At 70.9% G+C, this 56,517-nt stretch carries 48 protein-coding genes and 3 pseudogenes (2 of these 51 only partly in view); 20 read left to right on the top strand and 31 right to left on the bottom strand.

Annotation, left to right across the window (positions count from 1 at the left end; translation table 11 throughout):
* The 8 genes from ACIBU0_RS00775 to ACIBU0_RS00810 form a co-directional block, all read right to left on the bottom strand.
* Positions 1–763 carry the 5' portion of an alpha/beta fold hydrolase gene (locus tag ACIBU0_RS00775; protein ID WP_398811700.1) on the bottom strand. 539 nt of this gene lie to the left of the window's left edge, so the window shows 763 of its 1,302 coding nt (coding positions 1–763); the start codon lies at positions 761–763; its stop codon lies off the left edge, out of view.
* A 101-nt stretch (positions 764–864) separates the two neighbouring features.
* Positions 865–1,890 carry a LacI family DNA-binding transcriptional regulator gene (locus tag ACIBU0_RS00780; protein WP_398809575.1) on the bottom strand — a complete coding sequence of 342 codons (1,026 nt, stop codon included), beginning with the start codon at positions 1,888–1,890 and terminating at the stop codon, positions 865–867.
* Positions 1,891–1,977: 87 nt separating this feature from the next.
* Positions 1,978–3,408: a BNR repeat-containing protein gene (locus ACIBU0_RS00785; protein WP_398809578.1), complete on the bottom strand. Its 1,431-nt coding sequence runs from the start codon at positions 3,406–3,408 to the stop codon at positions 1,978–1,980.
* 50 nt (positions 3,409–3,458) lie between these two features.
* Positions 3,459–3,779, bottom strand: coding sequence for an L-rhamnose mutarotase (locus ACIBU0_RS00790; protein ID WP_398809581.1), 321 nt, complete (start codon positions 3,777–3,779; stop codon positions 3,459–3,461).
* A gap of 17 nt (positions 3,780–3,796) precedes the next feature.
* The gene (gene rhaS, locus ACIBU0_RS00795; protein ID WP_398809583.1) at positions 3,797–4,879 is read right to left on the bottom strand and encodes a rhamnose ABC transporter substrate-binding protein; all 1,083 of its coding nucleotides are present in this window, start codon (positions 4,877–4,879) and stop codon (positions 3,797–3,799) included.
* A gap of 108 nt (positions 4,880–4,987) precedes the next feature.
* Positions 4,988–5,962: an ABC transporter permease gene (locus ACIBU0_RS00800; RefSeq protein WP_398809586.1), complete on the bottom strand. Its 975-nt coding sequence runs from the start codon at positions 5,960–5,962 to the stop codon at positions 4,988–4,990.
* Positions 5,955–6,995, bottom strand: coding sequence for an ABC transporter permease (locus ACIBU0_RS00805; RefSeq protein WP_398809589.1), 1,041 nt, complete (start codon positions 6,993–6,995; stop codon positions 5,955–5,957). Before ACIBU0_RS00805 ends, ACIBU0_RS00800 begins: the two co-directional genes overlap by 8 nt.
* Positions 6,992–8,509 (bottom strand): sugar ABC transporter ATP-binding protein, encoded by a 1,518-nt coding sequence (locus ACIBU0_RS00810; RefSeq protein ID WP_398809592.1) that lies wholly within the window; start codon positions 8,507–8,509, stop codon positions 6,992–6,994. The genes ACIBU0_RS00805 and ACIBU0_RS00810 overlap by 4 nt, the downstream gene beginning before the upstream one ends.
* A gap of 284 nt (positions 8,510–8,793) precedes the next feature.
* Between ACIBU0_RS00810 and rhaI the strand changes: the two genes are divergently transcribed.
* The 6 genes from rhaI (at position 8,794) to ACIBU0_RS00840 (ending at position 16,592) form a co-directional block, all read left to right on the top strand.
* Complete coding sequence (rhaI, locus tag ACIBU0_RS00815; RefSeq protein WP_398809595.1) at positions 8,794–9,954, top strand: L-rhamnose isomerase; 1,161 nt, start codon at positions 8,794–8,796, stop codon at positions 9,952–9,954.
* A gap of 116 nt (positions 9,955–10,070) precedes the next feature.
* Positions 10,071–12,110 carry a bifunctional aldolase/short-chain dehydrogenase gene (locus ACIBU0_RS00820; protein ID WP_398809598.1) on the top strand — a complete coding sequence of 680 codons (2,040 nt, stop codon included), beginning with the start codon at positions 10,071–10,073 and terminating at the stop codon, positions 12,108–12,110.
* Between the two features lie 56 nt (positions 12,111–12,166).
* Positions 12,167–13,555, top strand: coding sequence for a rhamnulokinase family protein (locus tag ACIBU0_RS00825; protein WP_398811703.1), 1,389 nt, complete (start codon positions 12,167–12,169; stop codon positions 13,553–13,555).
* A 105-nt stretch (positions 13,556–13,660) separates the two neighbouring features.
* Positions 13,661–14,416 (top strand): (Fe-S)-binding protein, encoded by a 756-nt coding sequence (locus ACIBU0_RS00830; RefSeq protein ID WP_398809601.1) that lies wholly within the window; start codon positions 13,661–13,663, stop codon positions 14,414–14,416.
* Complete coding sequence (locus tag ACIBU0_RS00835) at positions 14,413–15,909, top strand: LutB/LldF family L-lactate oxidation iron-sulfur protein (RefSeq protein WP_398809604.1); 1,497 nt, start codon at positions 14,413–14,415, stop codon at positions 15,907–15,909. Before ACIBU0_RS00830 ends, ACIBU0_RS00835 begins: the two co-directional genes overlap by 4 nt.
* Positions 15,906–16,592: a lactate utilization protein C gene (locus ACIBU0_RS00840; RefSeq protein ID WP_398809607.1), complete on the top strand. Its 687-nt coding sequence runs from the start codon at positions 15,906–15,908 to the stop codon at positions 16,590–16,592. Before ACIBU0_RS00835 ends, ACIBU0_RS00840 begins: the two co-directional genes overlap by 4 nt.
* Here ACIBU0_RS00840 and ACIBU0_RS00845 read toward each other — a convergent pair.
* The 3 genes from ACIBU0_RS00845 to ACIBU0_RS00855 form a co-directional block, all read right to left on the bottom strand.
* Positions 16,565–19,708, bottom strand: coding sequence for a family 78 glycoside hydrolase catalytic domain (locus ACIBU0_RS00845; RefSeq protein WP_398809610.1), 3,144 nt, complete (start codon positions 19,706–19,708; stop codon positions 16,565–16,567). The two genes, ACIBU0_RS00840 and ACIBU0_RS00845, sit on opposite strands and share 28 nt — an antisense overlap.
* Positions 19,709–19,877: 169 nt before the next feature.
* Positions 19,878–20,804 carry a hypothetical protein gene (locus tag ACIBU0_RS00850; protein ID WP_398809613.1) on the bottom strand — a complete coding sequence of 309 codons (927 nt, stop codon included), beginning with the start codon at positions 20,802–20,804 and terminating at the stop codon, positions 19,878–19,880.
* Positions 20,805–20,914: 110 nt separating this feature from the next.
* A complete protein-coding gene (locus ACIBU0_RS00855) occupies positions 20,915–21,505 on the bottom strand; it encodes a hypothetical protein (RefSeq protein WP_398809615.1) in 591 nt (196 codons plus the stop codon).
* A gap of 167 nt (positions 21,506–21,672) precedes the next feature.
* On the opposite strand from ACIBU0_RS00855, the gene ACIBU0_RS00860 reads away from it, so the two are divergent.
* The 4 genes from ACIBU0_RS00860 (at position 21,673) to ACIBU0_RS00875 (ending at position 26,295) form a co-directional block, all read left to right on the top strand.
* Positions 21,673–22,464 carry an ABC transporter ATP-binding protein gene (locus ACIBU0_RS00860; protein ID WP_398809616.1) on the top strand — a complete coding sequence of 264 codons (792 nt, stop codon included), beginning with the start codon at positions 21,673–21,675 and terminating at the stop codon, positions 22,462–22,464.
* Positions 22,465–22,467: 3 nt separating this feature from the next.
* Positions 22,468–23,778 carry an FtsX-like permease family protein gene (locus tag ACIBU0_RS00865; RefSeq protein ID WP_398809619.1) on the top strand — a complete coding sequence of 437 codons (1,311 nt, stop codon included), beginning with the start codon at positions 22,468–22,470 and terminating at the stop codon, positions 23,776–23,778.
* Positions 23,779–24,082: 304 nt separating this feature from the next.
* Positions 24,083–24,940, top strand: a complete 858-nt coding sequence (locus ACIBU0_RS00870; RefSeq protein WP_398809622.1) for an AAA family ATPase — start codon at positions 24,083–24,085, stop codon at positions 24,938–24,940.
* On the top strand, positions 24,937–26,295 hold the full coding sequence (locus tag ACIBU0_RS00875) for a VWA domain-containing protein (RefSeq protein ID WP_398809624.1): 1,359 nt from the start codon (positions 24,937–24,939) through the stop codon (positions 26,293–26,295). Before ACIBU0_RS00870 ends, ACIBU0_RS00875 begins: the two co-directional genes overlap by 4 nt.
* Positions 26,296–26,301: 6 nt before the next feature.
* On the opposite strand, the pseudogene ACIBU0_RS00880 reads toward ACIBU0_RS00875, so the two are convergent.
* Positions 26,302–26,469 (bottom strand): annotated as a pseudogene (locus ACIBU0_RS00880) (short-chain dehydrogenase); the annotation flags it as partial.
* A gap of 166 nt (positions 26,470–26,635) precedes the next feature.
* Between ACIBU0_RS00880 and ACIBU0_RS00885 the strand changes: the two are divergent.
* Positions 26,636–27,610 carry an NAD(P)-dependent alcohol dehydrogenase gene (locus ACIBU0_RS00885; RefSeq protein ID WP_398809627.1) on the top strand — a complete coding sequence of 325 codons (975 nt, stop codon included), beginning with the start codon at positions 26,636–26,638 and terminating at the stop codon, positions 27,608–27,610.
* Between the two features lie 24 nt (positions 27,611–27,634).
* On the opposite strand, the gene ACIBU0_RS00890 is transcribed toward ACIBU0_RS00885, so the two are convergent.
* The 3 genes from ACIBU0_RS00890 to ACIBU0_RS00900 all read right to left on the bottom strand — a co-directional run bounded on the left by ACIBU0_RS00890 (position 27,635) and on the right by ACIBU0_RS00900 (position 29,823).
* Complete coding sequence (locus ACIBU0_RS00890; RefSeq protein WP_398811706.1) at positions 27,635–27,991, bottom strand: cupin domain-containing protein; 357 nt, start codon at positions 27,989–27,991, stop codon at positions 27,635–27,637.
* Positions 27,992–28,135: 144 nt separating this feature from the next.
* Positions 28,136–29,113 (bottom strand): threo-3-hydroxy-L-aspartate ammonia-lyase, encoded by a 978-nt coding sequence (locus ACIBU0_RS00895; RefSeq protein WP_398809630.1) that lies wholly within the window; start codon positions 29,111–29,113, stop codon positions 28,136–28,138.
* Positions 29,110–29,823, bottom strand: a complete 714-nt coding sequence (locus tag ACIBU0_RS00900; protein WP_398809633.1) for a transcriptional regulator — start codon at positions 29,821–29,823, stop codon at positions 29,110–29,112. Before ACIBU0_RS00900 ends, ACIBU0_RS00895 begins: the two co-directional genes overlap by 4 nt.
* A gap of 146 nt (positions 29,824–29,969) precedes the next feature.
* On the opposite strand from ACIBU0_RS00900, the pseudogene ACIBU0_RS00905 reads away from it, so the two are divergent.
* The 3 genes and pseudogenes from ACIBU0_RS00905 to ACIBU0_RS00915 all read left to right on the top strand — a co-directional run bounded on the left by ACIBU0_RS00905 (position 29,970) and on the right by ACIBU0_RS00915 (position 34,187).
* A pseudogene (locus tag ACIBU0_RS00905) lies at positions 29,970–31,144 on the top strand (MFS transporter).
* 44 nt (positions 31,145–31,188) lie between these two features.
* Positions 31,189–32,955 (top strand): glycoside hydrolase family 35 protein, encoded by a 1,767-nt coding sequence (locus ACIBU0_RS00910; protein WP_398809636.1) that lies wholly within the window; start codon positions 31,189–31,191, stop codon positions 32,953–32,955.
* A 164-nt stretch (positions 32,956–33,119) separates the two neighbouring features.
* Entirely contained in the window at positions 33,120–34,187 is a 1,068-nt protein-coding gene (locus ACIBU0_RS00915) for a LacI family DNA-binding transcriptional regulator (RefSeq protein ID WP_398809639.1), read from the top strand.
* Positions 34,188–34,299: 112 nt separating this feature from the next.
* Here the strand turns inward: ACIBU0_RS00915 and ACIBU0_RS00920 are convergent.
* The 9 genes and pseudogenes from ACIBU0_RS00920 to ACIBU0_RS00960 form a co-directional block, all read right to left on the bottom strand.
* Positions 34,300–34,692, bottom strand: a pseudogene (locus ACIBU0_RS00920) (HAD hydrolase family protein); the annotation flags it as partial.
* 184 nt (positions 34,693–34,876) lie between these two features.
* Complete coding sequence (locus ACIBU0_RS00925; RefSeq protein ID WP_398809642.1) at positions 34,877–35,635, bottom strand: SOS response-associated peptidase; 759 nt, start codon at positions 35,633–35,635, stop codon at positions 34,877–34,879.
* Between the two features lie 34 nt (positions 35,636–35,669).
* A complete protein-coding gene (locus ACIBU0_RS00930; RefSeq protein WP_398809645.1) occupies positions 35,670–36,161 on the bottom strand; it encodes a hypothetical protein in 492 nt (163 codons plus the stop codon).
* Complete coding sequence (locus tag ACIBU0_RS00935; RefSeq protein ID WP_398809648.1) at positions 36,158–38,665, bottom strand: molybdopterin oxidoreductase family protein; 2,508 nt, start codon at positions 38,663–38,665, stop codon at positions 36,158–36,160. Before ACIBU0_RS00935 ends, ACIBU0_RS00930 begins: the two co-directional genes overlap by 4 nt.
* 99 nt (positions 38,666–38,764) lie before the next feature.
* Positions 38,765–39,460: a DUF6766 family protein gene (locus ACIBU0_RS00940; protein ID WP_398809650.1), complete on the bottom strand. Its 696-nt coding sequence runs from the start codon at positions 39,458–39,460 to the stop codon at positions 38,765–38,767.
* A gap of 87 nt (positions 39,461–39,547) precedes the next feature.
* On the bottom strand, positions 39,548–39,955 hold the full coding sequence (locus ACIBU0_RS00945) for a hypothetical protein (protein WP_398809653.1): 408 nt from the start codon (positions 39,953–39,955) through the stop codon (positions 39,548–39,550).
* A gap of 243 nt (positions 39,956–40,198) precedes the next feature.
* A complete protein-coding gene (locus ACIBU0_RS00950) occupies positions 40,199–40,618 on the bottom strand; it encodes an arsenate reductase ArsC (RefSeq protein WP_398809656.1) in 420 nt (139 codons plus the stop codon).
* A gap of 25 nt (positions 40,619–40,643) precedes the next feature.
* Positions 40,644–41,384, bottom strand: a complete 741-nt coding sequence (locus ACIBU0_RS00955) for an aquaporin (RefSeq protein ID WP_398809659.1) — start codon at positions 41,382–41,384, stop codon at positions 40,644–40,646.
* Complete coding sequence (locus tag ACIBU0_RS00960) at positions 41,381–41,785, bottom strand: ArsR/SmtB family transcription factor (protein WP_398809662.1); 405 nt, start codon at positions 41,783–41,785, stop codon at positions 41,381–41,383. Before ACIBU0_RS00960 ends, ACIBU0_RS00955 begins: the two co-directional genes overlap by 4 nt.
* A gap of 106 nt (positions 41,786–41,891) precedes the next feature.
* Between ACIBU0_RS00960 and arsM the strand changes: the two genes are divergently transcribed.
* The 3 genes from arsM (at position 41,892) to ACIBU0_RS00975 (ending at position 43,883) form a co-directional block, all read left to right on the top strand.
* On the top strand, positions 41,892–42,752 hold the full coding sequence (gene arsM, locus ACIBU0_RS00965; protein ID WP_398809665.1) for an arsenite methyltransferase: 861 nt from the start codon (positions 41,892–41,894) through the stop codon (positions 42,750–42,752).
* A gap of 61 nt (positions 42,753–42,813) precedes the next feature.
* Entirely contained in the window at positions 42,814–43,152 is a 339-nt protein-coding gene (locus tag ACIBU0_RS00970) for an ArsR/SmtB family transcription factor (protein WP_398811709.1), read from the top strand.
* On the top strand, positions 43,149–43,883 hold the full coding sequence (locus tag ACIBU0_RS00975; protein ID WP_398809668.1) for a cation transporter: 735 nt from the start codon (positions 43,149–43,151) through the stop codon (positions 43,881–43,883). The genes ACIBU0_RS00970 and ACIBU0_RS00975 overlap by 4 nt, the downstream gene beginning before the upstream one ends.
* Positions 43,884–43,907: 24 nt before the next feature.
* Here ACIBU0_RS00975 and ACIBU0_RS00980 read toward each other — a convergent pair whose 3' ends face one another.
* The 5 genes from ACIBU0_RS00980 to ACIBU0_RS01000 form a co-directional block, all read right to left on the bottom strand.
* Entirely contained in the window at positions 43,908–44,483 is a 576-nt protein-coding gene (locus tag ACIBU0_RS00980) for a DM13 domain-containing protein (protein WP_398809670.1), read from the bottom strand.
* 108 nt (positions 44,484–44,591) lie between these two features.
* Complete coding sequence (locus tag ACIBU0_RS00985; RefSeq protein WP_398809672.1) at positions 44,592–45,323, bottom strand: flavodoxin family protein; 732 nt, start codon at positions 45,321–45,323, stop codon at positions 44,592–44,594.
* Between the two features lie 280 nt (positions 45,324–45,603).
* Positions 45,604–46,560: a hypothetical protein gene (locus ACIBU0_RS00990; RefSeq protein WP_398809673.1), complete on the bottom strand. Its 957-nt coding sequence runs from the start codon at positions 46,558–46,560 to the stop codon at positions 45,604–45,606.
* Positions 46,561–46,611: 51 nt separating this feature from the next.
* Complete coding sequence (locus ACIBU0_RS00995; protein WP_398809675.1) at positions 46,612–47,064, bottom strand: hypothetical protein; 453 nt, start codon at positions 47,062–47,064, stop codon at positions 46,612–46,614.
* Entirely contained in the window at positions 47,061–50,294 is a 3,234-nt protein-coding gene (locus ACIBU0_RS01000) for a M36 family metallopeptidase (RefSeq protein ID WP_398809678.1), read from the bottom strand. Before ACIBU0_RS01000 ends, ACIBU0_RS00995 begins: the two co-directional genes overlap by 4 nt.
* 357 nt (positions 50,295–50,651) lie before the next feature.
* On the opposite strand from ACIBU0_RS01000, the gene ACIBU0_RS01005 reads away from it, so the two are divergent.
* Positions 50,652–53,213 carry a GH32 C-terminal domain-containing protein gene (locus tag ACIBU0_RS01005; protein ID WP_398809681.1) on the top strand — a complete coding sequence of 854 codons (2,562 nt, stop codon included), beginning with the start codon at positions 50,652–50,654 and terminating at the stop codon, positions 53,211–53,213.
* A gap of 111 nt (positions 53,214–53,324) precedes the next feature.
* Here ACIBU0_RS01005 and ACIBU0_RS01010 read toward each other — a convergent pair whose 3' ends face one another.
* Both ACIBU0_RS01010 and ACIBU0_RS01015 read right to left on the bottom strand, forming a co-directional pair.
* The gene (locus ACIBU0_RS01010) at positions 53,325–53,627 is read right to left on the bottom strand and encodes a putative quinol monooxygenase (RefSeq protein ID WP_398809684.1); all 303 of its coding nucleotides are present in this window, start codon (positions 53,625–53,627) and stop codon (positions 53,325–53,327) included.
* A 74-nt stretch (positions 53,628–53,701) separates the two neighbouring features.
* Positions 53,702–54,664 carry a carbohydrate kinase gene (locus ACIBU0_RS01015; protein ID WP_398809687.1) on the bottom strand — a complete coding sequence of 321 codons (963 nt, stop codon included), beginning with the start codon at positions 54,662–54,664 and terminating at the stop codon, positions 53,702–53,704.
* A gap of 245 nt (positions 54,665–54,909) precedes the next feature.
* Here ACIBU0_RS01015 and ACIBU0_RS01020 point away from each other — a divergent pair, with 245 nt between their 5' ends.
* Together ACIBU0_RS01020 and ACIBU0_RS01025 are read left to right on the top strand one after the other, a co-directional pair.
* Positions 54,910–55,926, top strand: coding sequence for a sugar ABC transporter substrate-binding protein (locus ACIBU0_RS01020; RefSeq protein ID WP_398809689.1), 1,017 nt, complete (start codon positions 54,910–54,912; stop codon positions 55,924–55,926).
* A gap of 141 nt (positions 55,927–56,067) precedes the next feature.
* Positions 56,068–56,517, top strand: the beginning of a protein-coding gene (locus ACIBU0_RS01025; protein ID WP_398809692.1) for an ABC transporter permease. 564 nt of this gene lie beyond the right edge of the window; 450 of the gene's 1,014 nt are visible here — the first part of the coding sequence; it begins with the start codon at positions 56,068–56,070; the stop codon falls past the right edge of the window.

A 56,517-nucleotide genomic window follows, 5' to 3' on the forward strand; every position in this document is an offset into this window, starting at 1 on the left:
AGGCGTGTTCCAGGAGGTAGTGCAGGCGGTGGCTGCCCTCGCTGCCGCCGAGGACGATGCCGAGGGACTGGAAGGCCTCGGCGGTGAGGCGGTAGCCGTTCGGCAGGACCACGTCGTGCGCGAGGAGGTGGTCGGCGATACGGCGGGCGCGCTCGACGTCCTGCGGGTAGCGGGCGTAGTGCGCGGCGACCTTGCGCTCGATGCGCGGGTAGGCCGCGCGGTAGACGTCGTCGGCGTGCGCGTCGAGGGAGGGCAGGCCGCCGGTGATGACGGCGGCGGTCAGGCCCTCGGGGGCGGTGGAGAGGTAGGTGACCGTGCAGAAGCCGCCGAAGCTCTGGCCGAGGACGGTCCAGGGGGCGCCGCCGGTCACCTCGCGGCGGATCGCCTCGCAGTCGCGGACGATCGAGTCGGCACGGAAGTGGGTGAGGTAGTCGGCCTGTGCGGCGGGGCCGCCGCGCAGCGGGAGCGTCTGGCGGTTGGCGGGGGTGGAGTGGCCGGTGCCGCGCTGGTCCAGGAGCAGGACGCGGAACTCCTTCAGCGCGCGGCCGAGCCAGGCGCCCCTGCCGACGAAGCGGTTCGCGCCGAAGCCGGGGCCGCCCTGGAGGTAGAGCAGCCACGGCAGGTCCTGGTGCGCCTTGTCGCTCGCGACGACCTCACGGGCGTAGAGCTCGATCGTCTCGCCCTTCGGGGCGTCGTGATCGAGGGGCACGGTGAAGTGGCGGTCGGTGAGGACGACGCCTGGCTGGCGGTAGCTGACGGTCAACAGGGCTCCCGGGACGAAGGGCTTGCGGGCCGCGTCCCAGTTCAGCACATGGTCGTCCGGTATCCGACCCCTTGGATCATGAAATCCTACTGAACCTCGGATCAGCGGGCCGACAGGCTGGACCGCCGCACCACCAGCTCGGGCTGGAGTACGACACGCCGGTGCTCGTGCTGCTTCGCCCCGGTCTCCTCCTCCGTCTCCTCCAGCAGCATCTCCGCGGCGAGGGTGCCCATGGTGACCGCGGGCTGCCGTACGGAGGTCAGGGGGACGGCCGCGGCGGCCGCGAACTCGATGTCGTCGTAGCCGACGATCGCCAGGTCGTCGGGGACGCCGACGCCCGCGGCGTACATGGCCTGCAGTACGCCGAGGGCGAGCAGGTCGTTGGCGCAGAAGACGGCGGTGGGGCGCTCGGCGAGACCGAGCAGTCGGGCGCCGGCGTCCCGGCCCGCGGCGACGTCGAGCCGTTCGGTGGGCAGCTCCCGCAGGCGCTCGGGGCCGAGGCCGGCCTCCTCCAGCGCCTTCAGGGCGCCCGTGCGGCGGTCGCGTACCTGGTTGAGGCCGGGCGGGCCGCTGACATACGCGATGGAGCGGTGCCCGGCGTCGACGAGATGCCGTACGGCGAGTGCGCCGCCCGCGACGTCGTCGACGGAGACCGAGCACTCGGTGGTGCCCTCGGCGACCCGGTCGACGAGGACGAAGGGGATGTTGTGCCGCCGGAACGTCTCGATGTTGCGGCCGGTGGCGTCGGCGGGGGTCAGCAGGACGCCCCGCACCCGCTGCTCGGCGAAGAGCGACAGATAGTCGGCCTCCTCGCTCGCGCTCTGCGCGCTGTTGCAGACCATCACGCCGAGCCCGGCCTCACGCGCGGCCCGCTCGGCGCCGCGCGCCACGTCGACGAAGAAGGGATTGCCCATGTCGAGGACGAGCAGCCCCATGATCCGGCTGCGGCCCGCGCGCAGCTGGCGCGCGGACTCGCTGCGGACATAGCCCAGCCGGTCTATCGCGGACTGCACGCGCGCCCGGGTCTCGGTCGCGACCGTGTCCGGACGGTTGATGACGTTCGAGACCGTGCCGACGGAGACTCCGGCGGCGCGGGCGACGTCCTTGATACCCACCGACTGGGTCATCGGACAGAGACCTCCAGGAAGACGTGTACGACGTGGGGCGGCGGGAAGGCCTTCACATTACCGTCAAGCCGCCCACAACGGCTGCGATCAGGCAGGCAGGCGGAAGTTGAGGTTACGCAGCGCCGAGGGCGTGGTTCCGCTGGACTTCTCCTGGTACATGATCGACAGGAAGTTGTCCTGTCCGATACGCGTCTCGTCGATGACGACTTCACCGAAGGCGTTCAGCCCGGCGGCGACGCCGTCGTACAGCATGGTCCAGTCCGTGTACCCGGAGGCCTTGGAGGCTCCGGCGATCCGGCAGAACGGGAAGACCGCGTACGCGTTGTCGTACTTGTCCAGGATCAGCTTGGTGCGCTGGCTGGAGTTCAGCGGGACCGGGATCTCGGTCTTCTGCCAGGTGCCCGAGGAGTTCTTGCGGACGTGGAAGGCGCGGCCGTTGGCGGTGCGGTCGGCGACGTAATTGGTCGTGCACTGGCCGAAACGGCCGGGCACGTAGCTGATGATCGCGTGCGGCAGGCCGGCGGAGTCGGTGAACTGGCTCTCCTGGTTCATCAGGGAGTGGTCCGGGTTGAGCGGGTCGATCACCAGCCCGCTGTCGGTGACGGCGACCTTGTCGGAGCCGCCCGTGGTGCCGACGACGGTGCCCGCGTTGTTGCGCCAGGTGCGGCCGCGGTCGTCGGAGTAGACGTAGCCGGTGTCGTGGTTGGTGATGCCGCCGGACGAGCACATCACGGCGCCGTTCTGCTCACGCCAGGTGAAGAAGGAGTGCAGCCGGCCGTTCCTGTCGTAGTCGATGCCGTGCAGGTACATGTTGCGGGCCGTGGAGGAGCCGTGCTCGCTGGTGTACGTGCCGGTGGAGCTGGACCACTCGCCGAGGTCGGTCCAGGTCGAACCGTCGTACTCGGCGAGGGCGTTGCGGCCGTTGCCGGAGACGGCGACCCGATAGCTGAGCTGCAGCTTGCCCTCGGGGGTCGAGATGAACTGCGGGTAGGTGAACTGCGAGGTGAGAACGAGCCCGTCCAGGGTGGACCGGGGTGCGCCGAAGCGGCTCGCGGTCCAGCTCAGGCCGGCCGGGTTGTCCATGAGACCGGCGACCGACTTGACATAGGTGAAGCCGTCGCTGTGCGAGTCCATGTTGAGGTGGAGGCGGCCGTCGACCTTGGAGATCCCCATCGAGATGACGTTGTGGGAGTCGTCGTAGCGGAGCGTGTGGCCGACCTTGACCGTGGACCAGGTGCTGGAGCCGAGAACGCGGCGGCCCACGACGGCGTTGCGGTCGGCGGTGTACCAGACGGCGTACTGGTAGCCCTTGTAGGTCAGCAGGCCGTTCTTCTGGAAGGAGTTGTTGTTGACCAGGCCGTCGTACGACACGAAGTAGACGGCCTGTGCGTCGAGGGTGGTCGTGCCGGTCAGAGTGAGGGACGGGCCGGGGTCGGCGGCGCGGGCGGTGCCGGAGGCGAGGGCGGGGGTCATGACGGCTCCAGCGAGGGCAGCGCCCAGCAGCGTGCGTCTCTTCATCTCGGGGACTCCATTGTCGGCGAGGAGCGGGGGAAGGGTGGTGCACGGGGTCAGGCGAGGTGGAACACTTCCGTGAGCGGCTTCATGGCCTCGTCGGGCCGGGCGCCGTCCAGCGACTCGAAGAACGGCGCCATCTCCGCCTGCCAGCGGGCGTTGACGTCGGTGGCTTCCATACCGGCCACGGCGGCGGCGAAATCCTCGGTCTCCAGGTAGCCGACCAGCAGGCCGTCCTCGCGCAGGAAGAGCGAGTAGTTGCGCCACCCGGTGGCCTTCAATGCGTCGAGCATCTCCGGCCACACGGCGGCGTGCCGCTCGCGGTACTCGTCGAGGCGGTCCGCCCTGACCTTCAGCAGGAAGCACACGCGCTGCATCAACAACCCTCCGGATGTCAGAAGTTGTACTGGTCGATGTTCTTGGCGTCGAAGACGGTCGGCTTGCCGAGGCTGATCACGCCGTCCTTGCCGATGGTGAACTCGCCCATGTCGCCGGCCTTGAAGGTCTCGCCCTCCTTGCCGGTGATCTGACCGGAGACCAGCGCGACGGCGGTACGGGCGGCCAGCTCGCCCAGCTTCGCCGGGTCCCACAGCTCGAAGCCCTCGACCGTGCCGTTCTTGACGTACTTGCGCATGTCGTTCGGGGTGCCGAGGCCGGTCAGCTTGACCTTGCCCTTGTACTTGGAGCCCGACAGGTACTGGGCGGCGGCCTTGATGCCGACGGTGGTCGGGGAGATGATCCCCTTCAGGTTCGGGTACTCCTGGAGCAGGCCCTGGGTCTGCTGGAAGGACTTCTGGGCATCGTCGTCACCGTAGGCGACCTTGACGAGCTTGATGTCCTTGTACTTGGGGTCCTCCAGCTCCTTCTTCATGAAGTCGATCCAGACGTTCTGGTTCGTGGCGGTCTGCGCGGCGGACAGGATCGCGATCTCGCCCTTGTAGCCGATCTGCTCGGCGAGCAGCTGCACCTCGGTGCGGCCGAGGTCCTCGGCGGAGGCCTGCGAGACGAAGGCGTTGCGGCAGTCGGCGGTGGTGTCGGAGTCGTAGGTGACGACCTTGATGCCGTTCTTCATGGCCTGCTTGAGCGCGGTGCACAGGGCGCCGGGGTCCTGTGCGGACACGGCCATCGCGTCGACCTGCTGCTGGGTGAGCGTGTTGACGTAGGAGACCTGGCCGGCGGTGTCGGTGGCGCTGGACGGGCCGACCTCCTTGTAGCTGGAGCCCAGCTCCTTCAGGGCCGCCTCGCCGCCCTTGTCGGCGGAGGTGAAGTAGGGGTTGTTGACCTGCTTGGGCAGGAAGCCGACGGTCAGACCCTTCTTCAGCGCGGCGTTCGGGTCGGCCTTGCCGGCGGTGGCGGCGGAGGCGCCCTCGCTCTTGACGTCCTCCTTGGTGGTGCCGCCGCAGGCGGTGAGGGCGAGGGCGAGGGATGTCGCGGCGGCGAGGGCCGCGGAGGCACGGCGGAGGGATGACTTACGCATGACGGGGGTTCCTTTTCACGAAGGTGAGGTGAAGCGCCCCTTCAGGGGCGCGGGGCTGTGTTCGATATGCGGCTCCGCCGCGTGGGCGCGACCAGCCAGGCACCACGGTCAGCCGGACGATCGAGCACGCACAACGGCGATTTGCCGGGCCACCCGCGGCCCGAGGACAGAGAGAACGAGCAACACACCAGTGACGACGATCTGCGACTGGGCGGAGACGTCCTGGAGGCTCATCACGTTCTGCAGCGCGCCGAGCAGGAAGACTCCCGCGATCGCGCCGCCGAGCGTGCCCTTACCCCCGTCGAAGTCGATCCCACCGAGCAACACGGCAGCCACGACCGACAGTTCAAGCCCGGTGGCGTTGTCGTAGCGGGCGCTGGCGTAATGCAGCGCCCAGAAGATGCCGGTGAGGGAAGCCATCAGCCCCGTCACCGTGAACAGGATCAGCTTCTGCCGCTTGACCCGGATCCCGGCGAACCGCGCGGCCTCCTCGCTCGCGCCGATCGCGAAGAGCGACCGGCCGAACGGCGTGGCGTGCAGGGCCACCACGGCGATGGCGAGCAGGACGAGGAAGGGCAGGAAGGCGTACGGGATGAACGTGTCGCCGATGCGTCCGGCGGCGAAGTCCAGGTACTGGGTCGGGAAGTCGGTCACCGCGTCCGAGCCGAGCACGATCTGCGCGATGCCCCGGTAGGCGGCGAGGGTACCGATGGTGACGGCGAGGGACGGCAGGCCCAGCCTGGTCACCAGCAGACCGTTGATCAGTCCGCACACCACGCCGAGCAGCAGACAGAGCGGAATGATCGTTTCGATCGTCATGCCCTGGTTCCACAGGGCGCCCATCACGGCGCCGGAGAGACCGGCGGTGGAGGCGACCGAGAGATCGATCTCGCCCGAGACGACCAGGAGCGTCATCGGCAGGGCTATCAATGCGATCGGAAGGGTGTTTCCGATCAAGAACGACAGATTGAGAGCGTTCCCGAAACCGTCGACCGTGCCGAAGGACAGCAGGAGCACAACGATCAGGAGGGCGCCGACGACCGTGTCCCAGCGAACGGCGCGCGCGAGCGACGAGTCAGCCATGGCGGGCGTTCCTCTTCTTCAGGGCGGAGGCCACGCGCAGCGCGACGATCCGGTCGACCGCGATGGCGAGGAGGAGCAGGATGCCGTTGATCGCGAGCACCCAGACGGAGCTGACACCCAGGGCGGGCAGCACGCTGTTGATGGAGGTGAGCAGCAGCGCGCCGAGCGCCGCGCCGTAGACGCTGCCGGAGCCGCCGGTGAAGACGACGCCGCCGACCACGACCGCGCTGACGACGGTGAGTTCGTAGCCGTTGCCGGTGCCGGAGTCGACGTTGCCGAAGCGGGCCAGGTACATGGCGCCCGCGAGTCCGGCCAGCGCACCGCAGAAGGTGTACGCGGCGAGGATCCGCTTGCGCACCGGGATGCCTGCGAGGCGGGCGGCCTCCGGGTTGGAGCCGAGGGCGTACAGCTCGCGGCCGCTGCCGAAGTGCTTGAGGTAGTACGCGGTCGCCACCAGGACGGCGAGGGCGATCAGCGCCAGCCACGGCACCGCGGAGATGCCGCCGGAGCCGAAGTCGACGAAGCCGTCGGGGAGGTCGGCCGCCGTGATCTGCCGGGAGCCGACCCAGATCGAGTCGATGCCGCGGATGATGTAGAGCGTGCCGAGGGTGACCACGAGCGCGGGCACCTGGCCGAGGCTGACGAGGAGGCCGTTCAGCAGGCCGAAGCCGATGCCCATCAGGACCGCCAGGAGCACGGCGACGACCGGGTTCCCGCCGCCCTGGAGATACGTACCTGCGGCGAAGGCGCTGATGCCGAGGGTGGAGCCGACCGAGAGGTCGACGTTCCTCGTGATCACCACCAGGGACTGGCCCGTGGCGACCAGGACGAGGATCGTCGCGTTCAGGAGCAGGTCCTTGATGCCCTGCTCGGTGAGGAACTCACTGTTGCCGAGCTGGGTGACGACGATCATCACCACGAAGACGACCAGGATGGCGAGTTCGCGCATCCTGAAGACGCGGTCGACGAGCCGGGTGCCGTTGGACTTGGGCACGTCGGCGACGGGGGCTTGGTTCGGGGTGATCACCGTCATGCGGCGGCCCTCCCCGTGGCTGCGGCCATCACGGTTTCCTCGGTGGCTTCGGAGCGCGGGATCTCGGCGGTCAGGCGGCCCTCGTGCATCACGAGGACGCGGTCGGCCATGCCGAGGATCTCGGGCAGGTCGGAGGAGATCATCAGGACGGCGACGCCGTCGGCGGCCAGTTCGCCGAGCAGCCGGTGCACCTCGGCCTTGGTGCCGACGTCGATGCCCCGGGTGGGTTCGTCGACGATCAGCACCTTGGGGCCGGTGGCGAGCCACTTGGCGAGGACGACCTTCTGCTGGTTGCCGCCGGACAGGGTCGAGACGGCGTCGGCGATCCGGGCGTACTTGACCTGGAGCTTGACGGCCCAGTCGAGGGAGCGGCTGCGTTCGGCGCGGGGGTCCATCAACCCGGCCTTGACGGTCGTACGAAGCCCGGTGAGGCCGATGTTGCGCTCGATGGACATGTCCATCACCAGGCCCTGGGCGCGCCGGTCCTCGGGGACGAGGGCGAGGCCGCAGGCCATGGCGGTGGACGGGGCGCCGTTGGTCAGGGCCTTGCCGTCGACGGAGACCTCGCCGGCGTCCCAGCGGTCGATGCCGAACACCGCCCGCGCGACCTCGGTACGGCCCGCGCCGACGAGTCCCGCGAGGCCGACGATCTCCCCGCGCCGTACGTCGAAGGAGACGTCGGTGAAGACGCCCTCGCGGGTCAGCCGGCGTACGCTCAGGGCGACTTCGCCCGGCTTCACGTCCTGCTTGGGGTACAGCTCGTCGAGGTCGCGGCCGACCATGCGGCGGACGAGGTCGTCCTCGGTCATGCCGTCCAGGAGCTCGCTCGAGATCCGGGCGCCGTCGCGCAGGGTCGTGACCCGCCGGCAGATCTGGAAGATCTCCTCCAGCCGGTGCGAGATGAAGAGCACCGCCGCGCCGTGTTCGCGCAGGGTGCGCACGACTCCGAAGAGGCGGGCGACTTCGCTGCCCGTCAGGGCGGCCGTCGGCTCGTCCATGATCAGGACGCGGGCGTCGAAGGAGAGCGCCTTGGCGATCTCGACGATCTGCTGGTCGGCGATGGACAGGCCGCGTGCGGGCCGGTCGGGGTCGAGCTCGACGCCGAGGCGCTGCATCAGGGCCAGGGTCGCGGCGTGCGTGGCCTTGTGGTCGATCCGGCCGAGGGCGCGGCGCGGCTGGCGGCCCATGAAGATGTTCTCGGCGATCGACAGGTCGGGGAAGAGGGTCGGCTCCTGGTAGATCACGGCGATGCCGGCGTCGCGGGCGTCACCGGGGCCGTGGAAGACGACGGGCGCTCCGTCCAGCAGCACGTGGCCCGCGTCGGGCCGGTGCACGCCGGCGAGCGTCTTGATCAGGGTCGACTTGCCCGCGCCGTTCTCGCCGGCGAGGGCGTGCACCTCCCCGGGAAACAGCTCCAGGGAGACGTCCCGCAGGGCGCGGACCGCGCCGAAGGACTTCGAGATGTCCCTGAGCGCCAGAACCGGGGCCGGACCCGTGGTGGACGGGTGGGTCATGAGGGCTCCTCGACGACGCCGGCGGGACGGCCCTCTCGGCGTCGTGAAAGGTTTCAACTTGGTTGCCGGGACGTTAGGCACGGAGCGCATGTCACGTCAATGGGTCCGTGTCGAAAAAATTTCGATGAACGAAGGTCACGCCCGAGTCACGAGAAACAGCCTTGGTCGTGGGGCTTGACACCCCTGCGGGCGGCTCATACGTTCCCGTCTTGAATCGTTTCACAGCGAAGCGCTTTCAGAAGACTTCCGTCTGATCTGTCGTCCCGACGTCACAGGAGCCCTCAGTGACCGAGCTCGCCGCGGTGAAGGCCGCACTCAAGACCCAGGCAGTCGAAACGCCGTCGTGGGCGTACGGGAACTCGGGGACGCGGTTCAAGGTCTTCGCCCAGCAGGGCGTTCCGCGGACACCGCGGGAGAAGGTGGAGGACGCGGCCCAGGTGCACGCGTTCACCGGTGTCGCGCCGACCGTCGCGCTGCACATCCCCTGGGACAAGGTGGACGACTACGCGGCGCTGGCGAAGTTCGCCGAAGAGCGCGGCGTGGAGCTGGGCGCGATCAACTCCAACACGTTCCAGGACGACGACTACAAGCTGGGCAGCATCTGTCATCCGGATGCGGCGGTGCGGCGCAAGGCCGTGGACCATCTGCTGGAGTGCGTCGACATCATGGATGCGACGGGGTCTCGGGACCTGAAGCTCTGGTTCGCCGATGGGACCAATTACCCCGGACAGGACGACATCCGGTCGCGGCAGGACCGGCTCGCCGAGGGGCTGGCCGAGGTGTACGAGCGGCTCGGGGACGGGCAGCGGATGCTGCTGGAGTACAAGTTCTTCGAGCCGGCCTTCTACACGACGGATGTGCCGGACTGGGGGACGGCGTACGCGCACTGCCTGAAGCTCGGGGAGAAGGCGCAGGTCGTTGTCGACACCGGGCATCACGCTCCCGGCACCAACATCGAGTTCATCGTCGCGACACTGCTGCGGGAGGGGAAGCTCGGTGGGTTCGACTTCAACTCGCGGTTCTATGCGGATGACGACCTGATGGTGGGGGCCGCGGATCCGTTCCAGTTGTTCCGGATCATGTACGAGGTGGTGCGTGGGGGTGGGTTCTCGCCCGAGGTCGCGTTCATGCTCGATCAGTGCCACAACATCGAGGCGAAGATTCCGGCGATCATCCGGTCGGTGATGAACGTGCAGGAGGCGACGGCGAAGGCGCTGCTCGTGGATCGGGAGGCGTTGGCCGCAGCCCAGCAGGCCGGCGATGTGCTCGGCGCCAACGCCGTGCTCATGGATGCGTACAACACGGACGTGCGGCCGCTGCTCGCCGAGGTGCGGGAAGAGATGGGTCTCGATGCCGATCCCATGGCCGCGTATCGCCGGTCCGGGTGGGCCGAGAGGATCGTGGCCGAGCGGGTTGGTGGTCACCAGGCCGGGTGGGGGGCGTAAGCGTCTGCCAGGTTCCGTCGTCTTCGGGCTGCGGGCCGGATGTGGCTGGTCGCGCAGTTCCCCGCGCCCCTATAGGGGCGCTCCCCGCACCCTCTCTCAGATAGGACTGAATCCTCATGGCTCCCCATCCCGAAGCCGCCGCCCTCCTCGCCCGGTCCCATCGGCTCGGCTCCGACCCCCGTAACACCAACTACGCCGGTGGCAACGCCTCCGCCAAGGGCACCGGCACCGACCCCGTCACCGGTGGTGACGTGGAGCTGATGTGGGTCAAGGGGTCCGGGGGCGACCTCGGCACGCTCACCGAGGGCGGGCTGGCCGTGCTGCGGCTGGACCGTATGCGGGCGCTCGTCGACGTCTACCCGGGGGTCGAGCGTGAGGACGAGATGGTCGCCGCCTTCGATTACTGCCTGCACGGCAAGGGCGGGGCCGCTCCCTCCATCGACACCGCCATGCACGGGCTCGTCGAGGCCGCCCACGTCGATCATCTGCACCCCGACTCCGGCATCGCGCTCGCCTGTGCCGTCGATGGGGAGAAGCTGACCGCCGAGTGTTTCGGGGACAGCGTGGTGTGGGTGCCGTGGCGGCGGCCCGGGTTTCAGCTGGGGCTCGACATCGCCGCGGTGAAGGCCGCCCATCCGCAGGCCGTCGGATGCGTTCTCGGAGGGCACGGCATCACCGCCTGGGGTGACACCTCCGAGGAGTGCGAGCGCAACTCGCTGCACATCATCCGTACCGCGGAGGCGTTCCTCGCCGAGCGTGGGAGGGCCGAGCCGTTCGGGGCCGTCATCGCGGGGTACGAGGCGCTGCCCGACGGGGAGCGGCGGGAGCGGGCCGCCGCCCTGGCGCCGTACATCCGGGCGATCGCCTCTCAGGACAGGCCTCAGGTCGGGCACTTCAACGACTCCGAGGTGGTGCTCGACTTCGTCGCGCGGGCCGAGCACCCGAGGCTGGCCGCACTCGGCACGTCGTGCCCGGATCACTTCCTGCGGACCAAGGTGCGGCCGCTCGTTCTCGACCTGCCGCCGACCGCCCCGCTGGGCGAGGCGATCGCCCGGCTCAGGGAACTGCACGCCGCGTATCGGGAGGAGTACGCCGCCTACTACCGGCGGCACGCCGCGCCCGACTCCCCCGCCATGCGCGGCGCCGACCCGGCGATCGTGCTCGTGCCGGGGGTCGGCATGTTCAGCTTCGGGAAGGACAAGCAGACCGCCCGGGTCGCTGGTGAGTTCTACGTCAACGCCATCAATGTGATGCGGGGCGCCGAGGCTGTCTCCGCGTACGCACCCATCGAGGAGTCCGAGAAGTTCCGGATCGAGTACTGGGCGCTCGAGGAGGCCAAGCTTCAGCGGATGCCGAAGCCCAAGCCGCTGGCGACCCGGGTGGCCCTGGTGACCGGTGCCGGCAGTGGGATCGGGAAGGCCATCGCGCACCGGCTCGTCGGCGAGGGCGCCTGTGTGGTCGTGGCCGATCTCGACGGTGACAACGCCCGGGCCGTCGCCGAGGAGCTCGGCGGGCCCGACAAGGCCGTCGCCGTGACCGTCGACGTCACCTCCGAGGAGCAGATCGCCGAGGCCTTCAAGGCGGCCGCCCTGGCCTTCGGCGGGGTGGATCTCGTCGTCAACAACGCCGGGATCTCCATCTCCAGGCCGCTGCTGGAGACCTCGGCCAAGGACTGGGACCTCCAGCACGACATCATGGCGCGCGGTTCCTTCCTCGTGTCGCGGGAAGCGGCGCGCATGATGATCGCGCAGGAGCTGGGCGGCGACATCGTCTACATCGCCTCCAAGAACGCCGTCTTCGCCGGGCCCAACAACATCGCCTACTCCGCGACCAAGGCAGACCAGGCCCATCAGGTGCGGCTGCTGGCCGCCGAGCTCGGCGAGCACGGCATCCGGGTCAACGGGGTCAACCCGGACGGTGTCGTGCGCGGGTCGGGGATCTTCGCCGGCGGGTGGGGTGCCCAGCGCGCCGCCGTGTACGGGGTCGAGGAGGAGAAGCTCGGCGAGTTCTACGCCCAGCGGACCATCCTCAAGCGCGAGGTGCTCCCGGAGCATGTCGCGGGTGCCGTCTTCGCGCTGACCGGCGGCGACCTCACCCACACCACCGGGCTGCACATCCCCGTCGACGCCGGCGTCGCGGCCGCCTTCCTGCGGTGAGCGCGGCCGTGAAGTCGTACGCCGCGGTCGACCTCGGCGCGTCCAGCGGGCGTGTCATGGTCGGCCGCGTCGGCCCGGACGCGCTGGAGCTGAGCGAGGCGCACCGCTTTCCCAACCGGCCCGTACGGGTGCCGGAGGGGCTGCGCTGGGATGTGCTCGCGCTGTACGCGGGAGTGCTGGACGGGCTGAAGGCGGCAGGGCAGGTCGACTCCGTCGGCATCGACAGCTGGGCCGTGGACTACGGCCTGCTCGACGCCGACGGGGTGCTGCTCGGCAATCCCGTGCACTACCGGGACGCGCGGACCGAGGGCGTCGCGGAGAAGGTGTGGGCGACCGTGCCGGCCGCCGAACTGTACGCGGCGACGGGACTGCAGTACGCCCCCTTCAACACCCTGTACCAGCTGGCGGCGGCCCACGAGACCCAGCAACTGGCCCACGCCCGGCGGCTGTTGCTCATCCCCGACCTGCTGACGTACTGGCTCACCGGCGAGCAGGGCACCGAGCTCACCAACGCCTCCACCACCCAGCTCATCGATCCCCGGACGCGCGCTTGGTCGTACGGCATCGCCTCCCGGCTGGGCATCGACCTGAGCCTGTTCGCGCCGCTTCGGCAACCCGGCGATCCCGCGGGGCTGCTGCGCGAGGAGGTGCTGGAGGAGACCGGGCTCACCGGTCCCGTGCCGGTGACGGCGGTCGGCTCGCACGACACCGCGTCCGCCGTGGCCGCCGTCCCGGCGGAGGGCGAGCGGTTCGCGTACATCTGCACCGGCACCTGGTCGCTGGCGGGACTGGAGCTGGCCGCTCCCGTGCTGACCGAGGAGAGCCGGGCCGCCAACTTCACCAACGAGCTGGGGCTGGACGGCACGGTCCGGCATCTGCGGAACATCATGGGGTTGTGGCTGCTCCAGGAGTGCGTACGTGCCTGGGGCGGCCCCGACCTGGGCGGGCTGCTGCTCGACGCGTCCAAGGTGCCGGCGCTGCGGTCGGTCGTGGACGCGGGCGACGCGGCGTTCCTGGCGCCGGGGCGGATGCCGGAGCGGATCGCCGGGGCGTGCCGGGCGTCGGGGCAGCCGGTGCCGGAGTCGCCCGCCGAGATCACGCGCTGCATCCTCGACTCGCTCGCCCTCGCGCACCGCAGGGCCATCGCGGACGCCCAGCGGCTGGCCGGCCATCCCGTCGACGTCGTGCATGTCGTCGGTGGCGGCACGCGCAACGCCCTGCTGTGCCAGCTGACCGCCGACGCCTGTGGGCTGCCGGTGGTGGCCGGGCCGACCGAGGCCGCCGCCCTCGGGAACGTTCTCGTCCAGGCGCGGGCCCACGGGCTGGTCGGCGACCTGGCGGACGGCCGGCGCCTGCTCACCCGTACGCAGCCGTTGACGCGGTACGAGCCGCGGGCGGACGCGGCACGCTGGGACGAGGCGGAGGCCCGGCTCACCCGACGGTGACCTCACCGCACGGTGAATCCCACCCGACGGTGAGCGGGGGCTCCCCCCGGGAGGCGCGCCCGCACTACCCTGCACTCATCCGATGATCGATCACAAGGAGCCGCGATGCGTGTCGCCCTGTTCCTGACCTGTGTCAACGACACGCTCTATCCGGACACCGGGCGCGCCGTGGTGAAACTGCTGACCAGGCTGGGGGTCGACGTCGACTTCCCGATGGCGCAGACCTGTTGCGGACAGGCTCACTACAACACCGGATACCGCCACGAGGCCGAGCCGCTCGCCCGGCATTTCTCCGATGTCTTCGGGGAGTACGAGGCGATCGTCACGCCTTCCGGGTCGTGCGGGGCGATGGTGCGGGAGCTGTATCCGCGGATGGGTGAGCGGGCGCGGGCCGAGGGGCGCGGCGACACGCTCGCGGCGACTCTCGCGCCGGTGGTGCCGAAGACGTACGAACTCACGGAGTTCCTGGTGGACGTGCTCGGCGTGACGGATGTCGGGGCGTACTACCCGCACAAGGTGACCTATCACCCGACCTGCCACGGGCTGCGCGGGCTGGGGCTCGGCGACCGGCCCCGGCGGCTGCTCCAGGCCGTCGAGGGGCTGGAGCTGGTCGAGTTGCCGGGGGCCGAGGAGTGCTGTGGATTCGGCGGCACCTTCGCGCTGAAGAACTCCGATGTCTCGGCGGCGATGGGCGCGGACAAGGTGCGCAACGCCGAGGCGACGGGCGCCGAGGTGCTGTGCGCGGCCGACAACTCCTGTCTGATGCACATCGGCGGGACCATGGCCCGGCTCAGTACGGGCATGCGGCCCGTGCACATCGCGGAGATCCTGGCGAGCACGGAGGAGGAGCCGGCGGTATGAGTGGGACGTTCGTCGGGATGCCGGCGTTTCCGAAGGCCGCGCAGGAGGCCGTGCACGACGCGACCCTGCGCGGCAACCTCCGCCACGCCACGCACACCATCCGCGCCAAGCGGGCCAAGGCCGTCGGGGAGGTGTCCGACTGGGCGGCGCTGCGGGAGGCCGGAAAGCGGATCAAGGACCATACGCTCCGTCATCTCGACCGGTACTTGGTGCAGTTGGAGGAGTCGGTCACGGCGGCGGGCGGCGTCGTCCACTGGGCCGCCGACGCCGACGAGGCCAACCGGATCGTGGCCGGTCTCGTCAAGGCGACCGGTGAGTCGGAGGTCGTCAAGGTCAAGTCGATGGCCACGCAGGAGATCGGCCTCAACGAGGCCCTCGAAGCGGAGGGCATCCGTGCCTACGAGACCGATCTCGCCGAGCTGATCGTGCAGTTGGGCAAGGACCGGCCCTCGCACATCCTCGTCCCCGCCATCCATCGCAACCGGGGCGAGATCCGGGACATCTTCCGCAAGGAGATGAGCGAATGGGGCCGCCCGGCCCCCGACGGCCTCACCGACACCCCCGCCGAACTCGCCGAGGCCGCCCGCCTCCACCTCCGCGAGAAGTTCCTGCGCGCCAAGGTCGGCATCTCCGGCGCCAACTTCATGGTCGCCGAGACCGGCACCCTGGTGGTCGTGGAGTCCGAGGGCAACGGGCGGATGTGCCTGACCCTGCCGGAGACGCTGATCTCGGTCGTCGGCATCGAGAAGGTCGTGCCGACCTGGCAGGACCTGGAGGTGTTCCTCCAGACGCTCCCCCGCTCCTCGACGGCCGAGCGCATGAATCCGTACACCTCCACCTGGACCGGTACGACGGACTCCGAGACGGCTGACGGGCCGCGGACCTTCCACCTGGTCCTCCTCGACAACGGCCGGACCGACACCCTCGCCGACGAGGTCGGCCGCCAGGCCCTGCGCTGCATCCGCTGCTCGGCGTGCCTGAACGTCTGCCCGGTGTACGAGCGGGCGGGCGGGCACGCGTACGGCTCGGTCTACCCGGGCCCGATCGGCGCCATCCTCAGCCCTCAACTCCGGGGCGTGACGAGCGAGATCGACGCCTCGCTGCCGTACGCGTCGTCGCTGTGCGGCGCCTGCTACGAGGTGTGCCCGGTGGCCATCGACATCCCCGAGGTGCTGGTGCATCTGCGGGAGCGGGTGGTCGAGGGCGGCCAGGTGACCTCGGGGGGCAACAAGGTGGTGCTGAAGCCCGCGAAGGGGCACGCCGCCGAGCGGGCCGCGATGCGGGCGGCGCGCTGGGCGTTCGGCCGTCCGGGCGCCCTGCGCGCCGGGCAGCGGCTCGCCTCGCGCACCCGGCGTCTGCATCCGCGGTCGCTGCCGGGCCCGGGCAAGGCGTGGAGCGGGACGCGGGATCTGCCGACGGTGCCCAAGGAGCCGTTCCGGGACTGGTGGCAGCGGACGAAGGGCGGGAACGACGGCAAGGGGGCCGCCAAGTGAGCAGCAGGGAACGGATTCTGGGCCGGGTGCGGCGCGCCCTCGCCGACGAACAGGGCGTACGACAGGACGACACGCCGTACGAGCAGGCGGTTCCCCGCGACTATCTGCGGGAGCACGGGGCGCGGAGTGTCGCGGAGACGGTCGGTCTGCTGGCCGAGAACCTCGCGGACTACCGAGCGATCGTGCACCGCTGCACCACCGCCGATCTGCCCGCCACCATCGCCGGGATGCTCGCCGCGCGCGGCGCGAAGACGGTGCTCGTGCCGCCGGGCCTGGAGACGGGGTGGCTCGCGGCGAGCGACGCCGAGCGGGTCCCGGACCGGGCGGAGAGCACCCCGTACGAGCTGGACCAGGTCGACAGCGTGGTCACGGCGTGTGCGGTGGCCGTCGCCGAGACCGGCACCATCGTCCTGGACGGCTCCCCCGACCAGGGCCGCCGCCGCATCACCCTCGTCCCCGACCACCACATCTGTGTCGTGCGGGTCCCGGACCAGGTCGTCTCCTCCGTCCCACAGGCCCTCGAACGCCTCGACCCGGCCCGCCCGTTGACGTGGATCTCCGGTCCGTCGGCGACCAGCGACATCGAGCTGGACCGGGTCGAGGGGGTGCACGGTCCGCGCACCCTGGAGGTCGTATTGGTGGACGATCAGGACGATCAGGCGAGCGCCGACGTCACCTCGTAGCGGCCGGACGGGAGCCGGTAGGAGGCGGTGCCGTCCGCGAAGCCCAGGGACTCCACGCCCTCGACCCGGGACAGGGGTGTCCGGCCTTCGCGGACCGTCGACGGGTCGGCGGTGGGGATGCGGAGGGTCGCTGTCGTATTCGCGGGCACCGCTGCCCGGTAGGTCAGTTTGCGGTCGTCCGTCCTCCACTCGCTGACGATCTCGCCGTACGGCGAGAGATGCGACCCGGCCACTCGCGTGACCTTGCCGGTCGGGTCGAGGTGCGGCCTGAGGAAGAAGTGCCGGAAGCCGGGATGGGCCGGGTCCTTGGCGATGCCGGCCATGCTCTCGTACATCCACTCCATGATCGCTCCGTAGGAGTAGTGGTTGAACGAGTTCATGTCGACCGGGCCGAAGCCGTCCTCCTTCGAGTAGGAGTTCCAGCGCTCCCAGATGGTGGTGGCGCCGCCTCGCACCGAGTACAGCCAGGACGGCATGGCGTCCTGATGCAGCAGCTTGTACGCCAGGTCGGCGCGGCCCTCGTCGGTGAGCACCGGGGCGAGGACGTTCACGCCGAGGAAGCCGACGGAGAGGGTGTTCTCCGCGTATGTCACGCGGGTGCTGTCGGGGTGGGCCTCCTTGTAGGCGTCGTCGTTGCCGATGTTCTCGGCGAGCAGGCCGACGAGCCGGCGGCGCTGGGCCTCGGTGTCATAGAGGCGGAGTTTGAGGACCCAGAGCAGGGCCGTCTGGCTGTTGTCCTCGGGCTTGCCGCCGATCCACGGCGGTGCCTCGCCCAGGCTGGAGCGGACCGTGACCTCGCCCGTGGTGGGGTCGGTGACGAGGTACTTGGTGATGAAGGCTCGCTTGATGCGGGCGAAGAGCTCGTCGTAGGTGCGGGACTCGGCGTCGCGGCCGGTGGCGCGGGCCATGTCCGCCATGAGGCGGGCGCTGTAGCCGTAATAGACGTCGCTGATGAGCTGGGTGCTGGTGTCCTGGAAGGCCAGCCAGTCGCCGAAGATCGCGCCCTGTCCGGCGTACGTGTCACCGGTGCGCTGCCGTATCCAGTCCATGTACTTGGTCATCGCGGCCCAGCTGCGGTCGACGACGGTGGTGTCGCCGGACATCTGCCACACCGTCCAGGGCACGACGACCCCGCAGTCGGCCCAGCCGCTCGCGGGGATGGGCTGGTTGTAGCGGGCGCCGGGTGCGATCCACGTGAACTGGGCGCCGTCCGCGCCGTAGGTGCGCTGCGAGTCGATGAGGATGTCCTGGAAGTGGCTGAGGAAGTTCACCGCGTCGGCGTTGTAGAGGCCGGTCCGGGAGAAGAGCTGGGTGTCGCCGGTCCAGCCGCAGCGTTCGTCGCGCTGCGGGCAGTCGGTGGGGACCCACAGGTAGTTGCCGCGCTGGCCCCAGCGGACGTTGCTGATCAGCTGGTTGACGTCGGCGTCGTCGGTGGTGACGGTGCCGATGTCCTTCAGGGCGGAGGTGGCGACCCGGCCGGTGAACTCGGTGAGGGTGACGGTGTCGGTCGCGGTGACGGACACGTAGCGGAAGCCGTAGAAGGTGAGGGAGTCCTGGTGGGTCTCGCCGTCGGGGTCGCCCTTGAGGATGTAGGTGCTGGTGGCTTTGGCGGAGCGGAGGTTGGCGCGGTAGACCGAGCCGACGGGGCCGTCGGCGCCCGCACTGTCGTCGTTGAGCATCTCGCCGGGTTTGAAGGCGACTTGGGCGCCCGCCGGGCCGCGCAGGGTGTAGCGGGGGACGCCGACCATGTTCTGGCCGAGGTCGAGCACGGCGGTGTCGCCGGGGCGCAGGGTCACGGCGGCGGTGGGCGCCTTGGCCGGGTCGGTGACCGTGCGGGCGGGGTCGACGACGATGCGGCCCTTGCCGTTCGGGCTGCCGTCCTGGCCCGTGACGCCGGTGTACACGGTGAGGGAGCGCGGCCTGCGGTCCCAGTCCGGCATCAGGCGGGCGCTCTCACCCGGGTGGGCGACCAGCTTCGCGTCGGGGAACCTGGACGTGAAGTCGTGCTCGGTCACGCCGGCCCAGTCGGACGTGTCGAAGCCGTTCGCCGTCCAGCCCGGGAGTTCGCGGCGGGCGTCGTAGGTCTGGCCGTCGTAGATGTCGTCGGCGCGGTAGGGACCGGTGTCCGTGGCCTTCCAGTCGTCGCCGGGGGCGGTGACGATCGTCTGCTCGGATCCGTCGGCGTACCGGACGAGGAGTTCGGCCTTGAGGGCCAGGCGGTTGCCGTCGGCGGAGTAGTAGGTGCTGTTGTCGGAGATACGGCCGTTGTACCAGCCGTTGCCGAGGACGGCGGCGAGGGTGACGTGACCCTCCTGCCCCTCCTGCCCCTCGTACCGCTCCCCCGCGACCAGGTCCGTGACGTCGTAGGTGAAGTAGTCGACGGTGCTGTCGTAGTTGGTCCAGCCCGGCGTCAGCAGTTCGAGGGTGCTTCCGTCGCCCTGCGGCACGGCGACCCGGTGGCCGTTGACGTAGGCGTCGTACACGCCGAGGGCGGAGATGTAGAGCCGGGCATCGCGCACTTGACGGCCTGTCAGCGGGGTCTGTCGGCGCAGAAGCGGGGCGCCGGGGGTGTTGGGTTGCTTGCCCGCCATGGTGATCCACCGGGCGCCGTTCCAGCCCGCGCTGCCGTCGGTGCTGAGCAGGCCGGTCTCGAAGTGGGCGGTCGGGGCGGCGGGGATCGCTCGGCCGGTCTCGTCCCAGGCCGTCACCGTCCAGTGGTAGCGGGTGGAGGCGCGCAGGGCGGGGCCCGCGTAGCGTACGGCGACCGAGTCGGGTGAGGTGACGCGGCCGCTGTTCCAGACGTCCGCCCGGGACGGGGTCACGCGGTCGGGTGCGGTGGCGACCAGGACGCGGTACGCCGACTGGCGGCGGCCTCGTACCGGGGACGCCATGCGCCAGCCGAACCTCGGGTGGGTGGCGTCCACGCCGAGGGGGTTCGTTCTGTGCTCCACCGTCAGGCCCTCGACGGCCGTGCGGTGCGGGGTGGGTGCGGCCGCCGCGGGCCCGCCTGCCGCGATCCCGCCCGCCATGGCCAGCGGTGCGGCGCCGAGTGCCGTGGTGAGCAGGGTCCTTCGGCGTACCCCGTCACCCTTCGTGCTGTCGACTCCGTCGTTCATGCCGTAATCCCCTTCGACTGCTTGGAGTTGGAACGATTCAGCTCGAACGACGGTTGAAGCTAGTGGCAGAAGTGACAGGCGTCCATGGCTCGATCAGGACGAATACTCTGCAGATTCCAACAGAACTCCCCAGGGGCGGAGGTTGTGTTGAAACCGTTCAAAAGCGGAATCAGGAACTCTTGCCCGGTCGCCTCGTCGAGTCGCGGCTCAGGATGCCGAAGGCCCACCGCTCGTTGAAGCCCGCCACGAAGCCGATGGCGCACCAGAAGCCCCAGAAGTCGGTGCCGGCGGCGGCCGCTGCCGGGCCCCCGGCCGCGCAGATCCCGGCCGTGGTGGCGGGCGGCTCGAAGACGGTCACGATGCCGCCGCTGAGCAGGAAGTAGACGGCGAGGGCGAGGATCCAGCCGACGAACACCCGGTAGACGCCCTCATGGCGCATGCTGCGGGCCATCTGGCCGGGGACGACGATGCCCTCGCGCCCGTTGGTCTGACGGCGTGCCAGCTGGTCCGCGCTGCCCCGCAGCCGTACCAGCACACTCAGGACGGCCCCGAACGCGCCGACGCCGCCGCACACGAATGCCCCCAGCAGGCTCCACCGGTTGGTGCAGTTCAGCGTCACACCCAGGGCGCCGAGCAGGCCGGCGCCCCAGAGCAGCGGAAGCGCGAGCAGCGCGAGGCCGGCGGCCGATCCCGTGGCGAGTCCGACGTTGAGCCCGCGGCTGACGGCGGTCGCGCTGTCCTGCGCGAGCCGGCCCCGCAAGTCGGCGATCTCCTGGTCGAGATACTCGGTCAGGTGCTCGTTCGGCTTGGGGTCGCCCAGCCGGGGGTCGCTCAGAGCGTTGCCGAGCACCCGCACCACGGTCACCCGTGCCGAGACGCGCGTCCGGCGCTCGAAGGCGCGCTGTGAGGCGCCGTAGAGAAGCTGTAACTGCAGCTGCTGTTCGGGATAGAGATCGCCGAACTGCACATAGGCGGGCTCGAAACCGCCCGGCACGACCTCCGTCAGCCCCTCGGGCCACAAGTCGGTGTCCGCCCCCTGGACCGACTCCCGCAATCCCCGCCACCACGCATGGCGACGTCCCCCGTTGTCCGTCATGAGCTACCTGTACCGCCGGTGCCCCCTACCGGGGAAGCGGTCCGCGGCACCAGTCCGGTCACCGACGTCACGGAGCCGTGACCTCCGCTCACCGTCCGCTGCAGACGATGTCAGCTGTAGACGATCGGGCAGCCACGCCGTATCGAGTGCTGGGCGGCGCGCAGGTAGAGCGCCACGTAGAAGGCCGCGTCGAGGTCGTCGCTCCACGGTCCCGGTCGGGTCGTGGCGGTCTCCTTCGCCTGCCCGTCCAGGAACCAGAGGGTCAGCTCGAGGTTGTCGGACGTCGCCGGTATCCGGTCGGACGGCAACTCGACGGCCGCCGCCAGCCGTTCGGCGACGGCGAGAATCTGCGGGGCGCCGGCGACCGTCGTCGTCTCGTCGTAGGCGGACTCGACCGGCAGCCGTATCTCCTCGTCGAGCGAGATCGGCACGAGCACCGTCCAGCCGAGCAGCAACTCCTCTTCCGCCCGCGACAGATGCGCCCCGCACAGGGCGCTGAAGCCGTCCATGGGCGGGACGAGCTTCTCCTCGAAGGCCGTCCCGGAGCCTCGAACGAACTCCGTCTCCTCGGGAACGCTCGTGTACGGCGCGAGCCCGCGCCGCGCCAACTCCTCGTTCAGCCCCGCAGCAACCTCCCCCCGCCCCTCCTCCTCGTCACTGAACCACTCCTGCGCGCCGACGCTCACCAGATAGATCCCCATGCCCGCAACGTACAGCTCGCCACTGACATCGACCCCGGCCCCGGGTCTGCCCCCGGTCGACGGTGTCGCTGAGTACACCGGGCGATACGGGTTCTGCGCCCAATGTGGTCACGTCGCGGTCTCCGTAGCTTCTTCGGCAGGGCACAGGGAGTGCCGGACGGAGAGTGATGACGATGTTTCGCGCAGGCTCGCGACGTACGCACGACAAGGAACCCGCCGCCGAAGCGCTCCGGCTGGTCAAGGTCACCAAGACCTACGGTTCGCAGGACAGTGCCGTGACCGCGCTGGACGGGATCACGCTGGCTCTGGGGCGGGGCACCTTCACCGCGGTGATGGGGCCGTCGGGTTCCGGCAAGACCACGCTGCTGCACTGCGCGGCGGGCCTGGACCGGCCCGACAGCGGCATCGTGCGCGTGGACGGCACCGAGCTGACCGAGGGCGGCGAGGCCGAGCTGACGAAGTTCCGGCGCGGGCGGATCGGGTTCGTGTTCCAGCAGTACAACCTGCTTCAGACGCTGACCGTCGCGCAGAACACGGTGCTGCCGCTGAAGCTGGCCGGGCGGCGCGTGGACCGCAGGCGGGTCAGTGAGATCCTGACCTCCGTCGGTCTCGGTGACCGGCTCGGGCACCGCCCCGACCAGCTGTCCGGCGGTCAGCGGCAGCGCGTCGCGATCGCCCGGGCCCTGGTGACCGAGCCCCGGGTGATCTTCGCGGACGAGCCGACGGGTGCCCTCGACACCCGCAGCGCACGCGACGTGCTGCGGCTGCTCCAGCACGCGGTGCGGGTGCACGGCCGGACCGTGGTGATGGTGACCCACGACCCCGTCGCCGCCTCCTACGCCGACTCGGTGCTGTTCCTGGCGGACGGCCGGCTGGCGGGGCGGATCGACGCGCCGACGGCGGACGCGGTGGCCGAGCGGCTGGCACACCTCGGCGACGACGTCGCGCTGGGGGTGTGAGCGATGTTCCTGCTGGCCATGCGGTCGATACGGCACCGTCCCGGGCGGTTCCTCGCCACTTTGCTGTGCGCGTTCCTCGGCGCGGCGATCATCATGACGTTCAACTCGATGCACGACACGGCGGCGCAGGACGGCGTGGACTCGACCAGCGCTGAGACGCTGTCCACGGCGGCGGGCGTCGTCGGCGGCTACGGCACCCTGCTGGTGTTCTTCGCCGTCGCCTCCGCGCTGACGGTCAACGTCCGTCAGCGCACCGCCGAGTTGGCGCTGCTGCGCTGCTCGGGGGCGACTCCGGCGCAGCTGAAGCGGATGGTCGTGGGTGAGGCGGTGGTCGTGGCCCTGGTGGGCGCGGCGCTGGCGATCGGCCCGGCGATGCTGGGCGGCCGGGCGCTGCTGGGGGTGTTCCAGGACAGCGGCCAGGTCGCCGAGTCCGTCGACCACTCCTTCGGCCCGATCGCCCTCATGACGGGCATCGACATCACGCTGCTCGCGTCGGCGGGCGCCGCGTTCCTCGCCGTACGGCGGGCGACGCGCGGGCACGAACGGCGGGGCGGGGCACGGAAGTTCCTCGCGTACGCCGCGCTGGCCCTCGGTGCCGTGTCCGTCTGCTCCACCTTCGTCTTCTCGGCGACGGACGCGGCCCTCATGGCGCCGCCCGCCTACGGGGCGATCCTGCTGTCGGTGGGCTGCGCGCTGATGGCGCCGCGCCTGCTGGAAGGCGTGCTGGACCGGCTGCCGCTGCACGGGGCGAGCGGCTGGCTGGCGGTGCGGAATCTGCGAGAGCGGGCGGGTCATCTGGCCGGGATCCTGATGTCGCTGATCCTGTTCACGGCGGTGGCCACGGCCACGCTCACCATGCAGGCGGTGGAGAGCGACGCCGTCGAGGCCTCGGGCCTGGCGAAGTCGATCGACGCCAAGAACCTGGAGACGCTCAACTTCACGGTCGTCGGCATCATCGTGGTGTTCGTCTGTGTGATGCTCGTCAACTCGCTGTACGCCGCGACGAGTTACCGCGCCCGGGAGTTCGGGCAGCAGCGCCTGGCCGGGGCGACTCCGGGTCAGGTCCTCGGGACGGTCGGCGCGGAGACGCTGATCCTGACCGTCACCGGGGTGTTCTTCGGGATGCTGGCCGCGCTGGCGGGAATCGTCCCCTTCACCGTGGTCCGCGGCGACGGGGTGCTGCCGGGCGATCTCTACGGCATCGGCGGCGCGGTCGTCGCGATCGCGGCGGCGGTGACGCTGGGCACGAGCCTGGCCACGGCCCGGCGGATGCTGCGTACTCCGGCGGTCGGAGCGGTCGCGGTGGCGTCGTGAGCACGCCCCGCACGACGAGGGCGGCCGCTTCGGCGGCCGCCCTGTTCCGTGCAGGCCGCCGGCATCGAGCAGCGCCGTGGCCGTGATGGTCACCAGTCCGTCCTCCAGACGCTTCGAGACCCCGGCGGTCGAGCACGGCGCCTCGACGTCGTCGTGGCCATACGGCGAGGCCACCGCGCGCTCGTACCGCGCGGAAACCGATCGGTATCGGATGAGGAAAGCCCCGGATGCCAGGTGACAGGAGAGGTGAACAAGCGCTTAGATAGGTGTCGGACAGAGACCATCCGCCAAGCTGGAGGCCCCGTTGTTCACATCCGTCGACGACGTCTCCGCACGTCTGGCCGAGACCGGCTATCTCGCGTCGCCCGCGGTCGCCACCACCGTCTTCCTCGCCGACCGCCTCGGCAAGCCGCTCCTGGTGGAGGGCCCGGCGGGCGTGGGCAAGACGGAGCTCGCCAAGGCCGTCGCCGAGGTCGCCGGGGCACGGCTCGTGCGTCTGCAGTGCTACGAGGGGGTCGACGAGTCCCGGGCGCTGTACGAGTGGAACCACGCCAAGCAGCTCCTGCGCATCAGCGCGGGCCGCGACGAGTCGTGGGACGAGACGCGCACGGACATCTTCAGCGAGGAGTTCCTGCTCACCCGCCCGCTCCTGACGGCCATCCGCGGCGACGACCCCAAGGTGCTCCTCATCGACGAGACCGACAAGGCGGACGTCGAGGTGGAGGGCCTGCTCCTGGAGGTGCTCAGCGACTTCCAGGTCACCGTCCCGGAGCTCGGCACCATCACCGCGACGCGCCGCCCGTTCGTCGTCCTCACCTCCAACGCGAGCCGGGAGCTGTCCGAGGCGCTGCGCCGCCGCTGCCTCTTCCTGCACATCGGCTTCCCGGACGAGGAGCTGGAGCGCCGGATCGTACGGCTGAAGGTGCCGGGGCTCGACGAGGCGCTGGCCCGCTCGGTCGTGCGGGTCGTGGGCGCACTGCGGGCGATGGACCTGCGGAAGGTGCCGTCGGTCGCCGAGACCATCGACTGGGCGCGCACGCTGCTCGCGCTCGGCGCCGACACACTGGACGAGACGGTCGTACGAGACAGCCTCGGCGTCCTCCTCAAGCATCAGGACGACGTGCTCAAGGCGACGGCCAAGCTCGACCTGGACGCCCTGTGACCACGCCCGCGGGCGTCGCTGAGCGGCTGACGTCCCTCGTGGGAGCACTGCGCGAGCACGGCTTCCGGATCGGCACGAGCGAAACGGTGGACGCGGCGCGGGCGATCGAGGTGCTCGGCCTCACGGACCGGGAGCAGTTGCGCGAGGGGCTGGCGGCGACGCTGCTGCACGGCACCGGCGGGCGGCAGGTGTTCGATCCGGTCTTCGACCTGTACTTTCCGCGCGGCGTCGGCGCGCCGGAGCAGCAGTCCGCGGGGCGGGAGGCGCTGCGCGAGCGGCTGGCGGCCGCGCTCACCGCCGACGACCGGGCGATGATGGCCCGGTTGGCCATCGAGGCGGTCGACGGCTTCGGTGGCTACGGTTCCTCACCGGAGTCGGACGGCTGGTCGTCGTACCAGGCACTCGAACGGCTGCGCCCGCAGACCCTGCTCGCCCGAGTCCGCGACAACATCCGTGCTCAGGGCGGGAATTCGGGGTTCGCCGACCGGCTGCTGGAGGACGAGATCCGGCAGCGGATCGAGGCGTTCCGGGCGCTGGTGGCCGCGGAGGCGCGGCGCCGGGTCGCCGAGCGGCGCGGACGGGACCAGATCGCCCGGCGGGCGGTGACCCCGACCGCCGACCGGGTGGACTTCCTGTTCGCCGGGAAGGCCCAACTGGCCGAGCTGCGCAGGGCGGTTCAGCCGCTCGCCCGCAAGCTCGCGACCCGGCTCGCGGCCCGTCGTCGCCGGTCCTCCCGGGGCACGATCGATCTGCGGCGGACGCTGCGCGGTTCCCTGTCGACGGGCGGGGTGCCGATGAAGCCGGTGCTGCGCCGACGGCGGCCCGTCCGTCCCGAACTGGTGCTGTTGTGCGATGTGTCGGGCTCGGTGTCCGGTTTCTCGGACTTCACGATGCTGCTCGTGCAGGCGCTGCACGACCAGTTCAGCAAGGTGCGGGTGTTCGCCTTCGTCAACCGGATCGACGAGGTGACCGGGCTGCTCCAGCGCGGCACCGCCGACCCTGAGGGGCTCGGCGCCCGCATCCAGGCGGAGGCGGCGCTCACCGGTTATCACGGCAGCAGCGACTACGGCATGGCGCTGGGTGAGTTCGCGGAGCGGTACGGCGACGCGGTCGGCCCGCGCACGACCGTGTTCGTGCTCGGCGACGCCCGCACCAACATGAGCGACCCGAACCTGCCGGCCGTGCGGCAGATCGCCGAACGGGCGCGCCGCGTCTACTGGTTGAACCCCGAGCAGCGCTCCCGCTGGGGCACGGGCGACTCCGTGGCTCCGGCGTATGCCGAACTGGTCGAGATGCACGAGTGCCGCACCGCCCGGCAGCTCAGCGCGCTGGTGGCGCGGCTGCTGCCGGTGTGACCGGGCGGCAGGGTCGGCCGCCGGCCCGGCCTTGACCGGCCGCGAGATGTCGTCGGCCAGGACTTCGTAGGCGCCCGACGCGATCCCGCCGAGGGCCTGGGCCGCGACGCTCTCGGCCGTGGACGTCGGCGCGTCGATGCCTGCGGTCAGGTCGGTGTCGACGTACCCGATGTGCGGGGTCGGTCACCTCCAGACCCCGCTCGTAGAGGGCGGCGACCAGCGCGCGTTCCGATGCCACTCGGGGCAAGGCAGGGGCTCGACCCGGACAAAATCAGGGTTCATCCCTGATATGCGGTCCTGCGCGCCTTCCGTACGCTCACCACAACCAGAGGGGGACTCCGTGAAGGCAGTGGTTCAGGACCGGTACGGCTCGGCGGACACGCTGGAGTTCAGGGACATCGACAGGCCGGTGCCGGCTGCCGGCGAGGTGCTGGTGCGGGTGCACGCGGCATCGGTCAACGCGTACGACTGGCACTACATGCACGGCGATCCGAAGCTCGCACGCGCCGTGTTCGGGCTCAGCAGGCCCAAGGCACGCGTCCGGGGCAGGGACTTCGCCGGGCGGGTGGAAGCGGTGGGGAGCGGGGTCACCGGACTCGGGCCGGGTGACGAGGTGTACGGGGAGGCCGACGGCGCGTTCGCGGAGTTCGTGTGCGCGAAGGACGGCATGGTGGGCCCGAAGCCGGCCAACCTCACGTTCGAGCAGGCGGCCGCGATCCCCCTGGCGGGGAACACCGCCCTGATCGGCCTGCGCGACGTGGCCCGGGTACAGCGCGGGCAGACGGTGCTGGTCAACGGGGCGTCGGGCGGTGTGGGCACGTTCGCGGTGCAGCTCGCCAAGGCGTACGGCGCGGAGGTGACCGCGGTGTGCAGCACGAGGAACGCCGACCTGGTGCGCTCCCTCGGCGCGGACCACGTCATCGACTACACACGCGAGGACTTCACCCGGGCCGGCCTGCGCTACGACGTCGTGCTGGACCTGGTGGGAAACCACTCGCTGGCCGGGTTCCGGCGCGCGGTCACTCCCACCGGCGCGCTCGTGCTGTCCGGCGGAGGGGTGTACGAGGGCGGCAGCGTCGTCGGACCGATGGCGCTCTTCTTCCGCAGGCGGCTGGCGGCACCCTTCGCCCGCCAGCGACTGCTCGAACTCCCGGCCCGGCAGAGCAAGGCGACCCTCGCGGCTCTGTGCGAACTCGCCGAGTCCGGGAAGATGACCCCGGTCGTGGAGCGGACGTATCCGCTCAGTGAGGCGGCCGAGGCCATCCGGTACCTGGAGGTGGAGCACGCACGCGCGAAGATCGTCGTCACCGTGTGACGAGCCGGCGCGGGGCGGCCGGCGCTACTTCTTGGCGTACTCCCTTGCCGTCTGCCCCTGGAAGTCGTAGACCACGACCTGCTCGTCGCCCACGACCCAGGCGTCATGGCCGGGCGAACAGACGAACACGTCACCGGGGCCGACTTCCTGTTCCCCACCGTCGTCCATGCGGATGTGCATACGACCCTGGACCATGTAGCAGTTGTGGTGCATCTGACAGCTCTCGGTACCCGCGATCGGGCCCACGGACTCTGTCCAGCGCCAGCCGGGCTCGAAGGTCGCCACGGCGAAGTCGAGATCCGTCATGTGGACGGCTTCGAGGTGGCCGCGGGGGAAATCACGTCGCTCGTCGGGCTTCTCGAGCGGCTTCACTTCCAACACCATGACGCGCTCCCTTCCGGCCGCGGTTCACCGCGACCGGGGCCGGTCTCCCCGGCGGCCCTGGGCACCGCCGTCGGCGGCCGGCCCCCTACCAGTCCATCGTCCGCCCGGCCACCCGGGGCCGCCATTCGGGGGACGCCCCGCTCAGGCCCGGTCGCCGCAGAGTTCGGCGAAGCGCCCGGCGTCGATGTTGCCACCGGAGATGATCACGCCGATGCGGCGCGGAAGGGCTCCTGCCCGGCCGGTGAGGAGGGCCGCCAGCGGGGTGGCGCCGCTCGGCTCGACGACGATCTTGAGGCGCTCGAAGGCGAACCGCATCGCGTCCCGGATCTCGTCGTCGGTGACCAGCGCGATCTCGTCGACGAGCCGCCGGTTGACGGAGAAGGTGAGTTCGCCGGGCGTGTGCAGGGCCTGGCCGTCGGCGATGGTGTGCGGCACCGGGATGCTGATGCGCCGCCCCGCCTCCAGGGACCGCTTGGTGTCGTCGCCGGCCTCCGGCTCCACGCCGATCACCCGGGCACCGGGGTGCAGTCCCTTGACGACGGTGGCGCTGCCCGCGATCAGCCCGCCGCCGCCGACGGGCGTGAGCAGGGCGTCCAACTCCCCGACCTCTTCGAGGAGTTCGAGGGCCGCCGTGCCCTGCCCCGCCATCACGTGGGGATGCTCGTACGGCGGGATCAGGGCGAGGCCGCGCTCGGCGGCCAGGGCCTGCCCGATCGCTTCACGGTCGCCGGTGTAGCGGTCGTAGGTGACGATCTCCGCGCCGTAGCCGAGGGTGGCGGCCCGCTTGGACGGCGGGGCGTCCTCGGGCATGACGATCACCGCGCTGGTGCCGAGCTCCCGGGCGGCCAGGGCGACGGCCTGGGCGTGGTTGCCGGAGGAGTAGGCGGCGATGCCCCGGGCCAGCTGCTCCGGGCTCAGCCGGGACGCCGCGTTGTAGGCGCCGCGGAACTTGAAGGCGCCGACCCGCTGGAAGTTCTCGCACTTGAGGAAGACCTCGGCTCCGACGAGGGCGTCGAGGGTACGGGAGCGCAGCACCGGCGTGCGGTGCGCGACGCCCTTGAGCCGCGCGGCGGCATCACGGACGTCGTCGAGGGTGATCGGCGGGGTGGTGGTCGTCACGCTTGTCCTCCACTGGATGTCGGGTCGGCCGCTCGGTCCGCCGCGGCCCCGGCCTCGGCGCGCGCCTGCGACAGATAGCTGTAGGCGGACGCGCGGGAGATGCCGAGCCGTGCCGCGACCTGCTCGATCGCGCGCCGCACGGCGAAGACGCCCCGCTCGTCGAGGCCACGGAACAACTCCAGGCGCTGAGCGCGGTCCAGGGCGGCCCAGCTGCCGTTCTGCCGGAGCTGATGGGCGTCGAGGATGGCGTCGACGACGGAGTCGATGTCGTTGCCGAAGGTGGTGACCGGCACCTCGGCCGGAGTGCCGCCGAGACCGGCGAGGGCGCCGAGCAGGGCGTGGGCGTCGCCCACGGCGGTGACGTCCAGGTTGACGCAGAGGGCTCCGAACACGGTGCCCGTGGAGTCCCGCAGCACCATCGTGGATGCCTTGACGAGCTTGCCGTTCCGGGTCCGGGTGACGTAGTTCAGCTCGTCACCCGCCTCGTCGCCGCGCGCCACGATGCGCATGCCGATCTCGCTCATCGCCCCGCCCGCGGTCCGCCCGGTGACCGAACCGGCCACGGCGACCACGGACTTCTCCGGTCGCCGGTAGTCGTGCAGGACCACTTCACACATCGGCCCGAACGTCGCCGCGAGGCCCGCCACGACCGGCGTCAGCGCGGCGACGATCGCGTCCCGCTCGGCGTCCAGCGCCCTCTCGGCCGTCATCGCACCCTCCCGTCCGCCCTGGACCCGGACGCTGCCCCGAGCCCACGTCTAGACTACATGTCCAACGTCTGTACTGACAGTCCAAATCGCCACCCCGCGCTCCGATCTTGACGAGCCGCGTGATGTTACCGGTAACATGACGCCTCATGACAGTGACGTCGGCACCCCCGCAGCACCCACGGGTCTTCAGCCCCGCCGCAGTGGTCGCCTCCTGCGTCGGCTTCATGCTCATCGGTGTCCTCCAGGCCTTGTACGGCCCGGCGATCCCCGCCTTCCGCGAGGAGTTCGGCCTGTCCCCGTCGGCCGCGGGTCTCGGGCTGAGCGCGCACTTCGTCGGCGGGCTGGCCGGCGTGCTGCTCTTCGACCGGCTCTACGGCCGGATCGGCAACCGGCGGATCCTCGGCACCTCGTATCTGCTGATGGCGTCGGCGCGGCCGGCTTCGCGGTGGCGCCGAACTGGCCGGCCGCGCTCGCCATGGCGCTCCTGGCCGGGATCGGTTTCGGCGGGATCGACTACGGCCTCAACCAGTTGTTCGCCGTCGGCTTCGGTCACCGCTCGACCGCCATGCTGAACGTCCTCAACGCCCACTTCGGCATCGGCGCCATCCTCGGCCCGGCGCTGATCGGCGCGGTCGGCGCCGCGCACTACCCGGCCGTCTTCCTCGGCTTCGCACTGGCCGGCCTGCCGCTGCTGCTGTGCCTGCGCGGCGTACGCGACCGGGCGCCACAGCCGTCCGAGGCGGCCACCGAGTCGTACGGCGGCCAGGTCCTCGCCCGCAGCCTCGGCTCGGTGCTCGCCGTGTTCGTCGCCCTGTACGTCCTGCACGTGGGCATCGAGGCCGGTGTCGGCGGCTGGGAGCCGACGCACCTGGAGGCCGTCGGTCACGGCGCCGGGTTCGCCGCCACCGCGACCTCCGTGTACTGGCTGATGATGACCGTCGGCCGCTTCCTGGTCGCCCCGATCGCGCTGCGCTTCTCGGACCGGGCCATCATCACCGTCTCCTGCGCGGGCATGACGGTGTGTCTGCTGCTCGCCGCTGTCCCGTCGGTCGCCCCGTACGCGTACGCCGGTGTCGGCCTGTTCATCGCGCCGATCTTCCCGACCGGCCTGCCGTGGCTCCACCGGGCGGCCCCGCAGGCCCGGAGGGCGGGAGCGCTGGTCATCGCCGCTTCCATGGTGGGCGGCGTGGTGGCGGGCCCGGCACTGGGCAAGGCCATCGAGTGGTCCGGCGTCCGCAGCGTCCCGCTCCTCCTGTGCGCCGTCTCGGCCCTGTGCCTGACGGCGACGCTCTGGCTGATCAGCGCCACCCGCCCCCGCTGACCTGCACCCCGCCCCGTACATCCGCACCGAAGGGAAGTCTCCGCATGTCCGCTCTGACCACGTCGTCCGACGGTTTCCTGCTCCACGGCGAGCCGTTCCGGATCATCTCCGGCGCCATGCACTACTTCCGGATCCACCCCGACCAGTGGGCCGACCGGCTGCGCAAGGCACGGCTGATGGGCCTCAACACGGTGGAGACGTACGTGCCGTGGAACGCCCACCAGCCCGATCCCGACGGGCCCCTCGTCCTCGACGGCTTCCTCGACCTGCCCCGCTATCTGAGCCTCGCCCGCGCCGAGGGCCTGCACGTCCTGCTGCGCCCGGGGCCGTTCATCTGCGCCGAATGGGACGACGGCGGCCTGCCGTCCTGGCTCCTCTCGGACCCCGGCATCCGGCTGCGCTCCAGCGATCCGCGCTTCACGCGGGCGATCGACCGCTACCTCGACGCTCTGCTGCCCGAGCTGCTGCCGTACATGGCCGCGGCGGGCGGCCCGGTCATCGCCGTCCAGGTGGAGAACGAGTACGGCGCCTACGGCGACGACATGGCGTACCTGAAACATCTCGAACGGGCCTTCCGGGCCAGGGGCGTCGAGGAGCTCCTCTTCACCTGCGACCAGGCCAACCCCGAGCACCTCGCCACGGGAGGCCTGCCGGGTGTCCTCGCGACCGCCACCTTCGGCAGCCGGGTCGACCAGAACCTGGCGGAGCTGCGCCGGCACCAGCCCGATGGGCCCTTGATGTGCGCGGAGTTCTGGATCGGCTGGTTCGACCACTGGGGCGGTCCCCACCATGTGCGGGCCGCGGCGGACGCCGCCGCCGACCTGGACCGCCTGCTGTCGGCGGGTGCCTCGGTCAACATCTACATGTTCCACGGCGGCACCAACTTCGGTTTCACCAACGGCGCCAACCACAAGTACGCGTACGAACCCACGGTCACGTCCTACGACTACGACGCGGCCCTCACCGAGTGCGGCGACCCCGGCCCCAAGTACCACGCCTTCCGCGAGGTCATCGCCCGCCACGCACCGGTCCCCGACGAACCCGTCCCCGCGCCGGCTCCCAAACTCCCGCCCACCACGGTCGAGTTGGACCGCTGTGCCGCACTCCTCACTCATGCCGACACGCTCGCGAAGCCGGTCCGCTCCGAGGACCCGGCGACGATGAACGACCTGGGCCTGCACGCCGGTTACGCGCTGTACCGCACGGCCTTCGAGGCGGCGGGCGACGGCCTGCTGCACTTCACGGGCGGTGTCGGCGACCGCGCCCAGGTCTTCGTCGACGGCGCCCCCGTCGGCGTACTGGAACGCGAGCGCCACGACGAGACCCTCCCCGTGCGCGTCCCGCACCCGGGCGCCACGCTGGAGGTCCTCGTCGAGAACATGGGCGGCGTCAACTACGGCCCCCGTATCGGCGCCCCCAAGGGCCTGCTCGGCCCCGTCACCTTCAACGGCACCCCGCTGCACGGCTGGGACTGCCACGCCCTGCCGCTGGACGACCTGGACGCCGTGCCGTTCGCCCCGTCCGACGCGCCCACGGCCGCCGGACCCGCCTTCCACCACGGCACCTTCGAGGTGGACGCGCCGGCCGACACCTTCCTCGCCCTGCCCGGCTGGACCAAGGGCCAGGCCTGGATCAACGGCTTCCACCTCGGCCGTTACTGGAACCGCGGCCCGCAGCACACCCTGTACGTCCCCGCCCCGGCCCTGCGTCCGGGCACCAACCACCTCGTCGTCCTGGAGCTGCAGGCCACCACCGTCACCCGCGCCCGGCTCACCGACACCGCCGACCTCGGACCGGAGAACACCTGGTGACCCCCGTGGGGCGGGCGTGCGTGGGAAACACCCTGGTGGCCGACCAGTTCTGCACGAGAGGGACTGGGGCGGCGCCCGTGGGGATTCCGCCCGGTCGCCCTGCCTATCCTGGGTTCCTGCCGGGCGGGACCCCACCGCCGTACCGACGTCGAGGAAACGCGATCATGACCCGAAGCTCCGCCGACGGCTCCGCTCCGAGAGGGCGCAGCAGACGGAACTTCGCGGGCGCGCGCCCCGTGATGGACGACGTGGCCCGGCTGGCCGGGGTCTCCAAGCAGACCGTCTCCCGCGTCCTCAACGACCATCCGTCGGTGCGGCCGGAGACCCGCGAGACGGTCCTGACCGCCATGCGGACGCTCGGCTACCGGCCGAGCCGCAGTGCCAGGTCACTGGCCAGCGGGCGGACCCGGATGGTCGGCGTGATCTCCTTCGACGCCGCCCGGTACGGGCCCGCCGCCATCCTGACCGCGATCAACACGGCGGCGCAGGAGGCGGGTTACCTGCTCAGTTCCATCGCGCTGGACACGGCCGAGCCGGACACGGTGGTCGAGGCGGTGAACCGGCTGTCGGCCGAGGGCGCGGACGGTGTGATCGCGATCGCCCCGCAGCTGTGGGTGGGCAAGGCCCTCGCGGACACCCGCCTCGACACGCCGCTGGTCGTGCTGGAGAACGGCCTCGACGCCGACACCCAGCAGGTCACCGGCGACTCCCGGACCGGCGCCCGCAAGGCCGTCGAGCATCTGCTGGACCTGGGCCACCGCACCGTGTGGCACATCGCCGGCCCGACCGGCTGGACCTCCGCCGATCACCGGCTGGGCGGCTGGCAGGCCTGCCTGGAGGCCGCGGGCGCCGAAGTCCCCGAGCCGCTGATCGGCGACTGGAGCGCCGACTCGGGCTACGAGCTGGGCCGGCGCCTGGCCGCCCGCCCGGACGTCACGGCCGTGTTCGCCTCCAACGACCAGATGGCCCTCGGCGTGCTGCACGCCCTGCACGAAGCCGGCCGCTCCGTCCCCGGCGACGTCAGCGTCGTGGGCTACGACGACATCCCCGAGGCCGCGCACTTCCTGCCCCCGCTGACCACCGTCCGCACGGACTTCGCCGAGATCGGCACGCGGTCACTGCGCCTGCTCCTCGACCGCCTCGACGGCACCGCCGAATCTCCCCGCGTCGACTCACTGGTCCCGGTCGACCTGGTACTCCGCCGCAGCAGCGGCCCGGCGCCCGGACGCTGACGGCACCGCTCCGGAAGGGCCGTTCGCCCGCTGGGGCTTCGCCACCGGGCAGGTCGACGGCCCCGGCACCCCGAACCGCCCGCCGCCACCGGTGAGCCGGCAGCGCGAGCCGTCAGCCGGTCCCGTCGGCCGCCGCCCTCTTCCAGGCCGCCTCGCGCAGCAGGCGCAGCCCGTTCAGACCGACGAGGATCGTGGAGCCCTCGTGGCCCGCGACCCCGAGCGGCAGCGGCAGGGTGCCGAACAGGTCCCAGGTGACGAGGCCGGCGAGGAACGTCCCGGCGACGGCGAGGTTCTGCACGACCAGTTTCCGGGCGCGGCGGGAGAGGGCGACGGTGGTGGGGACGGCGGTGAGTTCGTCGCGGACGATCACCGCGTCGGCGGTCTCCAGGGCCAGGTCCGAGCCCGCGCGGCCCATGGCGACGCCGATGTGGGCCGCGGCCAGGGCGGGCGCGTCGTTGACGCCGTCCCCGACGACCATCACCTTGCGGCCCGCGCCCTCCAGCTCCAGCAGGACCGGTGTGGTGCCGGTGAGCCCGGTTCGGAAGCCGCCGACCCGCCTGCACACCTGATAGATCCCGAACGAGATCGTGGTGACATACGGGCTGATGGGGATGCTGCTGCCCAAAGCGAACGACAGTCCGCGCACCGGGCCCTCTGGAGCGTTCTCTGGGACAGCCCTTACCTGGAACTCACTTTTCGTGGTCAGGGGCGGGGACCTCGTCCAGCAGCTGGGGGCCGTTGTTGCGGACGCTGTTGACGGCGGGCGAGACGGGCCGGGCGTCCAGGTGGCCGCCTGCCGGTGGGGTGAGCAGGGTGCGCAGGTCGTCGGTGGACCGATGGTGGGGGTCGAGCCAGGCGTCGTAGTGGTCGGGGGTGAGCGCCAGGGGCATGCGGGGGTGGATACGGCCGGCGGCGTCGGTGGCCTCGGTGGTGATGATGGTGCAGGTCATCAGCCAGGCGGCGGGGTCGTCGTCATCCTTGATCTCCGGATCGCGCCAGTATTCGTACAGGCCGGCCAGGGCCATCACCTGCCCGTCCTCCGGATGGATGTAGTACGGCTGCTTGCGCACCTTGCCCGACTTGTTGTCCTTGACCTCGTCCCACTCGTAGAAGCCGTCGGCCGGCAGCAGGCAGCGGCGCTTGACGAAGGCGCGTCGGAAGGCGGGCTTCTCGTGCACGGTCTCCACGCGCGCGTTGATCAGCCTCGCGCCGATCTTCACGTCCTTCGCCCAGGAGGGCACCAGGCCCCAGCGCAGGGGCCGCAGCCAGCGCCGGGCCGGCGCGTCCTGCTCGGCGCCGCGCGGGGTGCGCTCCAGGACGGCGTACACCTCGTCGGTGGGGGCCACGTTCCAGCTCGGCGCCAGGGTTTCCTCCGGGTGCCACTCGGACACCTGGAACAGCTGGGCGAGGTCCTCGGGGCTGCGGGTGGAGGTATAGCGGCCGCACATACGGCCACTGTGCCACGGCTCGGTGAGCCGGTCCTCACAGGCTGGTCAGCATCTGGGGCGACAGATTCTTGATCATGGTGTTGGTCCAGCGCAGCTGCCGCAGGGTCTGCGGGTGGCACTCGGCGGCCAGAGCGAGGAGCTTGTCGTCCTTGGTGGCCTGTGCTGCCTGGGCGAGCATCTCCCAGTACAGGGAGTTCCCGGCCGCGTCGAGATGCAGCCGGCGAAGGTCGCGCAGCAGGAGGAGGCCCGGTTCGGGGCGGTGGCCCACGGCCTCGGCCGCCTTCCCCCTGAGCGTCGACAGCAGGCCCGAGCCGTCCGCGCCGGTCGGGTCGCCCAGGTTCAGGCCGTGGTCGCGGCCGGTGTCGGCCAGGCGTCGGACATGGTCGCGGGACCAGTGGGCGAGGTCGGTGGCGACGTGGTGGATCTCGTGCTCCGTGCGGTGGCGGTCCGCCACGGCCGTCAGCTCCTTCGCCAGGTGCTGTTCGCCGTGGTGGAGCGCGCGGAGGGTGAGGGTGATGCCGTTCACCGGGAGTCCTCCTCACGGTTTCCCCCGACATCCCCGACATCCCCGGCGGCTCCGACCGACTCGTTGACGAGGGCCGGCGGGCCGCCGGTCGTGTCCGGTACGGCGTCGGCGCGGGCGGGCGCGGATGCGGTGGTCGTCGGGGCGGGAGCGGTGTCGCCGTCGCCGCGTTCGACGCGGCGCAGTGCGGCGGCGGCGGTCTTGAACAGCGGCTGCTTGGAGACCGGGTCCCAGTCGGTGACGGTCGTCTCGTTCGCCGCTCGCCCCGGTGTCTCACCGTCCGGCGCGTACCCGGCTTTGGTGTCCCAGTAGCCGTAGTGGAAGGGAATGAACAGCATCCCCGGCCGGATGTCCGTCACCCGCAGCCGCCCGCGCACCGCGCCGCGCGGTGTGCTGACCTCCACCAGGTCGCCTTCGTCGATTCCGAGCGCTGACGCGTCGGAGGCGGAGGCCTCCACCCATACGTCCGGGGCGGCTCGGTTCAGCTGGGGTGCGCGCCCGGTCTTCGTACGGGTGTGGAAGTGGTAGATGGTCCGGCCCGTGACCAGCTGGAACGGGTGGTCGTCGTCCGGCGTCTCGTGGGGAGGCAGGTATTCGGCGGCCTTGATCACGGCCTTGCCGTCGGGGTTGAGCGACCGGTACTCCACGTCGTCGTTCGTCGCGCCGGTCACCAGGTCCTTCCCGTAGGACTCGCAGACGTCGGGGTGTGCCCAGCTGATGCCGTCAGTGTAGAGGCGGTCCGTGCCGTGCGGGGACTGCTCGGTGCACGGCCACTGGATGCCGGTGCCGCCGCGCAGCCGGTCGTAGGTGAGGCCCGTGTAGTCGCAGGGGCGGCCGGCACTGCACCGTTTCCACGCCTCGAAGGCGGACTGCGGATCGTGCCAGGTGATGAGCGGACCGCCGTCCTTGTCGCGGAAGTCCATGCGGGCGGCGTAGTCGAGGAAGATGTCGAGATCCGCTTTCGCCTCGCCGGGCGGGTCGACGGCCCGGTCGGACAGGTGCACGGTGCGATCGGCGTTGGTGAACGTGCCCGTCTTCTCCCCCCACGTCGCCGCGGGCAGCACCACGTCCGCAAGCTGCGCCGTCTCGGTGAGGAACAGGTCCTGCACCACCACGAAGAGGCGTTCCTGCTCCAGGATCGAGCGGATCCGGGACAGCTCGGGCAGCGACACCGCGGGATTGGTGCCGCTGATCCACAGCATGCGCAGGGAGCCCTGCTCGGCGTAGCGGAACATCTGCATCGCGTGGGTGGGCGGGGCGTAGTGCGGGATCGTCTCCGGTTCGACGTTCCATACGGCGGCCAGCTCGGCGACGTGGGCGTCGTTCTGCCAGTTGCGGAACCCCGGCAGGTCCCCGTCGGCCCCGCACTCGCGGGTGTTCTGGGCGGTGGGCTGCCCGTTCATCTGCAGGACGCCGGCGCCGGGGCGTCCGAGCATGCCGCGGATCAGGTGCAGGTTGTTGATCTGTACGGCGGCCGCGGTGGCCTGGTGGGACTGGTAGACGCCCTGCAGCACCGTGGACAGCAGCCGGTCGGCCGTGCCGAGGAGTTCGGCGGCCTCGCGGATGCGGGCGGCGGGTACGTCGCAGATCCGGGCCGCCCACTCCGGGGTGCAGTCCTTCACCCGGGACGCCAGCTCCTCGAAGCCGACGGTGTGGGCCTCGATGTAGTCGTGGTCGACGCGGTCGGTACGGATGATCTCGTGCAGCAGCGCGTTGAGCAGCGCGACGTTCGTACCGGCGCGCGGCGCCAGGTGCACGGTGGCCTTGCGGGCCACCGGTGTGCGGCGGGGGTCGACGCAGACCAGGCGGGGCGGGTCGGCGCCCTCCAGCCGGTCCAGGATGCGCATCCACTGCACGGGCTGGGTCTCAGCGATGTTGTGCCCGAACAGGGCGATGACGTCGGCGTGGTCGATGTCGTCGTAGCTGCCGGGCTGCCCGTCGCTGCCGAAGGACTCCTTCAGCGCCTCGGCGGCAGTGGAGGTGCACAGACGGGTGTTGCCGTCCAGGTGGTTGGTGCCGATCCCGGCGCGGGCCAGCACGGCGAGCGTGTAGTACTCCTCCAGGAACAGCTGTCCGGTGGTGTAGAAGCCGATCGATCCCGGGCCGCGTTCCTCCAGCAGTTCCCGGGAGCGGGCCACGATCCGGTCCATCGCGGTCGCCCAGTCGCACTCCACGAGGTGTCCGTCCCGGCGCACCAGCGGCGTCGTCAGCCGGTCGGCGGAGGCGCCCGCCCGCCAGGCGAACAGGTCCTTCGGCTCCAGGCGCCCCCGGTTGACGCGGTCCTGCGCCCTGCCGCGCACCCCCACCATGCGTCCGTCCAGGACAGCGATGTCCATCGCGTCCCCGTCGGAGTGCAGCACCGACGCGGTCTGCACCCATCGCTGCACGCTGCCCGCGTCGACGCCCTCCTCGAGGCAGGTGTCCACCCGCTCGGGCCATGCCTGGTGCCTGCCGTACGGGGTACGGCTGCCCCACGGCAGCGCGATCCGATCCACCGCAGCGTCCACGGCCACCTCCCTGCCGACCGGCGACGACGCGCGACACGCCGTGCGTCACCCGGTACCCCTCGCCGCCACCGCCTAACGCCTGCCGCCGCTGCGCACGTGTCAGCCTTCGACGCCGGTCGCGGTGTGGGCGGAGCCGACCGGCTTGGATTCCGGGGAGCCGCGCTGGCGCAGATAGATGGACAGCACGACCATCGAGGCGACCGCCAGCAGCTCGGACTGCCAGTTCTGCAGGGTGCGGTTCCAGAAGTCGGCCGAGGTGAGGTACTGGCCCCAGCTGATCGGGGCTTGGAGGTCGCGCAATTGCTGTTCGTTGTGGGCTGCGGTACCGGCTACGGACTGGGCCAGCCAGGACAGCAGGAAAATGCCGCCCATCACCAGGCCGAGGGACCGGGCGTACACCGCCTGACGCCAGCCACGGGCACGTGCCCAGCGGGGCGCGTCGGCAGGGGCGTACTCCCCCACGAGCTGGTCCTTGTCGGACTCACGGCCCGCCTTGTGCAGTTCCTTGGACTCGGGCGAGCCACGTTGGAGCAGCCAGACGGTGACGAAGATGTAGAGGAAGAACTGCAGGTACTCGGACTGCCAGTTCTCCGTCACGTCGACGGCGAAGTCCGACGTGGTCAGGTAGGGGCCGAGGCCGATCGGCTCCATTCCGTCGCTGACCAGCCGGTTGTTGAAGTCCGCGTGGCCTGCGACCGCCTGTCCGGCCAGGGACAGCAGAAAACCGATTCCGAACGCCACGCTGAGGCCGTTCTCGCGCAGGAAACGCCGCACGCCGATGTCACGCCCTGTCATCGGTGCATCAGTCCCAGCGTCAGGAAGTAGGCCAGGCCGCCGATGACGATGACCAGGCACAGGGTGAACATGGTCCGCACCGGTGCCTCACCCGCCCTTCACCCGGCAGTCGTACGGCTGCTCGGGACGTGGTGTGCATCCGGCGGCCGTCACCTTCCAGCCGGTCGGGAAATGGGCCAGGAACAGCGTGTCGCCGGTGAGGACGACCCGGGCCTGATCGCCGTACACGTCCACGTTGCGGACCGAGTCAGCGGCGGGTAGCTCTTCCTGGGTCACCGCTTGATCACATGCCGTCTGTTCGGACTTCTCCAGCTCTTCGAGGGTGTTCGGGGCGAGCAGAGCGCAGGCCTGCCTGCCGTTCCCCTGTTGCAACGCTTCCGTGAAGCCGGTCGCGGCAGCGGATGCGCCTTCGGTGCGCTCGTCCGGGGCCCCGCAGCCGGTCGTCACGGCGAGGGCGGCCACCAGGGTGGCTCTGCACCATCTGCTGATCGACATCGCGCTTCGTTTCCGCTCGCGTCGTGACTTCCGGGACGTGGAGGACCAGGATCCGCGACGCGCTGACGGGCCGCACGGTGACGGGCGCCGGGTGGGTGACGGGGCCGTGGTTGCCCGGTCGTCACCGAGGCACGGGTCCCGGCGTGCCGGCCGGGAAGCCTCATCGGCGCCGCCCCGTTCGCACGCACCGGGCGACGGGCCGGCTGCTGCGCGGGCTCCCCCGCCGCCGGCCCGTCCCCAGGGTCACGCTGCCGGAATGCCGAGTTCGGTGAGCAGGGCGCGTACGCGCTGTTCGATGTCGTCACGGATCGGCCGTACGGCCTCGACGCCCTGGCCGGCCGGGTCGTCCAGCTGCCAGTCCAGGTACCGCTTGCCGGGGAAGACGGGGCAGGCGTCGCCGCAGCCCATCGTGATGACCACGTCAGAGGACTGCACGGCCTCGGTCGTGAGGACCTTGGGTGTAGCGGCGGAGATGTCGATGCCGGCCTCCGCCATGGCCTTGACGACGGCCGGGTTGACCGCGTCGGCGGGCGCGGAGCCTGCCGAGCGGACCTCCACCCGGTCGCCGCCGAGGTGGGTGAGGAAGGCGGCGCCCATCTGGGAGCGGCCGGCGTTGTGGACGCAGACGAACAGGACCGAGGGACGTGCGGCGGAGGTGCTCATGGCGGGCGTCTTTCCGGGAGGCGGGTCAGGAGGGGGCGAGTTCGGGTTCGCCCTGCACGTCGGCGACCCGGTCCGTGGCGGGGGCGGGGGCGGGACGGCCGTACACCACGGCGACGGCGCCGAGTCCGAGCGCGGCTCCGACCAGTTGGGCGGCGATGAACGGCACGACGGAGGCCGGGGCGATGCCGGCGAAGGTGTCGGTGAAGGCCCGGCCGACGGTCACCGCCGGGTTCGCGAACGAGGTGGACGAGGTGAACCAGTAGGCGGCGCCGATGTACGAGGCCACCGCGACCGGCGCGAGGGAAGCGCGGCGGATGCGGCCGAGGCCGAGGATCAGCAGGATGAGCCCGGCCGTGGCGACCAGCTCGCCGAGCCAGAGGTGCGCGGCGGACCGGTCGTGCGTGGACCAGTCGACCAGCGGCTCGGCGAACATCGCGTCGGCCAGGACCGCCCCGCCGATCGCTCCCGCTGTCTGGGCGGTGACGTACGCGGCCACGTCCCGCCCGGTGAGGCCGTCGGCGTCGCGACGTCCGGTGAACCACGCGGCCAGCGTGACGGCGGGGTTGAAGTGTGCGCCCGAGACCGGCCCGAACAGCAGGATGAGGATGCCGAGGCCGAAGACGGTGGCCAGGGAGTTGGCGAGCAGTTGTACGCCGACGTCGTGCGACAGCTCGGTGGCCTGGATGCCGGAGCCGACCACCACGGCCACGAGCAGTCCGGTGCCGATCGCCTCGGCGGCCGCGCGGCGGCCGAGCGACGCGCTCACGCGCGGACCCCGGCGGTCTGCCGGGTGGTGCCGACTCCGGCGGTCTGCGGCGTGGTGAGGAAGGAGGCGAGCCGGTCCAGGACGCCGGGCAGCACCCAGTAGTAGACCCAGGTGCCGCGGCGCTCGCAGTCGATGAGACCGGCCTGCCGCAGCAGCTTGAGGTGGTGGGAGATCGTCGGCTGGGAGAGCTCGAAGGCCGGGGTCAGCTCGCAGACACAGACCTCGCCGCCCTCTCCACGGGAGGCGATCATGGACATCAGGCGCAGCCGGACCGGGTCGCCCAGGGCCTTGAAGACCTTGGCCAGCTCGGTCGCCTGCTCCTCGTCCAGCGGTGCGGCGGCCAGGCCCGCACAGCAGGCGGGATCCTCCTGGCCGATCACCTCAAGCTCTTGTTTCGACATGCCTCTATGTTGACGTTTTTCGATCCAAGGCGCAAGCTTGCATCAACGAACTTCAATACAGGCCGTTCCGGGGCACCGCCATGCCCCGTCACCCAGGAGTGAAGTCATGAACGAGCAGTCCACCGACCTGCGTGAAACCGTCCGCCGGCGCTACGCGGCGGCAGCCGCCAAGGTCACCGAGGGCGGCGCCGCCTGTTGCGGGCCGGAGCCGATCGAGGTCGACGAGAACTTCGGCTCCACCCTGTACGCCGCCGACGAGCGCGACACCCTGCCCGCCGAGGCCCTCGCCGCCTCCCTCGGCTGCGGCAACCCGACCGCCGTGGCGGAACTCCGCGAGGGCGAGCGCGTCCTCGACCTCGGTTCCGGCGGCGGCATCGACGTCCTGCTCTCCGCCCGTCGCGTCGGGCCGGCAGGGAAGGCGTACGGCCTGGACATGACCGACGAGATGCTCGAACTCGCCCTGGCCAACGCGTCGAAGGCCGGCGCCACGAACGTCGAGTTCCTCAAGGGCACCATCGAGGCCATCCCCCTGCCCGCGAACACGATCGACGTCGTCATCTCCAACTGCGTCATCAACCTGTCCGTCGACAAGCCCGCCGTCTTCGCCGAGACCTTCCGCGTCCTGAGGCCCGGCGGCCGGATCGGCATCTCCGACGTCGTCGCCGACGACAGCCTCACGACCGAGCAGCGCGCCGAGCGCGGTGACTACGTCGGCTGCATCGCGGGGGCTCTGTCCTTCGGGGAGTACCGGGCCGGCCTGGAGGCCGCCGGCTTCCACGATGTGGAGATCACGCCGACCCATTCGGTCGCCGACGGCATGCACTCCGCGATCGTCCGCGCCACCAAGCCGGCGGCCGACGTCTGCTGCGGCGTGAGCGGCTGCTGCACCTCGGCGGAGACCTCGACCGACCCGGCTCTCACGGTCACGCAGGCGAAGACCGCGTCAGGATGCGGCTGCGTCGACTGAGGCCCACCGACGACGATCCAGGATTCCCTGAATTCAGGGATACGTGTACCGTCGGGACGTGCTGCTCACCATCGCCTGCGACGTCGACGCCCTGGCCCGCTTCGGCCGCGCGCTCGCCGACCCGATCCGCTGCCGCATCCTGCTCGCCCTGCGGGAGGCCCCCGCCCACCCGGCCGACCTGGCCGAGAAGCTGGGTGTCTCCCGCACCCGGCTGTCGAACCATCTCGCCTGTCTGCGCGACTGCGGCATCGTCGTGGCCCTCCCCGAGGGCCGGCGCGTGCGGTACGAGCTGGCCGACGCCCGTCTGGGCCATGCCCTGGACGACCTGCGCGGTGCCGTGCTTGCCGTCGAAGCCGACCGGACCTGCGCCGAGGCCGACGAGAAGGACTGCTGCCGATGACCGCCGCGCTTGCCCCGGGCCCGTCCCTGCGGCGTCGCGCTCAACTGGCCCGGCGGATACGGCTGCTGGTCGCCGCCACCATCGCGTACAACGTGATCGAGGCGACCGTGGCCCTCACCGCCGGCACGCTCGCCTCCTCCACGGCCCTGATCGGCTTCGGTCTCGACTCGGTCATCGAGGTCTCCTCGGCCACGGCCGTCGCCTGGCAGTTCTCCGCCGCCGACCACGCCGCGCGCCAGGCGCGGGAGAAGAGCGCATTACGGATCATCGCGATGTCGTTCTTCGCGCTCGCCGCCTACGTCACGGTCGACTCCGTCCGCGCCCTGACCGGCACCTCCGAGGCGGAGCACTCCACCCCCGGGATCGTGCTGGCCGCTCTGTCCCTGCTCGTGATGCCCTTCCTGTCGGCGACGCAGCGCCGCGCCGGGCGCGAACTGGGCTCCGCCTCGGCGGTCGCGGATTCCAAGCAGACTCTGCTGTGCACCTACCTGTCCGCCGTCGTCCTGGCCGGGCTGCTCGCCAACTCGCTGGTCGGATGGACCTGGGCCGACCCAGTCGCCGCCCTGGTGATCGCCGCCGTCGCGGTCAAGGAGGGCCGGGAGGCGTGGCGGGGCGACAGTTGCTGTGCGGTGCCGCTCGGCGTCGACGCGGAGGCCGGAAAGGCGGGGCGCGGTTGTGCTGCGGGGTGTGGCTGCTGCGGTCCCCGGAGCGGATCCACCTGGCCGGACTGACCCGCCGCCTCGCCCGGCAGCCCTTCAGCCACGGGCGAGTTCCGCGGCGCCGAAGGAGACGTCGAAGCGGTCGCACCAGATGCTGACGCTGCTGTACCGGGCCGGATCGACGTCTGCGGGGACGGCGTAGTTCTGGCTGCCCTTGTTGCCCTTCAGCTTGCCGAGACCGACATGCTCCCCGTCGTCGAACACATGCCAGCCGGCCCGGCCTTCCTCGACCGGCGCGTCGGCCAGCAGGACGCGCAGGTCAGGGCCGTTGCTGGTGTCGAGGTTCTCCAGCCGCACGACATGCGAGCCGTCGGCCAGCCGCAGGAGCTTCACCGTGCCGGACGTCGCGTGCTCGTGGCTGATCAGCTCGCCGCTCGCCAGCGTCACCGGCCCGGCCGGAACAGCCGGGGCGGAGGGCGCCCCGGACGACGGCGCGCCGGCCGGTGCCCGCGAGGCGTCCACGGTCACGGGCAACGCCTCCCGCACCGTCTCGTCCTGCCACAGCTTCCACGGCTGGAACCAGTACAGCCCGAAGCCCACCGCGGCGACCGTCACCGCCGACACCCCGGCCATCCATGGCCTGACTCGCGTGCGTCGTCGTCCCCGCCCCATGCGGCCCACCTCCTGGGAGTCACCTGTCTCACCCCCATTCAACGGAGGTTGGGGCCGTCCTGGGCCGCGCGGCCGATGACGAAACCCTTACGTCCGCCGGGAACCCGGTCAGCGGTGCTCGGGGTTGTCCGCGCCCGGGCGGCAGCCCGCGTCCCACTCCGAACGCTGGTTGCCGTGGGCGGGGATGCCTCCGGTGCGCTTCAGCAGAGCGGCGATGTGCATCAGGTTCCAGGTCATGAAGGAGGTGTTGCGGTTGGTGAAGTCGTTCTCCGGTCCGCCCGAACCCTGGTCCAGATACGACGGCCCGGGGCCGGCGGCGCCGATCCAGCCGGCGTCCGCCTGGGGCGGGATCGTGTAGCCGAGGTGCTGGAGGCTGTAGAGGACGTTCATCGCGCAGTGCTTCACACCGTCTTCGTTGCCGGTGATCAGACAGCCGCCGACCCGGCCGTAGTAGGCGTACTGGCCCTGGGAGTTGAGCAGCGAGGAGCAGGCGTAGAGACGCTCGATGACCTGCTTGGTGACGGAGCTGTTGTCGCCGAGCCAGATGGGTCCGGCGAGCACCAGGATGTCGGCGGCCATCACCTTCTCGTACAACCCCGGCCAGGCGTCGGTGGCGAAGCCGTGCTCGGTCATGTCCGGGTACACACCGGGTGCGATGTCATGGTCCACCGCGCGGATCACGTCCGTGGACACGCCGACGGAGTCCATGATGGCCCGGCTCTTGTAGATCAGGCCCTGGGTGTGGCTGAGCTGCGGGGACGGTTTGAGGGTGCAGTTGATGTAGAGGGCGGTCAGGTCGTCGAAGCGGTACGCCGTCTCGGTGGGTGGTGAGGTTGCCATGGGGGCAGCGTCTCGCGTGACTTCCCCTTTGTCCCGGTCCGACGCACCGTCGCATGCCTTACGGAGTCATGACGGATGGGCATGGCCCGGCGGCGGTGCGGCCACGAGCGGTGACACATACCCGTCGCGCACCAAGACTCAGGCGGGGAACCGGGCCCAGCTGCACGACATCAACGGAGTGCCCCGACAGAGTCGCCGCCGCCAACCCGCTCACCTGCATCGGCAAGCGTCCCGTCCGCCGTTCCTGATCTTCCACGGCGAGCCGGACGCCCTCGTGCCCTCACCGAAGCGCGTCACGCCGGGCACTCAGAGCTCTCAGCGACTCCGTGGTGATCTCCGCCAGGGCGACCGGGCACAACAGGTGCTCCAGCGGCGCCTTGTGCGCGCGGTTCCGTTCGTGGAGAGCGCGTCCCCCGGGGCTGCTCAGCAGGATGCCGAGTGCGGCGGTGTCCGGACCGCTGGGCAAGGCCGGATGCCGGTCATGGGCGCACGTCGCGTCGGCGTAGTGCGGCAGCGTCACCTCCAGTGCCGCGGTCAGCTCGTCGAGTACGGAGACGTTCCGTACGAAGTCGGAGACGGCGTACCAGGTGACCGCTGCGGCGACGAGCAGGCGGCCGGGACGATCTGCCGGGTCGGCCGACAGCAGCGCCCCTGCCTGAAGGGAGATCTCCTCGTCGATGTCGGTTCCCGGGTCCGGGTAGCCGTGCAGCATCGCGGACAGCGCGTCGATGGCGTCCTGTGCCCCCACCGGCAGACGGGGCGGCACGTCCGCGGCCGAGCCGGGCTCGATGACGTCCAGGGCGATCCGCGCGAGTCCGGCGACATTGCGCGGGCAGAGCCACTGCTCACGGGGGTGGTTCTCCTCCCACGCGGCGTTCGGGTCGGCGAGGTTGCACAGCTGCCGGGCGAGGTCTTCGTCGAACTCGGCCTCATGCTCCTGGTAGGGGTGCGTCTCGTGCTCGCAGGGCCGGTCGCGCAGGGCACCGTCGGCCGCCTCCAGTGCCGCCCTGGCCTCGGGCACGACACCGTCGCCCGGTGCGACGGCGAGATAAGGGGCCGTCATCAGGAGACCGATCGTCCATACGTAGGCCGATTCCCCGTCGGGGTCGGCGGCGAGCCGCGCGGCGCAGTCCAGGACCGTCCGGTCGTAGGCGTCGTTGAGCGCGTCGTCGTACTCCTCGCGGATCTCCTCCCAGGAGCCGGCGAGTTCATCGAGGGGAATGTCGTCGCTGATCACCAAGTGAGCCTATCGGCCGTGCCGTTCGGACCGGCTCGTGGTGAACGGGCCTCAGGGCCGGACCTGAAAAGTGATCCGCAGCGGCGGCAGGCCCGGTGAGTGGCCGGTGGTGTGCAGCACCGCCTCGCCCGGTTCGGCGGCGCGGGCGTCCCAGGCACGGAAGCCGGGATCGGTCTCGTAGTCGACCGGTACGAGGACGATCGCCGTGCCGTCGACGGTGGGAGTGGCCTCTCGCCAACGGCCGGAGAGACGCAGCTGGGTGCTGTCGCCGAGGCGGAGAGGGACGGTGCGGCCGGTGTCGTCCGGGGTGAGGACGGCCGGGGCGGACGGCACCGGGGTGGCGGTTACCGCCGTGCGGGTGGGAGTCGGAGCCGGGTCGGGGCTGGGGGTGGCGGTGTGGGCGGGCGGGGTCGGACGGTGCGGTGGAGGGCCGTCGGTGCAGGCGGCCGCCGCCACCACGAGGAGCAGGGCGGCGGCGGCGCGCTGCAGGAGCGTCCGTGTCATACGAGCGGGATGTTGATGCAGGTCAGAATGGCCGCCTGGGCGGAGAGCTGCTCCCTGGTGGCGTTGGGGTCGAGGCGTACCTTCTCGGCGTTCTGGACGGCCTCCAGGAACGGCGTGTCCGCCTTCAGGTCACTGTCGGTGTCGACGAGTTCGTTCGGCTCGAAGGCGCCGCCCGCGAAGTTGAGCCAGGCGGCGAGCAGTTGGCGGTCGAGGGAACGCTTCGGTTCCAGGAACAGGTTGAGGAAGAGGACGTCCGCCGCCTTGTCCTGGGTCGACACGTCGACCTTTTCGGAGAACACCGCACTCGCGTGCTGGACGATCTTCAGATAGCAGTCCAGCGTCTTCTTGCCGAGCCCGGTGAGGTCGCCGGTCAGGTACTTGACGTACCAGACGTCGGCGAGCAGCGACAGCGGGGCGTTGCCCTGGACGATGACGGGCATCGCGTCGGTCCCCGTACCGCCGTCGTCGTCGCGTGCCGTGAAGGACAGGTCGTACAGGCAGGGCTTGGTGTACGTGTGGGCCCGGGCGTCCGTCAGGTCGCGCGGCTGGACGCTGGGGCTGCGGGCGGGATCGGGGTCCGGCGGGTTGACCAGCGAGGTGGTCGCGGTGGCGGGTGTGCCGTCGCCCCACGCCCAGCTCATGGTCTCGTCGTCGCTGCCGGGGTCGGTGACCCGGGCGGTGTACCGCTTCTCCTCACCCGCGTGGACGACGAGTGTCTTCCCACCCGCGAGCGCCACGGCACCGGTCTTGTCGATGGCGGCGGCCGGGTCCACGTTGGCCACGGTGATCTCGGCCTCGCGGCAGGTGGTGGTGTCGTCGTCGCTGCCGCAGACCTTCACGGTGAAGGTGCCGTTGTCGCCGAAGACGAGCTCACGGCTGAAGGTGAGGGTGGCGTCGGGACGGGTGTTCTCCAGCTGTCCGGGCAGGGGGACGGGCTTGCCGTCGCCCGGGTCGATGGTGGCGGTGAGCGGGTCGAGCCAGCCCGGGTCGGTGACCGTGCCCGTGACCGTGAGTTTGCCGCCCTCCTCACGCGGGCCCTGGACGCTGAAGGTCACCGTGGGCGCCACGTTGGTGACGGTCACGGTCGCCGTGTCGGTGTCGGCCCCGGCGGCGTTGCCGACGCGCAGTCCGACGGTGTACGTGCCGTCCTGGCCGACCCGGTCGAAGAGCGGGCTGACGCCGGTCGCGTCGTCGTAGGCGCCGTCGCCGTCGAAGTCCCAGCTGTAGCTGCCGCCGCCCCCCGGGACGGTGGAGCCGCTCGCGTCGAGCCGTACGTCGGTGCCCTCCTTGGTGGCGTACGGTCCGCCCGCGTCGGCGGTGGGCCGGCAGCTCGCGGGGTAGTCGGTCGCCGGATCGGCCTGGTCCTGGCTCGGTGAGGTGGCGCTCGCACCCATGCCCCGGCGGGCGAACACGCCCCACAGCAGGCACTGGTCGGCGCCGCCGTTGTCGGCCCGGTCGGCGGCGAGGATGCCGTCGCGGGCGTCGAGGAAGTCGGGTGAGGACGGCGTCAGCTTCATGCCGTCGACCATCAGCTGCTCGTGCCGCTGCTTTCCGGTGGCGTTGCCGTACGCGCCGATGAGCGCCGTACGCATGTCCCACATGGCGGTGGCCCAGATCTCGCCGTCGGAATGCACCTCGCAGCCGCCGTCGTTGCACAGGTCGCCGTAGGTGAGGTCGCTGTCGTTGTACGCGACGCGGCGCACACCGGTGGGCGAGCCGTTGTTGTACTCGCCGTACACCGGGTCGTTCCACATCGAGGTGGCCACCGCGTCGCTCCAGCCCTCGCCGAGCGCGCCGGTCTGCTCGCCGTCGCCCATGTCGCCGCCGCCGACGAGCCGGTTGGACAGGCCGTGGCTGTACTCATGGGCGATGGTGTCGCCGTTCATGGCCCGGTGCATGTTGTGGTTGCCGCAGGAGGTGCGTCCGACGAAGAGCCGCATGGTGCCGTTCTGGCCGTCGGCCGGGGTGCTGAAGTTGGCGTTGCAGGCGTCGTCCCCGTTGGCGTTGAAGTCGACGTAGACGTCGACGCGGTCGCCGCCGGCGCCGCCGCCCCCGAGGTTGTCCTCCTGGAAGTTGCCCGCCGCCTCGTCGAAGCCGAGCCCGTAGAGGTGGTCGTGCATGCGGTTGGTGTAGTAGAAGGCCTGGGTGACGACCGCGTTCCGGTCCGTGGTGAGGTCGGTGCCGCCGCTGGTGCGGAAGGCGTCCGTGAACGTGTAGTCGAAGTGCTGGTACGCGGGATCCCCGGCGGCCGGCGTCTGCGGCTGGTAGCCGAGCGTTTCGTTGCCGTCGGGGTCCTGGGAGACCTCGGCGTTGTTGCCGGTGGTGACCCGGCCGCCGACCCAGGAACGGCCGAGGCCGCTGAAGGGGACGGTCGTCGCGCTGCCGAGGGTGGGGTTCTGGTTGGTGAAGACCCGGCCTTCGGGACCCTCGTTGCTGGTGAGGTCGGTGCGCTGGAGGACGGTGCTGTTCCCGGCGTCGACGACAGTGTCGTACAGGTGGTGGTTGTCGGCGGTGAGAGTGGTCCGCCAGGCCGGGCGGGCGGTGCCGTCGGCGAGCGGGAAGGTGACCCGCGTCGCGGTGGCGGTGCCGGGCGGGGTGCCGGTGCCGACGGAGGCCGCGGCCCGGTTCAGCGCCTCGGCCTTGTCGAGGATGACCTTCCCGGTGGCACGGGCCTGCGGGACGAGGCTGCCGGTGACGGTGAGGATGCGGCCGGCCTTGTCCACGGCGACCGAGAGGCGGGCGCCGTGGACCGGGACGCCCCGGTCGCTCTGGCCGATGAAGACATGCCGTACGCCGTTGTGCTCGGTGCGGTACGACTTGACGACGGTGAGGTCGTCCAACTCGGCGGCGGACAGGCCGTAGAGGTCCGCGTGGTCGCGGATGTGGTCCAGCGCGATGGTGCGCGGGTCGGCGGTGTCGGCTCCGGTGAGGGCGTTGCGTCCCTGCGGGGTGAGCCGCCTCGGCGTTCCGAACCGGCTCCAGCGGATCGCCGTGTCGTCGAGTTCCTGTGCGGCGCGGAGCTGCCCCGCCGTGGGCGCGACGCGTTTGTCACCGCGTACGTCGATGTTCGGGTACGGCAGATCCCGCCGTTCCTGGGCCGGTCTCTCCTGCCTCCCGGGTTGTTCACCGGCGATGGCGGCCGACGGTGCGACCGTGACCGCCGGCAGCGCGAGCAGGACCGCTCCGACGAGCAGTGTGCGGGCGCGCTTCGATAAGCGTGCGGGTGTCATTCCCTCTCCCCCGTCCGTTGACTCCCTGACTGCGGACCGAGGACACGGTACGTGCGCATGACAAGCCAAGGAAGAGCGCGTGCCGGCCCGTCACGGGGGCCAGTCGGCGCAGTCCGCGACCGCGGCGGCATCTGACGGTACGTCGGGGCATTCGGGATCAATCACGCCCGGACCGTTGACGCACCCGCCCGATCGGGCTTCATAATCGGGCACTCGATGTCATCGCTGACATATGTCAACGATGACACACCGGGCCGTGCCCTGGACGTCGGCGCGGACCCGGGCGTCACTTTTCGGCCCGTCCGTGCCGGAGCCGCAGTCACCGCTGCGCGGACGACCGTGGGACAAGGAGACACCATGAGCTCTGTACGCGTACCCCGCCATGCCCGCGTGCGGTTGACGGCGGCGGTGGCGGTGGTCTGCGCTCTGTCCGCGGCGCCGCTCGCCCCCCGGGCCGTCGCCGCCGACACCCCGGCGTACACCGAGACCTACCGGCCCCAGTTCCACTTCACTCCGGAGAAGAACTGGATGAACGACCCCAACGGCCTCGTGTACTACAAGGGCGAGTACCACCTCTTCTACCAGTACAACCCGAGCGGCAACTCCTGGGGCGACATGTCCTGGGGGCACGCGGTGAGCACGGACCTCGTGCACTGGAAGGAACTGCCCCTCGCGCTCTCGCACGACGACGAGGAGATGGTCTTCTCCGGCAGCGCTGTCGTCGACTGGAACAACACCACCGGGTTCGGCACGGAGACGAACCCGCCCATGGTGGCCGTCTACACCAGCGCCTACAAGGAGGGCGGCAAGCAGGCCCAGTCGCTCGCCTACAGCACGGACAGAGGCCGCACCTGGACCAAGTACCAGGGCAATCCCGTCATCGACATCGGCTCCACCGACTTCCGCGACCCCAAGGTCCAGTGGTACGAGCCGACGAAGAGCTGGCTGATGACCGTGTCGCTGTCCGCCGAGCACAAGGTGCGGTTCTACTCGTCGAAGAACCTCAAGGACTGGGATCTGCTCAGCGAGTTCGGACCGGCCGGGGCGACGGGCGGCGTGTGGGAGTGCCCCGACCTGTTCCCCCTCGCGGTCGACGGCGACAGGAACACCATCAAGTGGGTTCTGGTGGTCAACATCAACCCCGGTGGTATCGCGGGCGGTTCCGCCGCCCAGTACTTCGTCGGCGACTTCGACGGCAAGAAGTTCACCGCCGAGGACAAGGGCACGTACACGCCGCCCGACGGCACGGTGATGCAGGACTTCGAGGGCACCGACTTCGGTTCGTGGACGACCACCGGCACCGCGTTCGGGCAGGGACCTGCGACCGGGGCTGTGGACGGGCAGGGCGCGGTCTCCGGCTTCGAAGGCAAGGGCCTCGCCAACAGCTTCCACAGCGGCGACGGCACCACCGGCACCCTCACCTCGCCCGAATTCACCGTCGACAGGGCCTACTTGAACTTCAAGACCGGTGGCGGACGGCATCCCCACGAGGCCGGAACCGTGATGGAGCAGACCCCGCCCGAGGGAACGGTCCTCGCCGACTTCGAGGGCGGCTCCTACGGCGGCTGGACGGCGACCGGCGACGCCTTCGGCACCGCACCGGCCGGCGGCACCCTCCCCGGCCAGCAACAGGTCTCCGGCTTCCTGGGAGACGGGCTGGTCAACACCTTCCTGAACGGCGACTCCACCACCGGAACCCTCACGTCGCCGGAGTTCACCATCGACAAGAAGCACATCAACTTCCTCATCGGCGGCGGCAACCACCCGGCCGGGTCCGCCGACCCCACCGCCGTCGAACTCCTCGTGGACGGCCAGGTCGTCCGCAGCGCCACCGGGCAGGACGCCGAAGCCCTCAACTGGGCCTCCTGGGACGTCGGCGACCTCGCCGGCAAGAAGGCGCGGATCAGGATCGTCGACGACAACACCGGCGGCTGGGGCCACCTCAACGTCGACCACATCATGCAGTCCGACACCCGCGCCCAGCGCGTCTCCACGGAGACGTCCGTCAACCTGCTCGTCGACGGCCAGGTCGTCCGCAGCGCGACCGGCGCCGACAGCGAGACCCTGGACTGGGCCTCCTTCGACATGCGCCCCTACCTCGGCAAGAAGGCGCGGATCCAGATCGTCGACATGAACACCGGCGGCTGGGGCCACGTCCTGGCCGACCGGTTCACCGCCGCCGACAAGCCCGCCAAGTCCGTCGTACAGCGCGCCGACTGGGCCGACTACGGCAAGGACTACTACGCGGCGGTGTCCTGGGAGAACGCGCCGGGCGGCAAGCGGTACATGATCGGCTGGATGAACAACTGGGACTACGGCGGCTCCATCCCCACCTCCCCCTGGCGCGGGGCGCAGAGCGTTCCCCGCGAAATGGCCCTGCGCACGATCAACGGCCGGATCCAGCTGACCAGCAAGCCGGTCGCCGGCCTGGAGTCACTCCGGGAGAAGGTTCCGGCCACGGCATCCGACGTCACCGTCACCGACACGTCCAAGCCCCTGACCGGCGCCGCGGCCAAGGGCCAGGTGCTCGACATCGAGGCGACCTTCTCCCTCAAGGACGCCGCGCGCTTCGGCCTGAGAGTACGCACCGGCGCAGGCGGCGAGGAGACGGTCATCGGCTACGACGCCACGACTCAGGAGCTGTTCGTCGACCGCACCCGCTCCGGTGCCGTCGACTTCCACAACTCCTTCGCCACCGGCGTCCAGACGGCACCCCTGATGCCCGAGAACGGCAGGGTCAAGCTGCGGATCCTGGTCGACCGGTCGTCCGTCGAGGTCTTCGGCGGCAGCGGCGAGGCCGTGATCACCGACCAGATCTTCCCCGACCCGGCCGGCACCGGCGTCGAGGTCTTCGCCGAGGGCGGCACGACCACCCTGGAGCGCATGCGGGCGTGGCAGCTGAGGTCCATCTGGAAGTGACACGCCGCGGATCCGCGCGCCGGCCGGGAGCGGCCTGCGGCGCGCGGATCCCGGCCGGGCAGGCGCCGAGGAACGCACGAGGACGCTGCCTCGTACGCCCCCATCCGCTCGCTACGGGTGCGTGGCCAGCGGATCCAGGAACGTCAGTACGGAGGCGTCCTCCTCGATCAGCGGGGTCAGGGCGGCGTTGAACGGGGCGCCGTACGGGGCGTCCAGGTGTGTTTTGAAGGCGTCCTCGTCCCGGTAGACCTCGAAGATCCAGAAGGCGCGCGGGTGGGCCGCCTTCGTGTAGACGTCGAAGGCCAGGTTGCCTTCCTCCTCGCGCACCTTCACGGCGTAGTCCCGGATCAGGCGGGCGACCTCGTCCTCCGTTCCCTCGCGGGCGGTGAACTCGGCGAGCAGGGTTTTCGTCATGGTGTCGTCTCCTTGTCAGTGGGTGGAGTCGGGTTGCCGGTGGGTGGCGTCGGGGGGCGGACGACGTACGTCCGTCAGGAGTTGCCGGCGGTCGCGACCAGTGCCGGCTGGTCGCGCCACGGCGGGTTGGGACCGGCGACCGAGCACGTCAGGGCGGCGACCCGGGTGGCGAACCGGCAGGCTTCCGCGACATCGTCGAGACCGAGGCCGGTCAGTCTGCCGCCGAGGAGGCCGCGGACGGCGAGGTGGTGCAGCAGCCCGGCGGTGAAGGAGTCGCCCGCCCCCACCGTGTCGACCACCCGTGTCGCCACCGCGGGCACCCGCAGCCGTTCGCCGTCGAGCGAGGCCAGCGCGCCGTCGGCGCCGAGCGTGATCACGACGAGCCGTGCCCCTGCGGCGTGCCACGTGTCGCATGCCTGCTCCGGCGGGGTGCCCGGCAGGAGCAGCTCCAGGTCGTCCTCGCTCAGCCGCAGGATGTCGGCGAGGCCGCACCAGTGGGCCAGCCTGGCGCGGTACACGTCGGGGTGCACCAGCAGCGGCCGGACGTTGGGATCGATGCTGATGGTGGCCCGGCGCGAGGCCGTTGCCAGGAACTCCTCGACCACCGCCGCGCCGGGCTCACGGACCAGGGCCAGCGACCCGGTGTGCACACAGGCCGTTTCGGACAGGTCGACCCCCGCCAGCTCCCTGGGGGTCCACTGCCAGTCGGCCGTGTTCTGGGCGTGGAAGGAGAACGCGGCCTGCCCCTGGTCGTCCAGCTCGGCCACGGCCAGCGTGCTGGGTTCGGCCGCCGCCACGGCGTACGACAGGTCCACGCCCGACGCCTCCAGGTGGGCCCGGAACAGGCGGCCGAACACGTCGCCGGACAGCCGCGCGAGGAAGCGGGCCGGCGTGCCGAGCCTGGCCAGGGACACGGCCGTATTCGCAGGTCCGCCGCCCGGCAGCACCCGCAGGGCGAGCTCGCTGCGGGCGCCGGCGGGTTCGGTGAACGCGTCGGCGACGCACTCTCCCAACACGGTGATCTGGGGCGGGGTCATGGGCTGCTCTTCTCTCGGGACGCGCTGGCGGAACGGGCAGGGTGCGGGCAGTCGCCGAACGGCTTCGGGCGGGCGGCGGCCACGAGCGTTGCCGATTTGTGACGGGTGCAAGGCATTGACGTTGCCTGGAGGCGGAGTCCATCATCCTCGCCATGCAGTGTCAACGATGACATAAGTCAACGATGACACCTTGGACGGCATGACCCGATGCCGGCCGCTCGCCCGCAATCCCGCAGGAGTTGTTCATGTCACGCATCTCTCGTCTGCCTTCCTCCTTGCTCAGAGCCGCCGCGTGCACGGGTGTCGCGGCCCTCGCCCTGACCGCCTGCGGCTCCGGGTCCGGATCGGGCACCGCGAGCGCCGGATCGGGCAGCGTCAAGGTCGGTCTGATCACCAAGACCGACACCAACCCGTTCTTCGTGAAGATGAAGGAGGGCGCGGAGAAGGCCGCCAAGGAGAACGGCGTCGAACTGTCCACCGCGGCGGGCAAGTTCGACGGCGACAACGCCGGTCAGGTCACCGCCATCGAGAACATGGTCGCGGCCGGGGTGAAGGGCATCCTGATCACGCCGAGCGACTCCAAGGCGATCGTGCCGGCGATCGAGAAGGCCAAGGCCAAGGGCGTTCTGGTCATCGCCCTGGACACCCCGACCGACCCGGAGAGCGCGGTCGACGCCCTGTTCGCCACCGACAACCTCAAGGCCGGCGAGCTGATCGGCGAGTACGCCAAGGCCGCCATGAAGGGCAAGACGGCCAAGATAGCCACCCTCGACCTCGCACCGGGCGTGTCCGTCGGCGTCCAGCGGCACGACGGCTTCCTGAAGGGCTTCGGCGCCACCGACAAGGACGTCGCGTGCGCCCAGGACACCGGCGGCGACCAGGCCAAGGGCCAGACCGCGATGGAGAACTGCCTGCAGAAGGCGCCCGACATCAACGTCGTCTACACCATCAACGAACCGGCCGCCCTGGGCGCGTACACCGCCCTGAAGGCCAAGGGCCGGGAGAAGGACGTGCTGATCGTCTCCGTCGACGGCGGCTGCACCGGCACCCAGGCGGTCAAGGACGGCAAGATCGCCGCGACCTCGCAGCAGTACCCGCTGAAGATGGCCGCCGAGGGCGTCAAGGCCGTGGCGACGTACGCCAAGGACGGCAAGAAGGCCTCGGGTTACACCGACACCGGCGTCACCCTGATCACCGACAAGGCGCAGGACGGTGTCACGTCCAAAGACACCGCCTACGGCCTGGAGAACTGCTGGGGCTGAGCCGCCGACCCCAGCTGCCGCCGTCCGTAGCCCTTCAACGGGCGGCCGCCCCCTCCTCCCCGGCCGGGGACGGCCGCCCCTCGTCCTCCTGGCGTCCGACCAGGACGCACAAGGACTTCTGTCTTCCGACAAGGACCTCGCATGACTGCCACGTCCACGCCACCCTCCACCTCCACGCCGTACGCCGAGCTCAAAGCGCCGACCACGGTCCGCAGGCTGCTCACCCAGCCGACCACGGGCCCGCTGGCCGCGCTGCTCCTGGCCTGTGTCTTCTTCTCCTTCTCGACCGACCAGTTCCTCACCGGCGGGAACTTCTCGCTGATCGTGCAGCAGGTCATGGTCGTCGGCACCCTGGCCATCGGCCAGACCCTGATCATCCTCACCGCGGGCATCGACCTGTCCTGCGGGGCCGTGATGGCGTTCGGCAGCATCATGATCGCCAAGATGGCGGCCGAGGGGACCCTTCCCCCGCTCGCCGCGATCGCGCTGGGCCTGGCCGTCTGCGGCGGCTTCGGCCTGCTCAACGGGGCGCTGGTGCAGAAGATCCCGCTGCCGCCGTTCATCGTCACCCTCGGCATGCTCAACGTGGCG

Origin of the sequence: Streptomyces sp. NPDC049627 (assembly GCF_044465645.1) — a bacterium.
GTDB lineage: Bacteria > Actinomycetota > Actinomycetes > Streptomycetales > Streptomycetaceae > Streptomyces.

Excerpts from the sequence above, each read along its gene's own strand:
- ACIBU0_RS00780 (WP_398809575.1), bottom strand. The coding sequence starts at position 1,890 with ATGACCCAGTCGGTGGGTATCAAGGACGTCGCCCGCGCCGCCGGAGTC.
- ACIBU0_RS00785 (WP_398809578.1), bottom strand. The coding sequence starts at position 3,408 with ATGAAGAGACGCACGCTGCTGGGCGCTGCCCTCGCTGGAGCCGTCATG.
- ACIBU0_RS00790 (WP_398809581.1), bottom strand. The coding sequence starts at position 3,779 with ATGCAGCGCGTGTGCTTCCTGCTGAAGGTCAGGGCGGACCGCCTCGAC.
- rhaS (WP_398809583.1), bottom strand. The coding sequence starts at position 4,879 with ATGCGTAAGTCATCCCTCCGCCGTGCCTCCGCGGCCCTCGCCGCCGCG.
- ACIBU0_RS00800 (WP_398809586.1), bottom strand. The coding sequence starts at position 5,962 with ATGGCTGACTCGTCGCTCGCGCGCGCCGTTCGCTGGGACACGGTCGTC.
- ACIBU0_RS00805 (WP_398809589.1), bottom strand. The coding sequence starts at position 6,995 with ATGACGGTGATCACCCCGAACCAAGCCCCCGTCGCCGACGTGCCCAAG.
- ACIBU0_RS00810 (WP_398809592.1), bottom strand. The coding sequence starts at position 8,509 with ATGACCCACCCGTCCACCACGGGTCCGGCCCCGGTTCTGGCGCTCAGG.
- ACIBU0_RS00820 (WP_398809598.1), top strand. The coding sequence starts at position 10,071 with ATGGCTCCCCATCCCGAAGCCGCCGCCCTCCTCGCCCGGTCCCATCGG.
- ACIBU0_RS00825 (WP_398811703.1), top strand. The coding sequence starts at position 12,167 with ATGGTCGGCCGCGTCGGCCCGGACGCGCTGGAGCTGAGCGAGGCGCAC.
- ACIBU0_RS00830 (WP_398809601.1), top strand. The coding sequence starts at position 13,661 with ATGCGTGTCGCCCTGTTCCTGACCTGTGTCAACGACACGCTCTATCCG.
- ACIBU0_RS00835 (WP_398809604.1), top strand. The coding sequence starts at position 14,413 with ATGAGTGGGACGTTCGTCGGGATGCCGGCGTTTCCGAAGGCCGCGCAG.
- ACIBU0_RS00845 (WP_398809610.1), bottom strand. The coding sequence starts at position 19,708 with ATGAACGACGGAGTCGACAGCACGAAGGGTGACGGGGTACGCCGAAGG.
- ACIBU0_RS00850 (WP_398809613.1), bottom strand. The coding sequence starts at position 20,804 with ATGACGGACAACGGGGGACGTCGCCATGCGTGGTGGCGGGGATTGCGG.
- ACIBU0_RS00855 (WP_398809615.1), bottom strand. The coding sequence starts at position 21,505 with ATGGGGATCTATCTGGTGAGCGTCGGCGCGCAGGAGTGGTTCAGTGAC.
- ACIBU0_RS00860 (WP_398809616.1), top strand. The coding sequence starts at position 21,673 with ATGACGATGTTTCGCGCAGGCTCGCGACGTACGCACGACAAGGAACCC.
- ACIBU0_RS00865 (WP_398809619.1), top strand. The coding sequence starts at position 22,468 with ATGTTCCTGCTGGCCATGCGGTCGATACGGCACCGTCCCGGGCGGTTC.
- ACIBU0_RS00900 (WP_398809633.1), bottom strand. The coding sequence starts at position 29,823 with ATGACGGCCGAGAGGGCGCTGGACGCCGAGCGGGACGCGATCGTCGCC.
- ACIBU0_RS00910 (WP_398809636.1), top strand. The coding sequence starts at position 31,189 with ATGTCCGCTCTGACCACGTCGTCCGACGGTTTCCTGCTCCACGGCGAG.
- ACIBU0_RS00915 (WP_398809639.1), top strand. The coding sequence starts at position 33,120 with ATGACCCGAAGCTCCGCCGACGGCTCCGCTCCGAGAGGGCGCAGCAGA.
- ACIBU0_RS00925 (WP_398809642.1), bottom strand. The coding sequence starts at position 35,635 with ATGTGCGGCCGCTATACCTCCACCCGCAGCCCCGAGGACCTCGCCCAG.
- ACIBU0_RS00940 (WP_398809650.1), bottom strand. The coding sequence starts at position 39,460 with ATGACAGGGCGTGACATCGGCGTGCGGCGTTTCCTGCGCGAGAACGGC.
- ACIBU0_RS00945 (WP_398809653.1), bottom strand. The coding sequence starts at position 39,955 with ATGTCGATCAGCAGATGGTGCAGAGCCACCCTGGTGGCCGCCCTCGCC.
- ACIBU0_RS00950 (WP_398809656.1), bottom strand. The coding sequence starts at position 40,618 with ATGAGCACCTCCGCCGCACGTCCCTCGGTCCTGTTCGTCTGCGTCCAC.
- ACIBU0_RS00960 (WP_398809662.1), bottom strand. The coding sequence starts at position 41,785 with ATGTCGAAACAAGAGCTTGAGGTGATCGGCCAGGAGGATCCCGCCTGC.
- arsM (WP_398809665.1), top strand. The coding sequence starts at position 41,892 with ATGAACGAGCAGTCCACCGACCTGCGTGAAACCGTCCGCCGGCGCTAC.
- ACIBU0_RS00975 (WP_398809668.1), top strand. The coding sequence starts at position 43,149 with ATGACCGCCGCGCTTGCCCCGGGCCCGTCCCTGCGGCGTCGCGCTCAA.
- ACIBU0_RS00980 (WP_398809670.1), bottom strand. The coding sequence starts at position 44,483 with ATGGGGCGGGGACGACGACGCACGCGAGTCAGGCCATGGATGGCCGGG.
- ACIBU0_RS00985 (WP_398809672.1), bottom strand. The coding sequence starts at position 45,323 with ATGGCAACCTCACCACCCACCGAGACGGCGTACCGCTTCGACGACCTG.
- ACIBU0_RS00995 (WP_398809675.1), bottom strand. The coding sequence starts at position 47,064 with ATGACACGGACGCTCCTGCAGCGCGCCGCCGCCGCCCTGCTCCTCGTG.
- ACIBU0_RS01000 (WP_398809678.1), bottom strand. The coding sequence starts at position 50,294 with ATGACACCCGCACGCTTATCGAAGCGCGCCCGCACACTGCTCGTCGGA.
- ACIBU0_RS01005 (WP_398809681.1), top strand. The coding sequence starts at position 50,652 with ATGAGCTCTGTACGCGTACCCCGCCATGCCCGCGTGCGGTTGACGGCG.
- ACIBU0_RS01010 (WP_398809684.1), bottom strand. The coding sequence starts at position 53,627 with ATGACGAAAACCCTGCTCGCCGAGTTCACCGCCCGCGAGGGAACGGAG.
- ACIBU0_RS01015 (WP_398809687.1), bottom strand. The coding sequence starts at position 54,664 with ATGACCCCGCCCCAGATCACCGTGTTGGGAGAGTGCGTCGCCGACGCG.
- ACIBU0_RS01020 (WP_398809689.1), top strand. The coding sequence starts at position 54,910 with ATGTCACGCATCTCTCGTCTGCCTTCCTCCTTGCTCAGAGCCGCCGCG.